The sequence below is a fragment of the Sphingomonas albertensis genome (assembly GCF_014358075.1).
Classification (GTDB): domain Bacteria; phylum Pseudomonadota; class Alphaproteobacteria; order Sphingomonadales; family Sphingomonadaceae; genus Sphingomonas; species Sphingomonas albertensis.
The window spans coordinates 1-57,671 of the sequence record NZ_JACONT010000004.1; the positions used below are offsets into that span (position 1 = coordinate 1).

A 57,671-nucleotide genomic window follows, 5' to 3' on the forward strand; every position below is an offset into this window, starting at 1 on the left:
CGCCTTCGCGGGGAAACAGTGTTAGGGTTAGCCCGCCTCCCCCTTGAGTGGCCTGGCGAGCAGGTCGCCGATTACGTCGCCTACCGGGGCACCTTCCAACAGGCGGCAGACGGCTTCGGTGATGGGCATGTCTACGCCGGCATCGCGGGCGGCTTCGCGGAGGACGGGGGCAGTGAAGGCGCCTTCTGCTACCGTGCGGCGGTCAGAAAGGAGCGCGGCGGCGGAATCGCCTCTTCCCAGACCGACGCCGAGCGAGAAATTACGGGAGCTGGTCGAGGAGCAGGTGAGGACGAGGTCGCCGAGCCCCGACAGCCCGGCGAGCGTTTCCGCGCGGGCGCCCCGGGCCAGGCCGAAGCGGGTCATTTCGGCGAACCCTCTGGCGATCAACGCGGCGCGGGCGTTCTGGCCTAGCCCTGCGCCCTCCACGACGCCGCAGCCGATCGCGAGGACGTTCTTCACCGCGCCGCCGATCTCGGCGCCGGCGACGTCGGTCGACGCGTAGGTACGGAAATGGCGCGCTGCCAACCGCGCGGCGAGGCGTTCGCCGAGATCGGCATCCTCGCAGGCGAGCGTCACGGCGGTGGGCAAGCCGGCGGCGACTTCGTATGCAAACGTCGGTCCGGAGAGCACGGCGATCGGCGCGTTCGGGTGGACGGCGCGCGCGACTTCGCCGACGAGGCGCTTGCTGCCGGCCTCGATGCCCTTGGCGCACAGGACAAGGGGGATGCGGCCGATCGGGGATGCGGCGAGGACGCTGCCGACATGCTGGGCGGGCGCGACGACGAGAATCGCATCCATGTCCGCCAGCGCGGCGAGATCCTCGGTGGCGCGGATCGTCGGGGAGAGCGCTACGCCAGCGAGAAACAGCGCGTTCTCGTGATGCGCGTTGATTGAGGCGACGACCGCGGTTTCACGCGCCCAGAGGATGACGTCGCGGCCTTCGTGCGCGGCGACCTGTGCGAGTGCGGTGCCCCAGGCGCCGCCGCCGATGACGCCTATTTTCATAGCGGGGATCTTCATGCCTTCACCCCTGCGCCACGCACCGCTTCGGCGTTCGGATCGAGCGGCCAGCGCGGGCGCGCGGCGACGTCGAGCGGATCGGTGAGCCCGGCGGCGAAGCGCTCGGCGCCCGCCCAGGCGATCATCGCGGCGTTGTCGGTGCAGAGCCACAAAGGCGGCGCGACGAAGCGGAGGCCGTGGGCGCTGGCGAGCGTCTGCAACGCGCCACGGACTGAAGTGTTCGCGGCGACACCGCCGGCGACGACGAGCGCGGTGGCGCCATGCGCGGTGCGCAGTGCCTTGGTCGTGCGGTCGATCAGGCAGTCGACAACCGCGGCCTGGAACGAGGCGGCGAGGTCCTCGGGCGAATACTGGCCGACGACGCGCGCGACCGCGCTCTTGAGCCCGGCGAACGAGAAATGCGGTTCTGCCGAGCCTTTGAGCGGGCGTGGCAGCGGGACCGCCTTTGGATTGCCGAGCGCGGCGGCGCGTTCGACCGCTGGGCCGCCGGGGAAGCCTAGTCCCAAAAGCTTGGCGGTCTTGTCGAAAGCCTCGCCTGCCGCGTCGTCGATCGTCGTCGCCAGCCGCCGGTACGCGCCGACGCCCTCGACCAGCAGCAACTGGCAATGGCCGCCCGATACCAGCAACAGCAGGTACGGAAATTCGAGATCGGGATCGGACAGCCGCGGCGAGAGCGCGTGGCCTTCGAGATGGTTCACCGCGATCAGCGGCTTCCCTGCGGCATGCGCGAGCGCCTTGCCGGTGACCAGCCCGACCATGACGCCACCGATCAGCCCCGGCCCGGCGGTCGCGGCGATCGCATCGACGTCGGCGAGCGTCAGCTTCGCATCGGCGAGGGCCGCGACGATGAGCGGCTCCAGCGCCTCGACATGCGCGCGCGCGGCGATTTCGGGGACGACGCCGCCGAACGGGGCGTGTGCCGCCTCTTGCCCGAGCAAGCGGTGCGCAAGGACCTGCCGGTCGCCGGTGACGAGCGCGGCGGCGGTTTCGTCGCAGGAGGATTCGATACCGAGGATGATCATCATACACCTGTATATGGGTGTGCGAAGCTTGTCGAAGCCCCGCCCTTTCTGCATGGCGCGCAGGATGACTCGTTTTCGGCTCGGTACGCGCGGTTCGCCGCTGGCGCTCACCCAGGCGGGCATGGTGCGCGATGCACTGTGCGCGGCGCATGGCTGGTCCGACGACGCGGTCGAGATCGTCGTGATCCGCACCACCGGCGACCGCGTGCAGGATCGCGCGCTCGCCGAGATCGGCGGCAAGGCGCTGTGGACCAAGGAGCTCGATCGCGCGCTGCATGATAGCGACATCGATTGCGCGGTGCATTCGATGAAGGACGTCGAGACGATCCGGCCCGCGACGCTGAAGATCGCGGCGATGCTGCCGCGCGCCGACGTGCGCGATCGGCTGATCGGCGCGGAGACGCTCGCCGACCTGCGACCGGGCGCGGTTGTCGGCACGAGTTCGCCGCGCCGGCGCGCGCAGATGCTGCGGCTGCGCCCCGACCTGGAAATCGTGCTGATCCGCGGCAATGTCGACACGCGGCTCGGCCGGGTGGCGAGCGGCGAGATGGACGCGACCTTGCTGGCGGCGGCGGGGCTCGACCGGCTGGGGCGCGACGACGGCCATGCGATCCCGACCGATGTGATGCTGCCGGCGCCTGCCCAAGGTGCGGTCGGCGTCGAGGTGCTCGCCGGGAGCGCGGCGGGCGAGATCGTCGCGGCGATCGACCACCATGATACAAGTGCGTGCGTGCTGACCGAGCGCGCGCTGCTCGCGCGGCTGGGGGCGGATTGCCATTCGCCGGTCGCGGCGCTGGCCTCGCTGGCGGGCGAGACACTGACGTTGCGCGCCGAGCTGATCGCCGAGGATGGCGCGTGCGACGTCGCGGGATCGATCGAGGGGACGGTCGACGACGATCTCGGGACGGCGCTCGCGGAGGATCTGCTCGCACGCGCGCCGGCCAGCGTCAGGCGGCTGTTCTCCGCATGAAGCCCCGATGACCCGCATGGTCGTGGTGCTGCGACCGGAACCGGGCAACACGCGCACCGCCGACGTCTTGCGCGCGCGCGCGCTGGACGTGCGGCAGGTTCCGTTGTTCGCGGTAGTGCCGGTCTATTGGACGCCGCCCAATCCGACCGGGTTCGACGGGCTGTTGCTCACGAGCGCGAACGCGGTGCGGCATGGTGGCGCGGGGCTGGACCTGTTCAGGCGGTTGCCGGTCGTCGCGGTCGGCGCGGCGACGGCGGCGGCGGCGAGCGAGGCCGGGTTCGCGGTCGCGGTGACGGGCGCCGAGGATGCGCGCGCGGTGGTGGCCGAGGCGCGGGACCGGGGTTTCGCGCGGTTGCTGCACCTCGCCGGGCGCGAGCGGGCGCCGACCGAGGACGGCGTCGAGGCGCTCACCGTCTATGCGAACGAGGCCGTACCGGTGCCGGCGGACGTCGCGCGTTCGTTCGAGGATGCGCTGGTCCTGGTGCATTCCGCGCGCGCCGCCACGCGGCTGGCCGAGCTGGTCGACGGGGCGGGCGTGGATCGCTCCAGCATCGCGCTGGTCGCGATCAGCCGGGCGGTCGGCGACGCGGCCGGGACGGGCTGGGCTAGCATCGCGATCGCGCCGGAACCGAGCGATTCGGCGGTCGTCGCGATGGCCGCTGCGTCCGCGAACACACGCGCGATTGACCAGCGCGCGCGCGGCGGGGATAAGCACGCCATGAGCGACTACGTGCCGACCGATCGCCCACGGGCACGCGGACCCAGAATGGGTGTCATCCTTGCGCTGGTGGGCCTTGCGTTCATCGCCGGCCTCGCGCTGATGGCGTATGCGGCGAAGACCGTGCCGTGGTTTGGTTTCACCCGTTCCACCACCGCCGCGACGACGGCGCAGCAAAAGGCTTCGTCGTCCGCGACCGGCTACATCCCGTCGCAGCCGCTGGGCCCCGACGGCGAGCCGCAGGCGGCCGCGCCGGTGGATACCGCGGTGCTGGCGACGCGCGAGGCAACGCTGGCGGCGCAATTGGCCGCGCTCGAGGCGCGCACCGCGGCGATCACGACGGATGCCAGTGCGGCCGGCGGACAGGCGACGCGTGCGGAAGGGCTGATGGTTGCGTTTGCCGCCCGCCGTGCGCTCGATCGCGGGGTCGGGCTCGGCTATCTCGAGGAGCAGTTACGGCTGCGCTTCGGCCAGGCCCAGCCGCGCGCGACGATGCTGCTGATCCAGGCCGCGCGCCAGCCGGTCACGCTGGAGGATTTGCGCCAGGGCCTCGACACGATCGCACCCGACATCACGACCTCGACCGGCGAAGGCTGGCTCGACACGATCCAGCACCAGATCGATTCGCTGGTGGTACTGCGCAAGGCAGGCACGCCCTCCCCGATGCCCGCCGACCGCCTCGCGCGCGTGCGCCGGCTCCTCGAAGCGGGCCAGGTCGAGGCGGCACGGGCCGAGGTCGCGCGCTTGCCGGGTGCGGCGCAGGCCAGCAACTGGATGGACGCCGCGCGGCGCTACGTCACCGCACGCCAGGCGCTCGACGTGATCGAGAACACCGCACTGATCGGCCAGGCGGGCCAGCCGCAACCGGCGCCCGTGGTTATCCCGCCGCCGGTCGTGGAAACGACGACGCCGGACGAGGGCGCCGCCGGCATATAAGCGGGCAAACGTCGTTTCGGGTGTGGTGTTGATCTAAGTTGTTATCATTGCTGGCGACTTGCTAGCACGAGATTAACCCGCCGAGCCCAACCTGCGCCCATGAACCCGGTCATGCCCCGCAGTCCCAAAGACCTAGAACTCTGGCATGGGCGCCATATCCAGCTCGCCACCCTGGCGCTCACCGCGCAGGTGATGGAGATGCATCTCAGCCTTGCAGCACTGTACAGGGAACAGATCGCCGTGATCCTGCTGGGAAGACTCTAGCGCGATATCGCCGGGAGCAGGCGCGACGACGTGCTCGCTGCCGACCGGACCAAGTCAACCGGCTACACGCTCGATCAGCGCCATCGCCGCATGGGGCGCGCGGACCTTGGCGCCGTTGATGAAGAAGACGAACGTCTCGCGGGGGGTCTTCGCCGGGGCGGTGTCCTCGACATAGGGCAACCCGTCCGGCCGCCCGCCCGCCGCCCAGGCCTTCGCCTTGGCGGCCCAGTCGTCGAGCGCGGTCGGGGCGTAGCCGGCGACGAAACGCTCCTCGGCATCCTCCAGCCGGGCATAGACGAAATCGCCGGTGACGTTGGCGATCGCGGGATATTCGGCGGACTGCGCGAACACGATCGCGACGCCCGCCGCGCGGCACATCGCGACGAATTCGGGCACCGCGAAACTCTCGTGCCGGACCTGGATGGCGTGGCGCAGCGCCAGGCCGTCCTGCTTGGCGGGCAGCAGTTTCAGAAACGCGGCGAAGTCGTCGGCGTCGAACTTCTTGGTCGCCATGAACTGCCACAGGATCGGCCCGAGCCGGTCGCCCAATTCGACGATCCCCTGCTCGGTGAACTTCGCGATCGACTCCCCCGCGTCGGCCAGCACCTTCCGGTTGGTGCAGTAGCGCGAGGCCTTCAACGCGAAGACGAAGCCGTCGGGGACCGCCTTGGCCCAGGACGCGAAGGTCGCGGGTTTCTGGCTGCCGTAATAGGTGCCGTTGATCTCGATCGCGGTGACGCGTTCGGCGGCATAGTCCAGCTCGCGCTTCTGCGGCCATTTCTCGGGATAGAAGGTCCCGCGCCACGGCTCGTAGGTCCAGCCGCCAATACCGATTCTGATCGTCATGCCGGCGAGTGTAGCGCCGTCGGGACCGGGTTGGCGATGGCGTATGCGTGCTCAGCCGCGCATCAAGCGGTTTCGCCGAACGATGCGAGCGCGGCCACCGCGCCCCTGCGTTCGAGCCGGTCGAGATTGGCGACCAGCACGCTACGCAGATCCGGATCGGGGCGAAACGCGAGCAGGCCGAGCAACGCGTCGACGCGCTCGGTCGATGTCGTCGCGCCGGACACCGCTGCACCGAGCCGGTCGGCGATCGGGTCGTCGATCGCGAACATCTCGCCCGCATCGGTCACCCCCGACTGCCAGCGCATCCAGGCCGCGACGGCCAGGGCCAGCGCATCGACCGACTGCCGCTTCGCGCGCCGTTCCGCGATCGGAGCGAGCAGGCGCTGCGGAAGTTTCTGCGAGCCGTCCATCGCGATCTGGCGGGTGCGATGCTGGAGCGCGGGGTTGGCGAAACGTGCCATCAATGCCGCCCGGTAATGCGCGATGTCGAGCGCGGCGGGGGGATCGAGCGTCGTCGCGCTCTCGTCCCACAGCGCTTCGACGAAAGCGCGCGCCGCGGGCTGCGCGACGACTTCGTGGACGAAGTCGAGCCCGGCGAGCCCGCCGAGATAGGCGATCGCCGAGTGCGCGCCGTTGAGCAGCCGCAGCTTCGCGTCTTCCCATGGCGCAACCGCGTCGGTCAGTTGCACGCCGAACGCCGCCAGATCGGGGCGTTCGCCGGCGAAGCGATCCTCGATCACCCACTGGGTGAACGGCTCCGCCTTCACCATCGCGTGATCCTCGACCCCCAGCGTATTCGCCAGTGCGGCGATATCGGCGGGTGTGGTCGCGGGCACGATCCGGTCGACCATCGTCTGCGGGAACGTCACGGTGGCAGCGATCCAGTCGCGCAGGTCCGCATCGTGTGCCGCCGCCATCGCCAGTACCGCATCGCGCAGCAGCGTGCCGTTGTGCGGCAGGTTGTCGCACGAGAGGATCGTCAGCGGACCGGTGCCCGCCGCATGGCGCGCCGCGAGCCCGGCGACGAGAAACCCGGGTGCGGTCCGCGGCGCGTCGAGCGAGGCCAGATCGTGCGCAACATCGGCATCGCCGGCCTGCAATCTGCCCGTCGCGCGGTCGAGCTTGTAGCCTTTTTCGGTGATCGTCAGCGTGACGATATGCGTGTCCGCCGACGCGAGCGCGGCAACCACCGCGGCCGGATCCTCGGGCGCGACGAGCATGGCCATGACCGCGCCGACGACCTGCAACCGCTCGCCCTCGCCGTCACGGACGACGAGCGTGTAGAGCCCGTCCTGCGGCGCCAACTGGTCGCGGACGCCCGCGGATCGCAGCGATACGCCGGTGATGCCCCAGCGCAGATCGCCCGCCGCCAGCGCCTGTTCGAACACTGCCGCCTGATGCGCGCGGTGGAATGCGCCGATGCCGAGATGCACCACGCCGCGCTTGACGCGCGACCGGTCGTAGGTTGGCCGCGCGACGGCGGCGGGTAGCCGGTCGAGCGTGGCGGTCGACAGCCTCACAGACGGTACGCCTGCTTGACCAAGTCATAGGCGAGCGCGCGGGCGACCTCGTGTGCTTCGTCTTCTTCGAGCCGGTGTTCGGCGACGAGCTTGGCGAGGAAGGCGCAGTCCATACGCCGCGCGACGTCGTGCCGCGCGGGGATCGAGAGGAAGGCGCGCGTGTCGTCGTTGAAGCCGACCGTGTTGTAGAATCCGGCGGTCTCGGTCGCGCGTTCGCGGAAGCGGCGCATGCCCTCCGGGCTGTCGTGGAACCACCAGGGCGGGCCGAGCTTCAGCGCCGGATAATGGCCGGCGAGCGGGGCGAGTTCGCGAGAGTAGGTGTCCTCGTCTAGGGTGAAGAGGATCAGGGTCAGGCGGGGATCGTTGCCGAACCGGTCGAGCAGTGGCTTCAGCGCGCGGACGAACTCGCCGGGCAGCGGGATGTCGCCGCCCTTGTCGCGACCGAAGCGTGCCAGCACCGAGGCATTGTGGCTGCGCGATACGGCGGGGTGGAGCTGCATCACCATGCCGTCCTCGACCGACATCGCCGCCATCTCGGTCAGCATCTGTGCGTGGAAGAGTTCGGACTCCGCGGCGGTCGGTTGGGCCATAACGCGGGCGTAGAGCGCCTCGGCTTCGGCGGGTGTCAGGTCCGCGGTCGCCGCCGATAGGTGGCCATGATCGGTCGAGGTGGCACCGGCATCACGGAAGCGGGCGCGGTGGAAGCGGTGCGCGGCGAGATAGCCGGCATAGCTGCCGACGTCTTCGTTCGCAGTCTCGCCGAAGCGGCGGACGTTGGCGGCGAAGCCCGGCGTTTCCGGATCGACGACGGGATCGGGGCGATAGGCGGTGACGACGCGGCCGTTCCAGTCGCTTCCGCGGATCGCGGCATGGTGTTCGAGCGGGTCGAGCGGGCTTTCGGTGGTCGCGATCAGTTCGATGCCGAACCGGTCGAACAGCGCGCGCGGGCGAAATTCGGGTGTCTTCAGCGCGGCGTCGATCGTGTCGTAATACAGGTCGGCGGTCGCGGGTTCGAGGCGGACGTCGATCCCGAACGCCTCGGCGAACACCCAGTCGAGCCACATCCGCGACGGCGTGCCGCGAAACAGATGGTAGTTCTCCGCGAAGATGCGCCAGATTTTCCTTGGATCGGTTTCGGTGATGCTGCCGTCGACCGTCGGTACGCCGAGCGCGTCGAGCGGCACGCCCTGGCTGTAGAGCATCCGGAACACATAGTGGTCGGGGACGATCAGCAGCGAGGCGGGATCGCTGAACGCCTCGTTCCGGGCGAACCATGCCGGATCGGTATGGCCGTGCGGACTGACGATCGGCAGGTCCTTCACGCCCGCATGCAGCGCGCGCGCGATGTCGCGGGTGCGGCCGTCGCTGGGGAACAGGCGATCGGGGTGAAGGCGTAGCGGATGGGTCATGCGAGGCGTTCCGGATCGACGGGGGTATAGTGCGGGACGAGCAGGTGGATAACCAGCAACGCGACGAAATAGGCGCATCCGGCGACCACGAAGATCGGTCCATAACTGCCGACGCCGGCGAGGATGGTGCCTGCGAACTTGGCCATCAGCATGCCGCCGAACGCCCCCGCCAGCCCGCCGAGACCGATCACCGATCCGCCCATGCCGCGCGGAAACAGGTCACCGGGGATCGCGTACACGTTGGCGGAGAAGCCTTGGTGACACGCGCACGCCAAGCCGATCGCCGCGACCGCCCACCAGAGGCCGGGGGCCTGCGCGGCGAAGATGATCGGCAGCGCGAACAGCGCGCAGGCGAACAACGCGGTCTTTCGCGCGCGGTTCGGCGTCTGGCCGCGTGCCAGCAGCCGCGACGAGAACCAGCCGCCCGCGACCGATCCGACATCGGCCAGCACATACACCGCGACCAGTGGCGGCCCGAAATCGAGCATCTTCACGCCGTATTGCCGGTTGAAGAAATCGGGCAGCCAGAACAGGAAGGTCCACCACACCGGATCGATCAGGAACCGGCCGAGCATGTACGCCCAGGTCTGGCGCAGGCGCAGCAGCGTGCGCCAGCGGACCGGCTTGGCGGCGGGGACGGGGTCGGCCTCGATCCAGGCCAGTTCCTCAGGCGTGACGCGCGGATGCTTGCGCGGCGATCGGTAGAAGGCGAGCCAGGCGACCAGCCAGAGCACGGTCAGCGCGCCGGTCGCGATGAACGCCATCCGCCAGCCGAACGTCACCGCGATCACCGGCACGATCAACGGCGTGAGGATCGCGCCGACGTTCGAGCCCGCGTTGAAGATGCCGATCGCCAGCGCACGCTCGCGTTGCGGGAACCATTCGTTTGCCGCGGCAAGTGCGGCGGGGAACGCCCCGGCCTCGCCGATCGCGAGCGGGATTCGCGCGAAGATCATCATGCCGGCGCTGGTGAACAGCGCATGCGCGACATGACCGATCGTCCATAGCGTCACCGCGACCGCATAGCCGATCTTGGCGCCGACCCGGTCGACGAACCGCCCGAACAGGACATAGGCGATGCCGTACGCCGCCTGGAACGCGATCGCGAGATCGGCATAGCCCTGCTCGCTCCAGTTATAGCGCGCCTGGAGTTCGGGTTTGAGCACCGGCAGCACGAGCCGGTCGATATAGCTCAGCGCGACGGCGGCGAAGAGCAGCGCGCAGACGATCCACCGCACTTTCCCGCGCGGCTTCTCGATCGCGACGGTGGCTCCGTTCACCAGTTGCACAGCGTGCCATCCTCGAGACGCGCGACCGGGAGATAGGCGCGCTTATACTCATACGTCGCGGCGAGATCCTCGTCGATGTCGACGCCGAGCCCCGGTGCCTCGCCCGGATGCATCATGCCCTCGTCGAAGCTATACGCGTGCGGGAAGACCGCGTCGGTCTCGTCGGTGTGCGGCATATGCTCCTGCACGCCGAAATTGGGCACCGACAGCCCGAAATGCAGCGCCGCGGCCATCGCCACCGGCGACAGGTCGGTCGCGCCGTGACAGCCGGTACGGATCTGATACAGGTCCGCGAGCGACGCGATCCGGCGCAGGTGCGTGATGCCGCCCGCGTGCACGACGGTCGCGCGGATATAGTCGATCAGCTGGTTCTGGATCAGGTCCTTCGCATCCCAGATCGAATTGAACACCTCACCGACCGCGATCGGCGTCGTGGTGTGGTGGCGGATCAGCTTGAACGCCTCCTGGTTCTCGGCCGGCGTCGGGTCCTCGATCCAGAAGAGGTTATACGGCTCGAGCGCCTTGCCGAGCCGCCCCGCCTCGATCGGGGTGAGGCGGTGGTGGATGTCGTGGAGCAAATGGACGTCCCAGCCCATCGCCTCGCGCGCCGCCTTGAACAGTTCGGGGACGACGCGGAGGTATTTCTCGGTCGACCACACGCTCTCGCTCGGCAGGTCGGCATCGGCGGGTTCGTAGCGCGCGCCATGCTTGGCCACGCCGTAGGTCGAGGCGAGCCCCGGCACGCCGCATTGCAGCCGGATCGCCTTATAGCCCTTCGCCTGCTCGGCCTTGGCGACCCCGATCGTGTCCTCGATCGTGGTGCCGTTGGCGTGCGCATAGACCATGCACGCATCGCGCGCCGCGCCGCCGAGCAACTGGTACACCGGCATGCCGGCGAGCTTGCCCTTGATGTCCCAGAGCGCCGTGTCGACCGCGGCGATCGCCGCCATCGTCACAGGACCACGCCGCCAATACGCGCCCTTGTAGAGATACTGCCAGACGTCCTCGATCCGGTGCGCATCGCGGCCGATCAGGCACGGCACGACATGATCGGTCAGGTAGCTCGCGACGCTCAACTCGCGACCGTTGAGCGTCGCGTCGCCAAGCCCGGTGGTGCCGTCGTCGCATTCGATCTTCAGCGTGACGAAATTGCGCCCCGGACAGGTGACGATGACGCGGGCGGAGACGATCTTGGGCATCGCGGATCCTTCAGGCGATTTCGAGGATGGCGGATTTCAGCTGTGCCGAACTCGGGCCGGCCATGATCGTGAACAGGCCGGGCTCGACGACCTCGCGCATGTCGACGTCCCACAAAGCGAACGCGTCGGGGCCGAGCGTGAAGCGCAAAGTCCGCCGCTCGCCGGGCGCCAGCGTCACGCGTTCGAAGCCCTTCAATTCCATCACCGGGCGCGCGACCGACGATACCTGGTCGCGGACGTAGACCTGCACGACCTCGTCGCCGGCACGTTGCCCGATATTGGCGACGTCGACCTCGACCCCGACGCTGCCGGCGATGCCGATCTTCGCCGCCGACAGCCGCGGTGCGCTGACCTCGAAGCGCGTGTAGCTGAGGCCGTGGCCGAACGGGAACAGCGGTGCCGTCTCCGCGAACAGATAGCCGCGCTGCGTCGAGGGCTTGCGGTTGTAGTAGAACGGCACCTGCCCGACCTCGCGGACCACCGTCACGGGCAGTTTTGCGCCCGGATTGATCCGCCCGAACAGCGCCTCGGCCATCGCGGTGCCGCCCTCCTGCCCCGGATACCAGCATTCGAGCACCGCGTTCGCCTTCGCGATCACGCCCGGCCAGCTCGGCGGACGGCCGTTGATCGCGGCGATGACGATCGGCTTGCCCAGCGCATGCAGCGCGTCGAACAGCGCGTTCTGCTCGCCGAGCAGGTCGAGTGTCGTGCGATCACCGAGGTGGTTCGCCGAGAAGCCCTCGCGGCTGGTCTGCTCGGTATCGCCGATCGCCAGGATGATCGTGTCCGAACCGCGCGCGACCTCGACCGCTTCGGCGATCAGCGCGCGGTTCCTGGCGGGATCGGCGAGCAGCACCTCGTCCTGTGATCGGTCCTCGCTCTGGGTGATGAACACGCCCTGCGCATGGACGATCGTCGCGCCGCCGCCGACCAGCGCGCGCACGCCGTCGAGCAGCGACACCGTCTGGCGCGGCGGCGCGGAATAGCCGCCGAGCCGCGCGATCGCCGCATTGGGCCCGATCACCGCGATCCTGCCCTTGGGCGCGAGCGGCAGCGTGCCGTCGTTGGTGAGCAGGCACATCGATTTGCGGGCCGCCTCCAACGCGACGCCGCGTGCTTCCGCATTACCGGTCAGGCGAGCGGCGGCGCGGGGATCGACCGCCGACTCCTCGAACAGGCCTGCGCGGAACTTGAGCGCGAGCATGCGCGCACACGCCGCGTCGACCGACGCGATCGGCACCGTCCCCGCCCGCACCTGCGCGGGCAATGTGCGGAACGCGATCCCGTCCGGCAACGCGCTGTCCACGCCCGCCTCCAGCGCCAGCCGCGCCGCACCGGCCACGTTGGGCGCGATGTGATGGATCGTATCAAGCTCTTCGATCGCGCCGTAATCGCTGACGATCGCGCCCGAAAATCCCCATTCGCCGCGCAGCACGTCGCCTAGCAACCAGTGGTTCGCATGGCTCGGCACGCCGTCGATCTCGTTGTACGACGGCATCACAGCACCGATCCCGGTGCGCGTCACGACCGCGCGGAACGGCGGGAAGAAGCTCTCGCGCAGTTCGCGTTCGCCGATCGGTGCCGGGCCGATATTGTTGCCCGCCTGGGGCTGGCCGTGGCCGGTCATGTGTTTCAGCGTGGCGAAGACCTTCCCCGGCGCGAGGGTGGTGCTGTCGCCCTGCAGGCCCTCGACCGCGGCCACGCCCATCTCTCCGCACAGATACGGGTCCTCGCCGAACGTCTCCTCGATCCGGCCCCAGCGCGGATCGCGCGCGATGTCGACGACTGGCGACAGCGAGAGATGGCTGCCATGCGCGCGCACTTCGCGACCGATGATCACCTGCGCGCGCCGCATCAGGTCGCGGTCGAACGCACCGGCCATGCCGATCGCCTGCGGGAACATCGTCGCATCTGGCGCCATATAGCCGTGCAGCGATTCCTCGTGGAAGATCACGGGGATGCCGAGCCGCGTGCCCTTCGCCCAGCGCTGGACTGCGTTGACAAACGCGATCGTCGAGGCGGAGCCGCGGAACCGTGCACCGGTGCCGCCTGCCACCGCCGCCACCGATGGCCCGCCGCGCAGGTCCGACGGGCGCGTCACCTGGCCGAAGCCCGCCGGATACGCCGCCGTCGCCCGCGCAGGATCGAACGTCAGGCCGCCGACAGTCATCACGTCCGCCTTGGTCGCCCACAGCGAAATGGTCTGGCCAACTTTCTCCTCCAGCGTCATCCGCGCCATCAGATCGCGGACTCGGAGATCGACCGGCGCGCGGGAATCACGGTAGATCGGGGCCGCCGCCGCGGCCTGCGCGACGCCGGGAATAAGCCCCGCGATCGAGACCGAGCCGAGCAACCCGAAAAGGTCGCGCCGGGTCGGCATCGCGGCTGGCATCGTGGGCGGTACGATCCCTGCTGTCTCCGTATCGGCCACGATTATCTCCTACTATGAAACGCGGCATTGCTGTCGAAGCCGTCGTCGTGATAGCGATAACATGGCTGATCATCCGCGATCCTGTCAATGTGGCGCGGAACGGCGGGAGAGGATTATGACGCAATTCGGCCGATGGATCGGTAAGTTCGCGCTGCTGTTCGGCGCGGTAATTGGTTTGACCGGACCGGCACAGGCCGAAGACGGCTACGACCTCTGGCTGCGCTATCACACCCCCGCGGCGACGCCTGTGCGGAATGTGCCGGCGGTCGAAGCGCGCGGCGATACGCCAACGCTTCGTGTGGCGGCCGAAGAATTGCGGCACGGCGCGGTGCTGTTCGGGACGAGCCCGCCGCCGATCCTGCTGGCCACCGCCAGCGATCGCGACGTCGCGGCACTCCGCTTGCCGCTGGCCGCGCTCGGCGACGAAGGATACCGCGTCGGACAGGTCACGATCGGCGGTCGCCGCACACTCCTCGTCACCGCGAACACCGATCGCGGTGTCCTGTACGGCAGCTTCGCGCTGCTGCGGCACCTCCAGACCGGCGGCAGTATCGACCGGATCGCCCTGACCTCGAGCCCCCGCGTGAAGCTGCGCGTGCTGAACCATTGGGACAATCTGGATGGCGTGGTCGAGCGCGGCTACGCTGGCGCATCGCTCTGGGACTGGTGGACGCTCCCCGATTTCCGCGACCCCCGCTACACTGATTACGCGCGCGCCAACGCTTCGATCGGGATCAACGGCACCGTCCTCAACAACGTCAACGCGAAGGCCGACAGCCTGACCGCGCCGTATATCGCCAAGGCCGCCGCGCTCGCCGACGTGTTCCGGCCGTACGGGATCAAGGTGTATCTGTCGGCGCGCTTCTCCGCCCCGATCGAGATCGGTGGCCTGAAGACCGCCGATCCGCTGGATCCGCAGGTCGCGGCGTGGTGGAAGGCGAAGACCGACGAGATCTATCGCAGCATCCCCGATTTCGGCGGCTTCCTGGTCAAGGCCAACAGCGAGGGCCAGCCCGGCCCGCGCGATTATCACCGCAGCCACGCCGACGGCGCCAACATGCTCGCCGCTGCGGTCGCGCCGCATGGCGGGATCGTGATGTGGCGCGCGTTCGTCTATGCGGAAACCGACCCGGACGACCGCGCCAAACAGGCGTACACTGAGTTCAAGCCGCTCGACGGGACCTTCGCGAAGAACGTTATCGTCCAGGTCAAGAACGGCGCGATCGACTTCCAGCCGCGCGAGCCGTTCCACCCGCTGTTCGGGGCGATGCCGAGGACCCCGCTGATGATCGAATTCCAGATCACCAAGGAGTATCTCGGCTTCGCGACGCACCTCGCCTATCTCGGGCCGATGTTCGCCGAGACGCTGGCGAGCGAGACGATGCGGACGCCCGGCGAGACCGTCGCGGACGTCGTCGACGGGTCGGTCGAAGGTCACACCCTGACGGGCATGGCGGGGGTCGCCAATATCGGCCGCGATCGCGACTGGGCGGGCTCGACGTTCAACCAGGCGAACTGGTATGCGTTCGGGCGGATGGCCTGGGATCCGACGCTCGGCGCCGCACCGGTCGCGCGCGAATGGGCGGCAATGACCTTTGCCCCCTCTGCCAAGATCGTCGATCCGGTGGTCGCGATGATGATGGGATCGCGCGAGGCGGTGGTCGACTACATGACGCCGCTCGGCCTGTCGCACGTCATGGCGACGGGGCATCATTACGGCCCGGCTCCTTGGGTGGCCGATCTCAAGCGGCCCGAATGGAACCCGGTCTATTATCACCGCGCCGACAAGGCCGGGATCGGGTTCGACCGGACCAAGACGGGTAGCAACGCGGTGGCGCAATACGCCCCTGCCCTCGCCCGCACGCTCGCCGATCCGGCGACGACGCCGGAGCGCGACCTGCTGTGGTTCCACCACGTCTCCTGGGACCGGCGCATGGCATCGGGGCGGACCTTATGGGCGGAGATGGTCCATGATTACGATTCTGGCGTCGGCTATGTCGCGGACATGCGCCGGCGATGGGATGCGCTGAAGCCGCAAGTCGATGCCGAGCGCTGGGCGAAGACCGCGACGTATCTGGCGGTGCAGGAGCGCGAAGCGCGGTGGTGGCGCGATGCGAGCCTGGCCTATTGGATGTCGGTCAACGGACGCCCGTTGCCGGCGGGAGCCGCAGCCCCCGCGCATGACCTGGCATGGTACAAGGCGCAGCACTTTCCGTACGCGCCCGGCAACCCACAATAGAAGCGCTGACACTAGATAAGAGGATGAGGACGCGATGATGAGACGGTGGCCGTTGGCGCTGATGTTGGGCGCCCTGATCGTGACGGGTGCAGGCGCGCGGGACACTGCACCGGTACGCGACACGCACTGGATCGCGACCTGGGGATCGTCGCAGATGATCGCCGAGGGCGACAATGCACTTCCTGCCGATCGCGCTGGTTCGATCACGCTGCGGCAGGTCGTGCGGGTTTCGGCCGGCGGTGAGCGCGTGCGCATCCGGTTCTCCAACGCATTCGGTACGCGTCCGCTGGCGATCGGCGGGGCGCACCTTGCCCGGTCGGTCGCGCCCGGCACGCCGCGGATCGAAGGCGGCGCCCGGCTGACCTTCTCGGGGCAGGGCGACGCGGTGATCCCCGCCGGCGCGGAAATCTACAGCGACCCGGTCGCGCTCCGGGTCGCAGCCGGGGCCGATCTCACCATCAGCCTGTATCTGCCGGACGCCGCCAGCCCGCAGACCGGGCATCCCGGCTCGCGCGCGACCAGTTTCACGCGGGCCGGCAACGCGGTTGGGGACGCGACGCTGGCGGGTGCGACGCCGACGACCCACTGGTATGCGCTCGCGGATGTCGAGGTCGCGGGGGCGCCGGCCGCAGGGACGATCGCCGCGATCGGCGACTCGATCACCGACGGGTACGGCGTGAAGCCCGAGCGCAACACCCGCTGGACCGACGTGCTGGCGCAAAGGCTGCGCGCGCGCCCTGCAACGCAGGCGATCGGCGTCGTCAATGCGGGGATCGGCGGCAATCGCGTCCTGCTCGACGGTCTCGGCCCCAATCTGCTCGCGCGGTTCGATCGCGATGTCGTCGCGCGCAGCGGCGTGCGCTGGGCGATCGTGCTGGAGGGCGTGAACGATCTTGGCGTGCTGACCCGCGAGGCGCCTGCCACGCCCGCGCAGCACGCCGCGCTGGTCGCGCAGCTCAAGGCCGGCTTCACGCAGCTAGTCGCGCGGGCGCATGCGCACGGGATCAAGGTGATCGGCGGCACGGTCATGCCGTTCGGGGGCAACAGCTATTACCACCCCGATTCCGCCAACGAGGCCGATCGGCAGGCGATCAACACGTTCATCCGCACCGCCGGCGTGTTCGACGCGGTGATCGATTTCGATCGGTCGATGCGCGATCCGGCGCATCCCGACCGGCTGTCGCCCCGCTATGATTCGGGCGACCATCTCCACCCGTCGGAGGCCGGATATCGTGCGATGGGCGAGGCCATACCCCTCGCCCTGTTTCGATAGCAGGGGGTTCTAGATCCCGGTCGCGTACAATGCGTGGTGCGTGAGGATGAACAGCGTGCGGCGGTCGGCCCCGCCGATCACGAGTTGTAGCGGACGTTCGGGGACGTCGATGCGGCGGGCCAGCGTGCCGTCGCGGGCGTAGACGAACACCTGGCCGTTGGCGACGTAGAGGTTGCCCGCGGCATCGCGCGCGACGCTCTCGCCGCCACGATCGGCGACGATCTTGAGGTCGGTCAGGCGGCCCTGATCGCCGACGACGCCGCTATAGGTCCGGTTCTCCGAGGCGTTGGTCAGGACGACGCGTTCGCCGGGCGCGGCGGCTACGAAGCCGTAGCTGTCGAGCGTGTCGGACCAGCGCCAGCCGCGGTGATCGTCCGGCCCCTGATTCCAGACGCGGAACGCGGGCAGGACGAGTGATCCGTCGGGGGAGACGTATTCCTGCGGCTTGGCCTCGCCCATCTTGGTAGTGAAGAAGTCCGTCATGGTCGGGTAGGTGTAGGTCGCCGGATCGATCCGGTCGGCGAACTCGCCATTCGCCCAGACGTTGACGGGGAGCAGGGTGGCCGCGCCGCGGTGCGGGCTGGCGGCTGTCGAGGCGATGACCGTGACCTCGGCCGGCCTGGCCGGATCGATGCTGTAGACGGTCCCGTCACGCCCGGCGGAGGACTGGACGAGCAGCTTGCCCGAACGATCGACCGCGAGGTTCACCGCATCGAGCGGCGCGTCCGCGACGATCGACAGCCCCTCTGTCTTGGTCCAGCCATGGATCCGCTGGAATTGCCGATCGATGAAATACAGTTTTCCCTTCGCATCGACCGCTCCGCCGGCGATCGAATAGAAGCCGTCGGCGAGCTTCTCGACGCCAGGCGATACCGGGATCGCCGGTTGGGTCGCTGCGGTCGCAGGGGTGGCTGGCACGTCGAGCCTGGCGAACTCGCGCTCGCGTACTTCTTGGCGCCGCGTCATGTCCTTGATCGCGGTCTCGAACGGGAATTTGCTTGCGCGCAGATAGGTGCCGCAGCCCTTCGCGTCGCAGCTCGCAAAGCCGCTTTCGGCGTTCACATGGACGTTGCGAAAACGGATATCGCCGGAATTGTAGAGCTTTACCGCGGCGTCCATCGGCTTGATCGTGCGCGTGACGCGATAGCCATGATAATTGGCGAACAGGATGTTGCGCGAATTGCGGATCTCGGCCGAGATCGCGTCGACGCCGTCGCGCACTTCCTGCTCGGTCTGCGGCGCGAGGAATTCCCAGTTCTCGACGTTATCGAGGACGATCTCGGCGCGATAATGGTGCTCGGCGGAGAGTTCGTAGACATGGCCGGGGGTCTTGGTGTTCGAGACGTGGAAGCCCGCCGACGCCAAGGTGTTCGGCGACCAGATCGCCGCGAACGTGCCGCCGCCGCCGTCCGTTACCCAGATGCTCGGGTGCTGTCCGTCGAAGCGCGCGCGCGGATCGCCGAAGCCGATCGGGCTGCCCTTGGTCAGCACGGTGCCGCCGCCGCCCTGGATCTTGACGTCGTTGACCATCGACGCTTCGCCAGCCTTCCACAGCAGCGCGGTCGCGCGCGGGTTCACGCCGCCGGTCCACAGGCCGAGGCCGGAGACGATCGCGTTGCCGCCTTTCGCGCTCTGCAACAGCGCCTTCGGACCGCCGACGCCCATGTATGCGGGTGTCTCGTCGGGGAGGTAGAGATGCGTGAGGCTGGGATGCAGCGCGATCAGGACGCTGTCGGGACGGAGCTTGATCGTGTCGGTGACGCGGTAGCGACCGACCGGGAGATACAGCACGCGGTGCGTGTCGATCGCGCGCTGCAACGCCGCGGTGTCGTCGGTGGTATCGTCGCCCTTCACGCCGAGATCGTGCGCGTTCGCCCAGTCGCGCACCGGCGGCATCGCGCGGATCGCCGGCGTCCGCCTCGCGGGCATGCGCGCGAGCGGCGCCATCTGGATATCGGTCGCATAGTCGCCGATCGTGCCCAACCCGGCGAGCTTCAGGCCGTAGGAGAAGTCGCTGACCCGGTAGTTTGGCCCCGCCCCCGCCACGGTCTTTCCACTGTCGCGGAAACGGACGAAGGTCGGGGTGTTCGACGCCACCGCATTGTCGAAGCCGATCTGCGTGAAGACGCTGTTCTCGGCCGATACGATCACGCCCGCCTGCGACACGTTCTCGAACCGGACGTCCTTGCCCCAGAGCGAGTCGGAATAGCCGCGGTCGATCTCGATCCCGACCGGCGTGTCGCGGATCGCGACGTTGACCAATGTCAGGTCGACCTCGTGCTCGCGGATCGCGGCATCGCGCTGGCCCTGGAACTCGGAGTCGATCAGCGTGAACTGCCACGCGGGCGAGGTCTTTTCCGACATGATGCCGTAGCGACCGCCGAAGAAGCGCAGGTTCTCGAACTCGTTGCCCGCCTGGTAGACGCCGGCGAGGCCTGAACCGATGTGGAAATCGACGTGGCGAAGATAGCCATGCTGCGCGACGCGGAAGCGCACCGCGACCGCGCCGGCATTGCCCGCGCCAATCCGGAAATCGACGTTGGAGAGCGCGGAATAGAAGGTGCTGGAGGTCGCGTCGAAGATCGCGGGGTCGAAGGGCACGCTGGTGCGCGGCGGCACGGGGGCCTTGCCGACGCGGTACTGGTCCTCGCCGGTGAAGCTGACCATCGCCGCGACGCCCGAGGCGTAGCCGGCGCTGTTGTCGCCGAGCACGATCTCCGGCCGGGTCGGGCCGATGCCGAAGATCCGGACGGCGGAGCGGACGAAGATGGTGCGGCTGATCCGGTAGCGCCCGGAGGGGAGGAACACGATTCCGCCATGACCGCCCGCCGCGACCGCGTCGATCGCCTGCTGGAGCGCGGCGCTGTCGTCCGCGCGACCGTCGCCGACACCCTTGACGGTGATCGCGCTCGGGTCGTCGGGCTGGGTGAGATAGACCGAGACGGACTTGGTCGGAGCCGCAAGTTTCGAAGACGGGGCGGGTTTCGCGAACGCCGGCGCGGCGATCAGGAGCGCCGTTCCGCAGAGCAGCCATTTCGCAACCATCGTCCGTCTCCCGTTATCAGGACAGCAGCCCTACCGTTCGCGGGGGTGCGCTTCATCTGCGACGAAGGTCGTATCTTTGGGGGATGCCTTCTGATCCTCCCCCGCCAGGGGGAGGTGGCGCCGTAGGCGACGGAGGGGGAGGACACGGAACAGGCGTGCCTCTTACCTCCCCCTCCGACTGGCAAGCGTCAGCCACCTCCCCCTGGCGGGGGAGGATCGAAGGGCGTGTCAGATCGCCAATGTCTGCGCGACGATCGCCGCCTGGGTCCGGTTGCGGACGTTGAGCTTGCGCATCAGCGCGGTCATGTGGACCTTCACGGTGGCCTCGGCGATGCCGAGATCGAACGCGATCTGTTTGTTGAGCAGCCCCGAATGGACGCCGCGGAGTACCCTGATCTGGGTCGGTGTCAGCGCCGCATGGTTCGCCGGCGCTGGTGCCGCCACTTTTGCCGCCGGGGGATGCCCGATGTCGTGGCCGGTCCGTTCCATGGTCATCCTCCCTGAGCTTCAGCCTGTGCCGCGACGGTTCGAGGTCGCCACAGGGGTTTGCGCCGTTGATCCAGCGATCCGCTTATACGGATTCGGTTGGACAGGTTTTGAGTATGGCCCGCAGATTTGCACGCAATCAAGCCTTTTCTGTTGTCAGACCGAAAAGACCTGTCGTACAGATATCCACAATCACAGCAGGCGAAGGCGCCGCTGAGCGACGGGAGGGGCCTGATGCCACACGCACCGGACACGCGCGCACGGACCGCACGACACGCGCGCGCTCGCACGCAGGCGGCACGCCGATGATGACCGCCGACATGCAGCTGGTGATCGCCGCACTAGCCGGCATCGGGCTCGCCGTGGTGGTGATCGTCCGCGGACGGCTCCACCCCTTTATCGGCCTGTTGTGCGGCGCATTCACCGTGGGACTGCTCGCCGGCCTGCCGCTGCCCGACGTAGCGAAGGCAGTGCAGAAGGGCGTCGGCGACATCATCGGCGGCACCGGACTGGTCGTCGCGCTGGGCCTGTCGCTGGGCGCGATGCTGCACCTGTCGGGCGCTGCGGCGTCGCTGGCCAAGGCGGCGCTGCGGATGACCGGCGTCCAGGCCGCGCCCTGGGCGACCTTGGGTATCGCGATCGTCGTCGGACTGCCGCTGTTCTTCGAGACGGGCCTCGTCCTGCTGCTGCCGATCGTCGTCGCGGCGGCCGAGGAAATGACCGGCAAGGACGGCCCGGAACGCGACGCCGCCAAGCTGAGGCTGATCATGCCGGCGCTGGCCGGTCTTGGCGTGGTCCACGCGCTGGTGCCGCCGCATCCGGGCCCCTTGCTCGCGGTCGAGGCGCTCGGCGCCAGCCTGGGCAAGACGATGCTCTACGGGATCGCGATCGCCATCCCGACGGCGATCATCTCCGGACCGCTGCTCGCGAAGTTCACGACGCGTGGCGTGCGCCTGGAGGCGCCGGTGCTGCACGATCATGCGCTCTCGATCGCACCGCCGGCGCGGCTGTTGTCGCTTTTGATCGTGCTGCTGCCCGTGCTGATGATCGCGACCGGCGAGCTGGGGCAGATGATCCCGGGGATGAAGGGCACCGCCTGGCTGGTCGCGGCGAGCAACCCCGTGGTCGCGCTGTTGCTGACCAACCTGATCGCCCTGCCGCTGCTGTTCGGCCGGCGGCTGCGCGATGCCGCGATCCAGAACGCGGTGTGGCACGAGACGATGGGCGCGGCCGGAGCGATCCTGCTCGCGATCGGCGCGGGCGGCGCGTTGAAGCAGGTGCTGGTGACCGCAGGCCTGTCCGACCTGCTGGCGCGCACCGTGCTGATGTATTCGATCTCGCCGTTGTTGCTCGGCTGGCTGGTCGCGGTCGGCATCCGCCTCGCCGCGGGCTCGGCGACCGTGGCGACGATCACCGCGGTCGGGATCATGCCGGGCGTGGTCGCGAGTTCCGGCGTGTCGCCGGAGCTGGTCGTGCTGGCGATCGGCGCGGGCTCCGTATTCTTCAGCCACGTCAACGATCCGGGATTCTGGCTGGTCAAAAGCTATGTCGGCACCAGCACCGCGGACACGTTCCGGACATGGTCGATGCTGGAGACGGCGATCTCGGTGGTCGGCCTCGCGCTGGTGATGGCGCTGAGCTATGTCGTCTGACGATGCCGCAGCCCCACATTCGAGGCCGGTCGTGACCGGCGGAGAGCGGCTGGCGGACCGGGCCTATACCGGGATCGTCCAGATCATCCTCGACGAACAGCTCGCGGTCGGCGACCGGTTGCCCGCGGAGGACAAGCTGGCGGCGATGTTCGGCATGTCGCGGACGATCGTGCGCGAGGCGCTGGCGCGGCTCGCGTCGGACGGGATCACGCAGGCGCGGCGCGGTGCCGGCTCCTATGTCAAACGGCGACCGTCGGAGCGGCTCGGGTCGCACATGCCGATGGCGGACATCGCTGCGACCTTGGGCACCTACGAAGTGCGTTTCGTGCTGGAGGCGGAGGCGGCGCGGCTGGCGGCACAGCGCAGGTCGTATCACCAGATGGACGCGATCGAGCGCGCGCTGGAGGCGTTGCGGACGGCGCTGCTGTCCAATGCGCCGGCGCATGACGAGGATTGGCTGCTGCACCGTGCGATCGCCGAGGCGACCGCCAATGCCGCGTTCCTGCCGGTCTTCGATCATCTCCAGGACGCGGTGATGCGGATCCTGCGCGCCGGCGTCGACATATCGCGGTCGCGCGCGCCCGAGGTGATCAAGGCGATGATGGACGAGCATGACGCCATCGTCGAGGCGATCCGCGCGCAGGACGCCGACGGCGCGGCGCTGGCGATGCGCTGGCATCTGTCGCAGGGGCGCAAGCGGCTGATGCCCTGACACGGCCGATGGCGCCGCACTGCGACCATGGTCGTAGATGATACGCCCGGCAGCATACGGTAGAGTGATCTCCGCAACGACACGTCGCCAAGCCGGACACACGGTACGCGCCACGTGCAACTAGGGGATGGACTGATGCATAGCGTCACGCGCGATCGGCGACTTACCGGTATCTTGAATGGTAACGCTACCAGTTTAGCGGTCCTCGCCGTCGCGTTGTTGTGCAGCCCCGCCCTGGCCCAGACCGCGCCGCCGCCGCCTGCCGAGGCCGACATGCCAGCCTCCGCACCCGATCAGGCCAGCGCCGCCGACCAAACCCTCGCGCCGCAGCTGCCTGCGCAAAGCGACGACCGGGCTGCGAGCACCAACGACATCGTCGTCACCGGCACGCGCATCACGTCGAGCGGCTTCAACGCGCCGACCCCGACGACGGTGATCGGCGAGGAGCAGATCCTCAAGAACGCGCAACCCAACATCTTCACGACGGTGGCGCAATTGCCCTCGCTCCAGGGCTCGACCGGCGCCAACACGGGGACGTTCAGCACGTCGAGCGGATCGCAGGGGCTCAGCTCGTTCTCGCTGCGTGGTCTCGGCACGATCCGCACGCTGACGCTGCTCGACGGCCAGCGCGTCGTCGGCGCCAACGTCACCGGCGTGCCCGATATCAGCCAGTTCCCGCAATTGCTGATCAAGCGCGTCGACATCGTCACCGGCGGTGCGTCCGCCTCCTACGGTTCGGATGCGGTCGGCGGCGTGATCAACTTCATCACCGACACGAAGTTCACCGGGTTCAAGGCGAACGTGCAGACCGGCGTGACCACCTATGGCGACGACGGCCAGGTGCTGTTCCAGGCGGCAGTCGGCAAGAGCTTCGCCAACGACAGGCTGCACGTCATCCTGAGCGGCGAATATGCCAAGGAACAGGGCGTCGGCCCGGGCAATTTCGGCGAAGACCTCGCCGGCAGCCGCGACTGGTACCGTGCGACGACCTTGGTCAACACCGGCATCATGAATAACGGGTCGCCGCAATATCTGGTGCGCGATCATGGCCAGGCGTACCAATACACCAAATACGGCCTGATCAGCGCCGGCCCGCTGCAGGGGACCGCGTTCGACGCCAACGGCCAGCCCTTCCCGTTCCAGTACGGATCGAACGGCGTGCCGGCCAAGGACAGGGCCGGCAACGTCAACGGTTGCTTCGTCGGCTTCTGCGTCGGCGGCGACCAGTCGGGGCATGTCGGATCGGGCACCTCGCTGCAATCCGCGATCCAGCGCCTCAACGGCTATACGCGCATCAGCTACGACGTCGCGCCCGACATGGAGGTCTATATGACCGCCAACGTCGCGCAGGTGAAGACGCACAACCAGCCCAATCCCGGCTCCGCGAAGACCGGGCTGACCGTGCAGTGCGCGAACCCCTATCTGCCCGCATCCATCTCCGCGGCCTGTGCGGCGAACGGCATCACCAGCTTCCAATACGGGTTGAGCAACGCGATCCTGCCGAACATCAGGGTGAACACCGATCGTCGCCAATATCGCTTCGTCGGCGGCCTGAAGGGCAAAGCCGATCTGCTCGGGACGAACTGGACCTATGACACGTCGTACGAGCACGGCATCAACATCACCGACATCGACGTCGACAACATCAGCCTGACCGGACGCTACAACCAGGCGATCAACGCGACGCGGATCAACGGTCAGATCGTCTGTGCCGACGCCGCCGCACGCGCCGCGGGCTGCCAGCCGATCAACATCTTCGGTGGCGCCACCCCGTCGGCAGCGGCACTCGCCTATGTCACGCCCGCCGCGGGGCCGTTTCAGCATACCAAGCAGACGCAGGACGCCTTCGCGGGCAGCATCTCGGGCGAGCCGATCACTTTATGGGCGGGGCCGCTCGCGGTAGCCGCGGGGATCGAGTACCGCCGAGAATTCTACCGCGTGAACGCCGATCCTTATGGTGCAGGCGTCTCCGACATCAGCCCCAACTCGACATTATATCCGGCCGATCCCAGCCTGAATTCGGTGAACGGCAGCAACTGGTATGCCGGCAACTACAAGAACGGAACGGGCAAGTACAACGTGCTGGAGAGCTTCCTGGAGCTGAACCTGCCGATCCTCAACTCCGACACGCTGGGTCGCGCGAACGTGAACGCGGCGGGCCGGGCGACGCGCTATTCGACCTCGGGAGTCGTCTATGCCTGGAAGGTCGGCGGTACCTGGGACACGCCGCTCGACGGGCTCCGCTTCCGCGCCGTGACGTCGCGCGACGTCCGCGCGCCGAACCTGTCCGAGCTGTTCGCGGCACCGGTGACGACAACGGTCCCCAACTTCACCGATCCGCGCAGGACGGCCGAGAACCCGAACGGCCGCCAGGTGCTCATCATCCAGAACACGATCGGCAACACGGCGCTAAGGCCCGAGATCGCGCGCAACACCGAACTCGGCGTCGTCTATGCGCGGCCGAAATGGCTGCCCGGCCTCAGCCTGTCGTTCGACTATTACAAGATCAAGCTGAACGACGTGATCTCCAGCCTGTCCGCACAGCAGGTCGTCAACCTCTGCCTGGTCGACAACATCCCCGACACCTGCGGGGCGTTCGACCTCGACAGCGATTCCAAATTCGTCAACGTCCAGTCGTTCAACCTCGCGTCGATCAAGACCGACGGGTTCGATATCGAGGCGAGCTATCAGTGGCGCAAACCGCTGGGGATCGACGGCAATTTCACCCTGCGCGGGCTGACCACCCACGTGATCAAATACGTCACCGATCCGGGCCTGCCCGGCACGATCCCGGTCGATTCAGCGGGCGCGAACACCGGCGCGACGCCGAACTGGAAATGGCTCGTCACCGAGAGCTACGACAACGACGCGTTCAGCATCACGCTGCAGCAGCGCTGGTTCAGCGACGGCGTGTACGGCAACCAGTATGTCGTGTGCTCGGCGGGCAACTGCCCGGTCTCGACCAGCAACAACCCGACGATCGACAACAACACGATGAAGGGCGCGTTCTACTTCGATATCGGCGGTGCATTGAACGTCACCAAGCAGGTCAGCATGTTCTTCAAGGTCGACAATCTGTTCGATCACGATCCCGAACCGTCGCCGCAGACCAATACGGGGCTCGACGTGAACCCCGCGCTGTACGACACGCTCGGCCGGTTCTACCGGATCGGCGTCCGCGCGCGGTTCTGAACGGAGCGCTCCACCGGCAATTCCTCGACGCGCATATTCCCGGCGGCCCCCAGGTCGCCGGGAGTATGCGTGCGCACTCGGGCAGCCGTGATCGAACCACCGCCGAGTCCGAAGCGACCAACGTGCATGTTGTAAACGTCGCCGCGGATCGGCACGGTTCCGTATCGCGCTATTGCAAGACGGTCACCATGACGGAGCCCTTCCCATCGATGTGAAACCAACGGGAGTCCTTGCACTGCCCCGAACCTGGCTGGCGCAGGCCAGACACGGCGCGACGCAGGGCGTCGATCATGACGGCGTGTTGCGGCAGATCGCCGAGGAGGCCGGGTGGTCGGGCCGGTACGCGTTCCTGATCGTCATCTCCGCCCCGATCTCGCTGCTCGGCCTGCTCATGCCCTCGGTCGCGGTACTGATCGGCGCGATGCTGCTGTCGCCGCTGATGATGCCGATCATCGGCCTCGGTTTCGGCATCGCCACGCTCGATTTCCACGAGATACGCCGCGCCGCGACCGCGCTTTTGCTGGGGGCGGTCATCGCGGTCACCTTGTCGGTGGTGCTGATCCTGTTGTCGCCGGTCCAGACGATCACCAGCGAGATCGCCGGGCGGACGCAGCCCACGCTGTTCGACCTGCTCGTCGCATTGCTGTCGGCGATCGCGGGCGGCTATGCGCTGATCCGCGGGCGTGGCGGCACGGTGGTCGGGGTCGCGATCGCGATCGCCCTGATGCCGCCGCTAGTGGTGGTCGGCTTCGGCATCGCGACGTGGAACTGGGTCGTCTTCTCCGGCGCGTTGCTGCTGTTCCTGACCAACGCGATCACGATCGCGCTGACCGCGGCGCTGGTCGCGCGCTGCTATGGGTTCGGCAGCCATTTGTCGCCGCACCATACCGGCTTGCAGCTCGTCCTGTTCGCGGTCGCGATCGGCGTGCTGTCGATCCCGCTTGGCGCCGGGCTGCGCAGGATCGCCTTCGAAGCGGTCGCGCAGCGGCAGGTCCGCGATGCGCTGGGCGAAGACTTTCCGGCAGGTGCGCGGCTGAGCCAGGTCGAGATCGACCACGGCGTCACCCCGGTTCGGGTGCGGGCGGTGATGCTGACGCCGCGGATCGAGCCCGATGCGGACCGCAAGCTCGCCGCGGACCTGCGCCGGCGGCTGGCCCGACCGGTCGACGTCCATATCGACCAGGTCCGGATTTCTCCCGAAACCGGCGCGGTCGAGGCGGCGCAGATCGCCCGCGCGGGCAATGGCGACGCCTTGCTCGCCGCCCGAGCGCGCGACCGGGCGATCGCCGACGTCGCGCTGATCGCGGGTGTTCCAGCCCCATCGGCCACCGTCGACGGCGCAGCGCGAACGATACGCGCCACCGCGGCGCCGCTGCCGGGCCTGGGGATTGCGGGGTATCGCGACCTGGAGCGACGCGCCGATGCCGCGGTACCCGACTGGCACGTGACCCTCGCCCCGCCCGGCGACGTCGCCTTGCCGGATATCGCGATCAAGGCGGGCGTGATCGACGATGCCGCCCTCGATCAGGCGGAATGGGTGTCCGCCCGGCTCTCCCGCACGCTCGACGTGAGCGGCGGGACGTTGCGCCAGCGCACCGCGGTGGCCGAGAGCATCGCCGCGCGCGGCGGCAGGGCAGCGGTCGGCAGCGCGGGCGGGCGCCTCCGTCTGGAATGGGCTCCTGCCCCGGAGGTGCCGGACGTCGGTTCGTCACCACAGACGCCATAGCGGGCGCTCCGTTGATGGGCAGAGCCTCGATACGCCGGAGACCCATCGCCGCCATGGAGGCGTCCGGCCCCAGCGATGCCGGCGTCATGCTGAACAGGCGAAACCTGACAGGTACCGTCGACGTCGATCGGCTCGAACGCGTTGTCGCTTGCAGGATGTCTGGATGATATCGCAAAGGCCGCATCGGCCTCGACAGCTGTTTTCGGTAAGAAAACTGGAGCGGGCGAAGGGATTCGAACCCTCGACCCCAACCTTGGCAAGGTTGTGCTCTACCCCTGAGCTACGCCCGCTCTGGCGCCTATGTCTCCGGTCTGAAGCGACACGGTGACTGGGTGAGGCGCGCTGTTAGCCCGGGGTTTCGGGAACGGCAAGCGCCTTTTCGATATTGGGGCGAAATTTCTCCCCCCGGAAAACGTCACCTTAGTGTGCGGCGCACAAAAAGGGGGCGGACGTTGCCGTCCGCCCCTTCCCTGGCCATGCGTCGAGCGAAGCGATCAGAACTGGAAGTTCGCGCCGATCCGCATCGTCCGGCCGACCGCACCGATCTGCGTGTAGGTCGGGTTGTAGTTGACCGCGGCATAGTTGCCCGCGTTCAGCGGCGCCTTCTGGTCGAGCAGGTTGACGACGTTGAAATACAGGTCGAACTTGTCGTTGACCTTGACGTTGCCGGTCAGGTCGACGTCGACGAAGTGCTTCACATGGCAGTTGAAGTTGGGGTCGGTGCCGCCATAGGTGCTGCCGCCGTCGCACTCGGTGGTGCCGAACTGATCGTACGCCACCGCCTTGTAGCCCGACGTGTAGTACGCCGTCGCGGTGAGCGTGTACGCCTTGTAGTCGATGCTGTTCTGCCAGTTGCCGCGCCACGCCGGCGTGCCCGCGCCCGACGAGGTGATGTACGGCGCCTGCGTGCCGACATAGTCGACGAACGGATCGGCATCGCTCTGCTTGAAGTCGTAATGGAGGATGTAGGTCGCCTCCGCACGGCTGGTGAAGTGGAAGTCGTCGCTCGGCTTCAGCTGGACGAGCGCCGAGAAATCGAGCCCCGAGGTCTTGAGCGCGGCCGCATTGGCATAAGGCGAGTTGACGAACAGCGCGCGCGCCGGGGCGTTCGGGTAGGACGGATCGATCGCGTCCGGCGTCACGCTGTAGCCGGTCGGCAGCGCGGTTCCGGCATAATAAGCGGCGAGCGCCTGGTTCGCGAGCGGACCACCGGTGATCACGCGCGTCTTCTTGATGTTGTAGTAATCCGCGGTGAAGCTCAGCCAGCGCAAGGGCTGGACGACCACGCCGCCGGTGAAGCTGCGCGACAGCTCGGGCTTGATGTCCGGGTTGCCGGCGGTGTTGAAGCCGATCGAATAGGACTGGTTGTACGCACTGCCGCCCGAGCAGGTCGTGCCGGTGACCGTGGCACCGTGCTGGGCCTGGACCGAGCAAGGCGGCACGGCCGTGGTGAAGCCCACCACCGAACCCGACGTCTCGGCGAAGCTCGGCGCGCGGAAGCCCTTCGAGAAGGTGCCGCGCAGTGCGACCTGGCGGATCGGCGTGAACTTCACCCCGATCTTGGGCGAGAAGTGGCTATAGCCTTCCGAATAATGATCGAAGCGGCCCGAGCCGTCGATCTCGAGGCTGGTCAGGATCGGCGCGTTGACTTCGAAATACGCCGATTCGACCGTCCGGTTGCCGACCGCCGAGAACTGGTTGAGACCGATCGTGGTGAAGTCCGGGTTCTGGCTAGGATCGTTCTGCGCCTCGTAGCGGACCGACCCGCCGACGCCGAGCTGCAGCGCGCCGCCCGGAAGCTGGAACAGGTCCTTGGTGATGACGCCCTGGACCATGTCGAGATCGCTGGTCGCCTGCGTGCGGACGGTCGGCGAGATCGATGCGCGGACCGCGGCGGTGTTGAGCTCGGGATTGACGAAATTATAGCTGCCGGTGGTGATCGCGGTCTGCAGTCCGGCGAGGTTCAGATAGCCGTTCTGGGTGATGTCGAGCCACGAATGCGCCGCGGTGACCGAGGCCGAATAGCCCCAGCCCTCGCCGAACTGACCGTCGATGCCGGCGGCCGCGCGGATCACGTGGTTCTTGTACTCGGACGAGGCGGCGATGTCGCCGAACCGGTAGCGGATGGCGGCCGCGTCGTTGGGGAACGGGTTGTTGGGATTGTCGGCGCCGTTCGCCAAGGTCGCGGGCAGGACGATGTTCTGCGTGTTGACCGGGTTGGCCGAACGGATCAGCGACGGACTGCCCTGCGACTTCACGTCGTTCTGGAAATACGACGCGATCAGATACGCTTGCGTCCTGTCGTTGACCTGCGCGGTGCCGTGGACGGTGACGCCGAACCGGGTCTGCTCGGGCTGGATCTGGCCGTAATCGGAAACGAGGTTCTGCTCGCAACCCTGGTCGATGAACGCGGTGCCCGAGCGCGGCGTGGTGACGAGCGTCTGGCCGGCGGCGCAACCATTGGGGTTGAGCACTTGGAATGCGCCGGTCGCAAGGCCGGTGCCCGACAGGATATTGCCCGGCGTCGTCACCGTGGTGGGCGCGACGACCGCGCTGGTCGTGCTGCTCGGCGCGACCGAGCCGGCATTGTTGTTGTCCCCGCCGATCGAGGTCAGGTCGGCGGTGTTGTACGGGAAGCCGCGGTTGCGATTGTAGATCGCGTCGTTGTGCTGGTATTCGCCGCTGACGTAGAAGTTGAAGCCCTGCTCCTTCAGGCGTCCGGTGCCGAGCGTCAGCGTCGCGCGCTGGCTGCCGCCGTCGCCGCGCTGCGTCACGCCGCCCTCCACCGTGCCGTATGCGCCGACGATCTCCTTCTTCATGATGATGTTGACGACGCCGCCGATCGCGTCCGCGCCATAGCTCGACGAGGCGCCGTCCTTGAGCACTTCGACGCGGTCGACGATCGCGTTCGGGATGGTGTTCAGGTCGACGAACGAACGCTGGCCGTCATCCGCGAGCGGATAGTTCGCGGTACGCAGACCGTCGATCAGGGTGAGCGTCGAGTTCACCGACAGGCCGCGCAACGACACCCCCGACGAGCCCGCGCCGAAGCCGCCGGTGAACGAGGTCGGGACCGAGCCGCTGCTGTCGGCGGAGATCGAGCGCACCGCGTCCGACACGTTGTTGATGCCGGCCTTGGCCAGCGAGTCCGAGGTCAGCACGGTGACCGGCGACGGCGTCTCGGTGTCGGTGCGGCGGAACAGCGTGCCGGTGACGACGATGTCCTGCGGCTGGTCGGCGTCCGCGGTGGCCGGTGCAGGCGCCCCGGTTGGAGCGGCGGTCGGAGCGGCGGTCGGCGCAGGCGAGACGTCGCCTTGAGGGGGCGTCGAAACCGAGGTGCTGGGCTGGACCTGTGCATCCTGTGCGAAGGCCGGCGCGGTGCCGATCAGCCCGGCGAGGACGAGCGCCGACACTGCCGAAGTCCGAAGCAGGGTCGGCCGGGAAGCGATGATGGTCATGGTAAGCGATCTCTCACAAGGCCCGTCCCCTCCCCCCTTTGGGGATGGCGCGAGCACGTTCCGGTATGGCCGCGTCATCCGGAGAGGAATGCGGCGCTGAGACAGGACTGCTACCGTGTCTCAAAACTGTAAATACCAGTGAGAAATCGCGGAATAATCCGCGCGATCGTGTCACAAGAAAGACACTGTTCCTGACGTATTTGTCATGCCTTCGTCATGCTCGCGGATGAAGCGTGCATCATCTGCGAGGGACTGAAATCTCGTTTCATCGTGGTTTGATCGACCCAATCACGGCTTGGGATCGACGGCCGGAAAAAGATTCCGCTTGGCGACTCGCCCCGTAGAACATTACAAGAACAGTTGTGAACGAGTCGTCCGCCCTGATTGCCCGCCTGAAGCGGATCGCCACGACGGGAATGCCAACCCAGGGTGATGGGCGCGCCGATGATGCGTGGCTGACGCAGGGGATGGCCAAGGCGCAGTTGCACGAGGTTTTCGCGACCGTCGACGATGCGGCGAGTGGCGCAGGGTTCGCGGTGGCGTCGGTTCTGGCGGCCCGCGCGGCGCCGGTGATGTGGTTGCGGACCGATGCGAGCGAGCGCCAGGGCGGGCGGCTGCATGCGACCGGGCTGGTCGAGATGGGGCTCGACGTAACGTCGCTGGTGCTGGCGGTGGTCGAGGACGAGGCGGACTTGTTGCGCGCCGCCGCCGATGCCGCGCGGTGTCACGGGCTTGGCACGTTGCTGATCGAATCCTGGGGCCGTGCGCCAAAGATCGACCTGACCGCGACGCGGCGGCTGATGCTGGCGGCCGAAGCCTCGGGCGTGACCATCCTCAGCCTGCGTATCGGCGCAGAGCCCGTGCCGAGTGCGGCGGCGTCGCGCTGGCAGGTGGCGGCGTGTCGTTCCCGGCCCTTGGAGGCCGATGCACCTGGCAAACCTGCCTTCGACATCGAATTGCTGCGTCGACGCGGAGGCCAGGCCGGGCTTCGCTGGCGCGTGGAGTGGGACCGTGACGCGTACATCTTCGACCAAACCGCCTTCGCCTCTGGTGATCCCGCGGCGCTACCTGGCGCTGGTATTCCCGTGGTTGCCGATCGAGCGGCTGCGGACGATGCGGCCGCATCTGTTCGTCGGACGGGCTGAAACGCCGATCGCGTTCGTGGAAACGGTGTCGGGCGGGATACGGCTCAAGGCGCTAGACCGTGAAGCAATGCGAGCAGGTCTCCGGCCCGGTCTGACGCTGGCGGATGCGCGGGCACAGGTACCCGAACTCGAGGTCTACGAGCATGACGCGCATGCCGACCACGAATGGCTCGAGCGGCTCGCGGACGGGTGCCAGCGCTACACGCCCTCGGTTGCGCTCGACGAGCCCGATGGGCTGATCCTCGATATCGCCGGGTGCGTGCATGAGTTCGAGGGCGAGCGTCGCCTTGCCGCCGATCTCGAGGAGCGCCTCGCACGGCGCGGGCTGCTGGTCCGCCATGCGTTCGGCGACACGCCCGATACCGCGCGGGCGCTGGCGCGGTTCGCTGGGGCACCTGCGCCGGATGAAAAGCGGGCTGTGAAGCGATTGCCGGTAGCAGCGCTCGGTCTCGACGAGGATGCGACCACCGCCTTGTCGCGCGCGGGGCTGAAGACGGTCGGCGACGTGATGGCACGCCCGCTTGCCACGATCGCGGCGCGGTTCGGCGAGGAGGCGGCGATGATGATCCGCCGGCTCGACGGATCGGTGAAGGGGCCGATCGTCGCGCGGCGGACGGTGGCGAAGATCGGTGTCGAACGCCGCTTCGCGGAACCCATCGCGCGCACCGAATATGCACTGGAAGTGATCGCGGAGCTTGCCGCCGAAGCCGCCGAGCAACTGACCCAACGTCACGAAGGCGGACGACGGTGGGAGGCGCGCCTCTTCCGCGCCGACGGCCTCGTCCAGCGGCTGCGAATAGAGACCGGTCAGCCGACACGTGACGTGACACTGCTGATGCGCCTGTTCCGCGAACGGATCGACAGCCTAGCCGATCCGCTCGATCCGGGATTCGGCTATGATCTGGTGAGGCTCGATGTCGCGTTAGCTGAAAAGCTCGACGCGTCGCAGCTCAAGCTGGAGGGCGGCGAGGCGCAGAAAGGAGAGGTCGTACACCTCGTAGACCAACTCGGCACGCGTCTGGGTCGAACGCGTGTGCGCCGGTTCTCGGCGCGCGACAGTCACATCCCCGAACAGGCCGAGCTGATGCTGCCCGCCGCCGAGACGCCGGCGCCGACGCCGTGGACCGCGCCCGAAACCGGCGAACCACCGCTCCGCCCGATCTATCTGTTCGACCCGCCGCAACCGATCGAATCGATGATGGCCGAGGTCCCCGACGGGCCGCCGCACCGCTTCCGCTGGCGCCGCACCGTGCACGACGTGGCGCATAGCGAAGGCCCGGAGCGGATCGCCGGCGAATGGTGGCGGCGACAGGACATTCCGACGCGCGACTACTACCGCATCGAAGACCGCCGCGGCCGCCGCTTCTGGATCTTCCGCCACGGCCTGTATTCCGAAATGGAGAGCCCGCGCTGGTACCTCCACGGCGTCTTCGCATGAGTGGCGCGGCGCCATGACCCGGTTCGCCGAACTGATCGCCGCGACCAATTTCTCGTTCCTCGACGGCGCGAGCGATGCCGGCGCGATGGTCGGGCGCGCGGTGCAACTGGGACTGAGCGGGATCGGAATCGCCGATCGCAACACCGTCGCGGGCGTGGTTCGCGCGCACCAGGCATTGAAGAAGGCGCGCGACGGTCTGCTCGGCATGGCGATGCCGCCGATCGATTTCCGCCTGGTGGTCGGTGCGCGGCTGGTCTTCGAGGACGGGACGCCGGACATCGTCGCCTACCCTGCGACACGGCGCGGCTGGGGGCGGCTGACCCGGTTGCTGACGGTCGGCAATCGGCGCGCCGAAAAGGGCGGCTGCATCCTGGGACTGGGCGACCTGATCGCGCACCACGCCGACATGCTGCTGGTGGTGATGCCCGTGAGCAGCGCGCGCGGTGCGATGCCGGTGTCGCCGCTGCCTGACGGCGATGCCCTGCCCGAACGGCGCAAACGCGATCTGCAGACGATCCTCCAGGCGGTGAAGCGACTGGGACCGGACTCGATATGGCTGGGCGTGACGATGCCGCGTGGCGGACGCGATCGCCGGCGGCTGGTGCGGCTCGGGCGGATCGCCGATGCGGCGGGCGTTCCCGTGCTCGCGACCACCGACGCGCTCTATGCCTATCCCGACGACCGCGACCTGCACGACGTCGTCACCTGCATCCGCGAACGCACGACGATCCACAAGGCCGGGCGGTTGCTGGCAGCGAACGACGAGCGGCATCTGAAACCCGAAGACGAGATCGTCCGGCTGTTCCGGGACCGCCCCGATGCGGTGGCGCAGAGCGCGCGCCTGCTGTCGCGGATCGCGTTCTCGCTCGACGACCTGAAATACGAATATCCGCATGAGCCGATCCCGGCAGGGTGGGAGGCGCAGGACTGGCTCGAACATCATGTCTGGCAGACCGCGCTCGAACGCTATGACTACCGCGTGCCGGAAAAGATGCGGGCACTGCTCTACGAAGAATTCACACTGATCCGCGAGCGCAAATACGCGTATTACTTCCTGACCGTGCACGACATCGTCCGGTTCGCGCGCGCGCAGGATCCGCCGATCCTGTGCCAGGGGCGCGGCTCGGCCGCCAATTCGGTGGTGTGCTATCTGCTCGGCGTCACCTCGGTCGATCCGATGAAATACGACCTGTTGTTCTCGCGGTTCGTGTCGAGCGAGCGCGACGAGCCGCCGGATATCGATGTCGATTTCGAGCATGAGCGCCGCGAGGAGGTGATGCAGTATATCTATCGCCGCTATGGTCGCGACCGCGCCGCGATCGCCGCGACCGTCATACATTATCGACCCAAGAGCACGGTGCGCGAGGTCGGCAAGGCGCTCGGCCTGACCGAGGACGTGACGCAGCGGCTGACGAGCACGGTGTGGGGCAGTTTCTCAAGCCGGTTCCAGGAACAGCGTTTCGCCGAGACCGGCTTCGATGTCGACAATCAGGAGATCGCGCGGCTGCGCGAGATGGTCGACCGGCTGCTCGAGTTTCCGCGCCATCTGTCGCAACATGTCGGCGGTTTCGTGCTCACCCAAGGGCGGCTCGACGAGATGGTGCCGATCCATAACGGTGCGATGGAGGACCGTACCTTCATCGAATGGGACAAGGACGATATCGACGCGCTCGGGTTGATGAAGGTCGATATCCTCGCGCTAGGGATGCTGACGTGTATCCGAAAGGCGTTCGACCTGATGCGCGAGCATGGTCACGGCGATCACAAGCTCGATACGATCGCAGTCGCTGAGGACGACCGGGTCTATGACATGCTCTGCAAGGGTGACAGCATCGGCGTGTTTCAGGTCGAGAGCCGTGCGCAGATCAACATGCTGCCGCGGTTGCGCCCGCGCGTGCTATACGATCTGGTCGTGCAGGTCGCGATCGTCCGGCCGGGGCCGATCGAGGGCGACATGGTGCATCCGTATCTCAGGCGGCGCAGCGGCAAGGAGGTAGCCGAATACCCCTCGCCCGATCCGAAGTTCGGGCCGCCCGACGAACTCGAGCAACTGCTCCGCTTCACCTACGGCGTGCCGCTGTTCCAGGAACAGGCGATGAAGCTGGCGATCGTCGCCGCCGGGTTCACGCCAAACGAGGCGAACCAGTTGCGCAAAGCCATGGCGACGTTCCGAAAAGTTGGGGGCATGGACAATTTCCAGGCCAAGCTGATCGGCGGGATGGTCGGCCGCGGCTACGAGCGTGAATTCGCAGAACGCTGTTTCAAACAGATCGAGGGGTTTGGGTCTTACGGATTTCCCGAGAGCCATGCGCTGTCGTTTGCGCGGTTGGTGTACGTGTCGTCATGGATCAAATGCTTCCATCCGGCGGTGTTCTGCTGCGCGTTGCTCAATTCGCAGCCGATGGGGTTCTATGCACCGGCGCAGCTGGTGCGCGATGCGGTCGAGCATGGGGTTACCGTGCTGCCGGTCGATATGAATGCGAGTGGGTGGGATAATTCGCTTGAATCCTCCCCGGTACGGACAGGGGGACCGCGCGAAGCGGGGTGGAGGGGGGCTTCCACGAACGTATCGCTTATTGATGCGCCTGTTACGGGCGGGACGTCTGCGGCGCGCGCCCTCCACCATCCTGCGGATGGTCCCCCTCCCCGTGCCGGGGAGGATTTGCGGCTTGGGTTTAGGCAGGTCGATGGGTTTCGGAAGGATTGGGCCGACGAGATCGTTCGTGTTCGGACTACGCCGTTCGCTAGCATCGAGGACCTCGCGCGGCGCGCCAACCTGCCGCAGCGCGCGATGAACCTGCTCGCAGATGCGGATGCGTTCCGGTCGGTCGCGAAGGAGCGGCGCGAGGCACTGTGGGATGTGCGTCGGACGCCACCCAAACAACTCGCGTTATTTGCAGCCGCGGATGTGCCCGAGCTTGGCGCCGAGCCCGACGCGCATCTGCCGGCGATGCCGCTGTCCGAGCAGGTGGCGGCGGATTACCAGACGACGCGACTGTCGTTGAAGGGGCATCCGATGGCGTTCCTGCGCGAACGCTTCGCCGCCGAGGGAATCCTGTCGAGCGCGCAGGCCAACGCCACCAAGGACGGGCGGCGCGCGAAGGTGGCGGGCGTGGTGCTGGTCCGCCAGCGGCCGGGCAAGGGCAATGCGATCTTCGTGACGATCGAGGACGAGACCGGGGTCACCAACGGGCTGATGTGGGCACGCGATTTCGAGGCCAATCGCCGCGCGGTGATGGCGTCGCGGCTGATAGTGCTGGAGGGCGTGATCCAGCGCAGCGAGGAAGGCGTGACGCACCTAATGACGTCGCGGGTGCAGGACCGCACCGAGATGCTGCGGCTGTTGTCGGAGGATCATGCGCTGGAGCCGCCGCTCGCGCGGGTGGACGAGGTGATCCGTCCGGTGCTGACGCGGAGCCCGGATGCCCGGGCGCATCATCCGCGCGCGACGCATCCCCGGGACGTGCGCGTGCTGCCCAAGTCGCGCGACTTTCATTGACGGCGGATCGACGTTCGACCCCGCGATCCTCCCCCGCAAGGGAGGCTGGCGCTTGCCAGACGGAGGGGGAGAAAAGGGAAAACCTCTGTTCCGCGTCCTCCCCCTCCGTCGCCTTCGGCGCCACCTCCCCCTGGCGGGGGAGGATTGGTCTGACCCGCCGACTGTTGGTTGCTCGGCGCGGGTGTTGCCGTCGTTGTCCGGCGAACATGGGAATCCAGAGTCGCCAGAGGCATCGTTCGCGGCGTTGGATCACGGCGGATCACGGCTCGCGCACCCTGATGGCTCGAGCCGTGTGACGCCACCGGGCATTTGTTGTGCCGGGCGTTCCATCCTAGAGGTGGCATTCGCCGCCGCCGCCCCCCAAATAGCGCGTTAGAACCACACGGGAGTTGAACTTGGCCACGCTTGGAATGTCCCCCGCGGAGAAGGATGCCGTCGAGGCGTTCCGTCGCGATGTCGTCGAACCGTCGATGACGAAGCTCGTGATCATCGATTTCTGGGCGGAATGGTGCGGGCCGTGCAAGGCGTTGACGCCGACGCTGGAGAAGGTCGCCGCCGACTATGCCGACAAGGGCGTCGTGCTGGCGAAGGTCGACACCGACAAGAATCAGTTCATCGCCGCGCAATTCCAGATCAAGTCGATCCCGACCGTCTACGCGATGTTCCAGGGCCAGCTGGTCGCCGACATGACAAGCGCACGCACCGAATCACAGCTGCGCGTGATCCTCGACCAGTTGCTCAAGCAGCTGCCGATCGAGGCGGACGCGACGGACGCGGCGCCCGATATCGAGCCATTGATCGCGGTGGGCGAAGCGGCGCTGGCCGAGGGCGATGGCGAGCGCGCGCTCGGCATTTTCCGCGAGATCGCCGAGATCGCGCCCGAGCATCCCGCGGTTCATGCAGGGTTCGTCCGCGCGCTGGTCGCGACCGGGCAGTTCGACGAGGCGAGCGACTGGCTGGCGAACCTCGATCCGGCGATCGCCAAGGATCCGGCGATCACCCGCGCGCAGGCCGCGCTCGCGCTCGCGCAGTCGGCGCCCCCGGTCGCCGACCTGTCGCCGTTGATCGCCGCGGTCGAGGCGAACCCCGACGACCTGCAGGCTCGGTTCGCGCTCGCCAACGGCCAGATGGCGGCGAACGACCGCGATGCCGCCGCGGACACGTTCCTCGGCATCATCGCCACCGAGCGCGACTGGAACGACGGCGCGGCGCGCGCGCAGTTGCTGAAATTGTTCGAAGTCGTCGGGCTCGAAGACCCATGGGTCTCTGGACAGCGGCGGCGTCTGTCTGCGATCCTGTTCGGATGACCACCGAGTCCGCCCCCCCGCGCGCTACTACGCGTCTGTCGATCTTCCCGCTGCCGGGGGCGCTGTTGTTCCCGGGCATGCACCTGCCGCTGCACATGTTCGAGCCGCGCTATCGGGCGATGATCAGCGATGCGATGGCGCGCGACCGGCGGATCGGGATGATCCAGCCGCGGGGCGGACCGCATGACGACGCGGACGCGCTGTACGACATCGGCTGCGTCGGCAAGATCGCCGAGGTCGAGGCGCTCGACGACGGGCGCTACAACGTCGTGCTCGAGGGCGTCGCGCTGTTCCGGATCGTCCGCGAGTTGGACGTGACGACCGCGTTCCGTCAGGTCGAGGCGGAGTTGCTGCCGTTGATCGAGGACGATTCGCTGTCGCTGGGTCGGCGCTCTTCGCTGGAACTGGAATCGCGCCGGTTCGCGGACATGCAGGGCTATGCGGTCGATTGGGATGCGGTCGGGCGGCTCGACGACGAGAGCCTGGTCAACGGCATCGCGCAGATCGCGCCATTCGATGCGGCTGCCAAACAGGCGTTGCTCGAGGCACCGGATATCGAACAGCGCGCCGAACTGATCATCCAGTTGATGCAGTTCTTCGGCCGGCATGACGGCGACGAATCGGTGACGTTGCAGTGAGCACGCTCGATCCGTGGCTACTCGAACGCCTGGTTTGCCCCGCGACTCGTACGCCGCTGCGCTATGACGAGGCAGCGCAGGAACTCGTCTCGGACGCGGCGGGCCTGGCCTATCCGATCAAAGACGGCGTCCCGGTGATGCTGGTCGAGGAAGCGCGGCGGATCGACGGACGCGTAGCCGATTGATGCCAGCGACCGACCGCCGCCTTTGGACTCTGGGCGCGGTGTGGGGACTTGGGCTGGTCGCGTCGGGCTGGGCGCCGTTCGACCGCGCGACGTGGTGGATGGAGATCGCGCCCGTCCTGATCGCCTTTCCGATACTGATCGCGCTGCGACGCAGCTTCTCGTTCACGACCCTCGCACTCGTCCTAATTGCGCTCCACGGCCTCGTCCTTATGCTGGGCGGCGCATACACCTATGCCCGCGTACCGATCGGTTTCGCGGTCCAGGACATGCTGCATCTCGCGCGCAATCCGTATGATCGGTTCGGCCATTTGATGCAGGGCTTCGTGCCCGCGATCGTGTTGCGGGAAGTTCTGGTGCGGACCGGGGCGATCACTGCGCCGCGACTATTGGCCGTTACCGTGCTGGCCTATTGTCTCAGCGTCAGCGCGCTGTACGAATTGATCGAGTTTGGTGCCGCAGTGTCGCTGGGCCAGGGCGCGGATGCTTTCCTGGGAACGCAAGGCGACGCATGGGATACGCAGTGGGATATGCTGATGTGCCTTGTCGGTGCATCGCTCGCGCTGCTCGTATTGTCGCGCGTTCACGACCGGCAGATCGAACGGCTCAAGGCTCAACGCTGCATGATTTCACCTAGCGTCGGGTGACCTCGATCGGTTGCCGACGCTCCCAGCCTTCGCGTTCCAGTTCGGGCGTGTCGCTGTCGACCGCCGGATAGCCGATGCAGACATAGCCGATCAGGTGCCAGTTTTCGGGAAGGTCGAGCGCAGCGCGGACGCGGTCGGCATCGAGGATCGATACCCAGCCCAGACCGAGGCCGACGCAGCGGGCTGCGAGCCATAAGGTGTGGAGCGCCATGACCGCCGAATAGGCTGCGGTTTCGGGCATCGTCTGTCGGCCCAGGCCATGGCCCTGTTGCGGGTCGGGGTCGACGAAGACCGCGAGATGGCAGGGTGCGTCGTCGAGGCCCGCGAGCTTCAACCGCGCGTACCGGTCGGCGCGCGTCGGCGACTGAGCCGCGAGTGCCTGCGTGTTGCAGGCGGCGAAGGTTGCGCGGACCTCGGCGCGACGGTCGGGATCGTCGACCGTGACGAAGCGCCATGGCTGGCTGAGGCCTACCGACGGCGCGAGGTTCGCCAGATCGAGCAGTTTGGACAGTAGCGTGGGGTCGATCGGATCGCGCCGGAAATGCCGGACGTCGCGGCGCCAGCGGATCAGCGCGGCGAGTTGGTGCTCGAAGGTTTCGAATGCGGGCATGGGGTCTGTGTGGTGTTCAGAGGCCGACATGGTGGTCATCACGCTTTCACTAACACGGCTCGGCGTTGCGTTCTCGCTCGTCTCGATCGAGATTTTGTCGACCTTCCGGCACCTCAGACTTGTTCGGTGGTCCACGCTCCGAGTGCTTACCTCCCCGGCGGAGGCCGGGGTCCAAGTGGAAAGGCCGGTGTAATGAAGGACTGTCCGTCGTTACCACCGTTCCCCACCTAGACCCCGGCCTCCGCCGGGGAGGGGCTTGTCGATGCGGGGTATGCTGACCTGTTTCGGGCTGACCGGCAATTCAGCAGTTGGGTGGATCAGCAATCTTGGACGTCGAACCGACCTAGACCGTCATCCCCTGAAGCAGCTTCGGCAGGTCGCCGCTCTCGCCGCGTGCCTCGGCCATGAAACGGTCCTTCAGCGGCGGGATCGCGTTGACCGCGGTGATGCCGAGGCGGCGGACGGCGCTGGCGGTCTTGCCGGGGAGGCCGAACAGGCGGGTGAGCGTGTCGGTGGCGGCCGCGGTCATGAACGTGTCGAGCCCGCGCCAGCGCTGGTAGCGCGCGAGCAGCGCCGCGTCGCCGAGGTCGAGGCCGAGGCGCTTGCCCTCGACCAGCACTTCGACGAGCGTCGCGACGTCGCGAAAGCCGAGGTTGAGGCCCTGCCCGGCGATCGGGTGGATGCCGTGGCCGGCGTCGCCGACCAGCGCGAGCCGCGTGTCGGTGATCCGCGCGGCGTGGTGGAAGCCGAGCGGATAGGACGAGCGCGGCGTTGCCATCGAGAGCTTACCGAGGAAGCCGCCCATGCTCTTTTCCGCTTCGGCGAGGAACGCGCGGTCGCCGAGCTTGAGCATGCCGGGAGCGTTCTTCGCGTCGACTGTCCAGACGATCGCGGAGCGGTGGCCGTCGGCATCGTCGGGCAGCGGCAACAGCGCGAACGGGCCGCTCGAATAGAAGATCTCGTACGCGACGTCGCCGTGCGGCAGTTCGTGGTGGAACGCGCCGATGATCGCGGTGTGCTCGTACGACCAGCGCGCGATCGTGATGCCCGCAGCCTCGCGGGTCGGCGAGTTGCGGCCCTCGGCGACGATCAGCAGCGGCGCGCGGACGGTGTCGCCCGAATCCAACACGGCGGTGACGCCCGATTCGGCGCGGTCGACCGATGTCGCGCGCGTCTTCATGCGGAGGTCGACATGCGGCGCGGCGGTCGCGGCGTCGAACAGCGTGCGGCGGAGCAGCTTGTTCTCGTACATCGTGCCGAGCGCGCCATCGTCGGCGTCGGGGACGAAATCGAGCTTGCCCGGCTCCAGCCCGTCGCTGACGCGGATCTGGCGGATCGCACAGCCCTGCCCCGCCAGCGTCGCGCCGATGCCGATCGCGTCGAGCATGCGGTGGCTCGCGCTCGCGACGGCCGAGGCGCGGCCGTCGAAGCCCGGCGCCAGCGTCACCGCGGGGTCGGCGGGGTCGATCACGATCGTCGAAATGCCGTGCACGTCGAGCGCCACGGCGAGCGTCGCGCCGACCAGCCCGCCACCGAGGATGATTACATCTGTGTCCATAAGGCCGCTCTATCCCGCCAGCCGGTCGCTGCCAACGCCGATCCGGACGCAGCTTAACCCGTGTTGTCGCGTGGTTACCTTGACGTTGCGCCTGTCGAGGACGATGCATTTCCGCATTATACTGCAACTGGAGATTACGGGTCATGGCCAGCCGCGCGCAGCCAGCCTTGTGGCGTGAGACGGTGAAGGCGGGTGCGGTGCGCAGCGGCGCGCTGATCGCGGCGATCGCGTTGTTCGTCGGCACGCTGCTGATGGCGCTCGCGCTGGCGAGCTATCACCCGAGCGACGCGGCGTTGAACACCGCATCGGGCGGGTATCCGGACAATCTGGTCGGGCCGCCGGGCGCCTGGTTCGCCGATATCGCGCTCACCCTGTTCGGGCCGGCGGTCGCGTTGCTGCTGCCGATCGGGCCGATCCTGGGAATGCGGCTGTGGCGCGACCTGCCGCTGGGACGCTGGGGGCGGATGTTGCGCGGGGCCGCGATCGGCGTCGCGCTGATGGCGAGCGCGCTGGCGTTCGTGTCCGGGTCTTCGGTGCTGGCGCTGCCTGCCGGTTGGGGCGGGGTGATCGGCTTGTCCGTCGCAAGTGCGGTGCATTGGGGGCTGAGCTTCATCGGCCAGCCGATCGCCGAGCTCTGGTCCGGCCGCGCGGTCGGGCTGATCGCGGCGATCGCGGGCGCGATCGTGTGGGGCAAGAGCATCGAGATCGATCTCGGCGAGCGCAAATGGCGCTTCCCCCGCCGCAATCGGACCGAGGCGCTCGGCTATGACGGCTTTGCGGAGATCGACGAGGACGACGAACCGCTGACCCTGACGCGCAAGCCGGTCGAGCCACGTGCCATCGCCGAGCCGGATCCGCGCCCGGCCCCCGTCATCGCCGACCGCCAGAGCGCGCCGTCGCAGGCCAAGCCCAAGGAGCGCCAGTCGTCGCTCGACCTGCGCGACAATTTCACGCTGCCGAGCCTCGATTTGCTGACGCCGTCGCCGCCGAGCCAGGGCAATGTGATCGACAAGGCGGGGCTGGAACGCAACGCGCGGCTGCTCGAGAACGTGCTCGACGATTTCAAGGTGACGGGATCGATCATCGAGGTGCGGCCGGGTCCGGTCGTGACGATGTACGAACTGGAGCCTGCCCCCGGCGTCAAGGCGAGCCGGGTGATCGCGCTGGCCGACGATATCGCGCGCAACATGTCCGCGATTTCCGCGCGTGTGGCGGTGATCCCGGGGCGCAACGTGATCGGTATCGAGCTGCCCAATGCGCGGCGCGAGGCGGTGTCGTTGCACGAGCTCGTCGGCAGCCAGACGTTCGAGGACCAGTCGGCGCAGCTGCCGATCATCCTGGGGAAGAACATTGCGGGCGATTCGGTGATCGCCGATCTCGCGCCGATGCCGCACCTGCTGGTCGCGGGTACGACCGGCTCGGGCAAGTCGGTTGGCCTGAACAGCATGATCCTGTCGCTGCTGTACAAGCTGACGCCGAACCAGTGCCGGATGATCATGATCGATCCGAAGATGCTCGAACTGAGCATGTACGACGACATTCCGCACCTGCTGTCGCCGGTTGTCACCGATCCCGCCAAGGCGGTGCGCGCGCTGAAATGGGCGGTCGAGACGATGGAGGATCGCTATCGCCAGATGTCCTCCGTCGGCGTGCGCAGTCTCGCCGGCTTCAACGACAAGGTCCGAGGGGCAAAGGCCAAGGGGCAGCCGCTCGGGCGGAAGGTGCAGACCGGCTATCATCCCGACACCGGCGCGCCGATGTACGAGGAGGAGAAGCTCGAATACGACGTGCTGCCGCAGATCGTCGTGATCGTCGACGAGCTCGCCGATCTGATGATGACCGCGGGCAAGGAGGTCGAATTCCTCATCCAGCGGCTCGCGCAGAAGGCGCGCGCGGCGGGCATCCACCTGATCATGGCGACGCAGCGTCCGTCGGTCGACGTCATCACCGGCGTCATCAAGGCGAACCTGCCGACGCGGATAAGCTTCCACGTCACGTCGAAGATCGATTCGCGCACCATCCTCGGCGAGCAAGGCGCGGAGCAGCTGCTCGGCAAGGGCGACATGCTCTACATGCCCGGCGGCAAGGGTATCGTCCGCGTGCACGGGCCGTTCGTGACCGATGACGAAGTGCGGCTGGTGGCGGATCACTGGCGCTCGCAGGGGCTGCCCGATTACATCTCTTCGGTGACCGAGGAGCCCGAGGAGAGCTTCGCGCTGGAGGGTTCGCCGACGAGTGAGGATTCGGCGGAGGACCAGCAATATCGCCAGGCGATCCAGCTGGTGTGCGAGTCGCAAAAGGCGTCGACCTCGTGGCTCCAGCGCCAGTTGCGCATCGGGTATAATTCGGCGGCGCGGTTGATCGAGCGGATGGAGAAGGATGGTATCGTCGGTCGCCCGGATCATGTCGGCCGCCGCGAAGTGCTGCGCGATACCGAGGGGCATGCGATCTAGCGTCAATCTAACGATCCTCCCCCGCAAGGGGGAGGTGGCACCGCAGGTGACGGAGGGGGAGGACACGGAACAGAGGTGGCGCTTGCCTCCCCCTCCGTCTGGCGAGTGCCAGCCACCTCCCCCTGGCGGGGGAGGATTCCTGTAATCCGGCCTTCACCCTTCCGGAGGGTTTCGGACGGTCGAGGCCCGGTATACGGGGCTGCTACGGGTTACGAAAAACAGGTGGGCGTGATGGGGTATCGGCGGTTCTGGGCGGCGGTTTTGGCACTGACCGTCCCGGGTATAGCCGGCGCGCAGGAGGCGCCTAAGCAAACCCCCGGCAGTTCCACCACCGACACGCAGCATCGCCCCCGCGCCGGCGTCCGCCGCGACAGCGATCTGTCCCCGTCCGCGCTGACCGCGGATACGCAGCGAACCCCGCCGCCCGGATTGTTCGCCGACTGGTTCGACATCCGCAAGCGGCTGACCGAGCGCGGGATCGGCGTCAGCGCGCGTTATGCGTCCGAAAGCGGGTATAATTTCGCAGGCGGCGACCGGAAGCTGCTGCGCGAAACGGGGCAGTTCGACGTCGGCGTGCTGCTCGATCTCGACAAGGTGATCGGGCTACAGGGCGGTGCATTCCAGGCCACCCTCACCTATCGGCGCGGACGTGACCTTGGTGCGGATGCCAATCTGGGCGTGCTGCAACAGGTGCAGGAAGTGTACGGCCGCGGCCAGACGCTGCGCCTGACGCAATTCTGGTACGAGCAGAAGCTGGGCGAAAAACTCGAACTGAAGATCGGCCGCACCAATCCCGGCGAGGATTTCGCGGTGTTCTCCTGCTATTTCCAGAACCTCAGTTTCTGCGGTGCGCAGCCGGGCAATCTGGTCGGCGATTACTGGCAGAACTGGCCGGTCGGGCAATGGGGCGCGCGGCTTCGCTACGATCGGAACGAGCAGCTGACACTCAAGGCTGGGGTCTATGAAGTGAACCCGCGCAATCTCGATAACGATTTCGTGATCGGCCATTTCCACGGCGCGACCGGCGTGCTGGTGCCGGTCGAAGCCGAATGGCATCGCGGTAACGACGATGGCCGGGTCGGTGCGTACAAGATCGGCGGCTGGGTCAACACGTCGAACGGCGACGACGTGTTCTACGACGTGAACCGCCAGCCGATCGCGATCACCGGGCTCGCACCGCTCCGCCGCAACGCGCGCTACGGCGTGTATTTCAACCTCCAGCAGCAGATCACCGGCACCTCGAAGGACGGCAAGTCGGTCACCGGGCTCAGCGTGTTCCTCAACGCGACTCAGGCCGACCGCGCGACCTCGACGACCGACAACCAGGTCGCCGCCGGACTGTTCTACAAGGGGCTGGTGCCGTGGCGGCCGGGCGACATCCTCGGCTTCGGCGTCGCGCGGACCAATGTGAACGGGCGCGTCGCGAAGGGGCAGGCGCTCGACCCGACGCGCCCCGCGGTGCAGGATGCCGAGTACGCGTCGGAGATCTACTACAGCGTCCACCCGACGCGGTGGCTCGAATTGCGGCCCAATGTGCAGTTCATCCACAACCCTGGCGGCGTGCATGACGCCAACGACGTGGGGGTGCTGGGGATGAAGGCCGCGGTCACGCTGTAGCGGCGCGGAGGATCCACGGCCGGAGTTGCTTGTTATCTCCCTCCCCTGTCATCCTGACGAAAGTCAGGACCCAGAGTAACAGCGGCTGCCCTGCTTGATCCTGGGTCCTGACTTTCGTCAGGATGACGGATGCGGTTGTGTGGTGACCGCGCATCGAATTGAGTGGCGAATTCAGTGGCGGTTCAAGCGCGGGGCGGCAATTGTCCGCGTTCCAAGGAGATTTCGATGTTCAATACCCGCCCCGCGGTGATCGCGACGATCGCCGCCCTATCGGTCGCTGCCGTACCGGCGCCGATCGCCGCACAGGCCACCGGCGACCTCGCGGCCGTGCAGAAGTCTCTTCAAGCCATGGAGACGATGACCGCCGATTTTTCGCAAGCGGATCGTAATGGCAAAGTGCTGACTGGCGTGCTGACGCTGAAAAAGCCCGGCAAAATCCGGTTCCAGTATCAAAAAGGCGTGCCGATCCTGATCGTCGCGGAGGGCGGCGCGCTGACTTTCATCGATTATTCGGTGAAGCAGGTGCAGCGCTGGCCGATCAAGAACTCGCCGCTGGTCGTATTTCTCGATCCGACGCGCGACATCACGCGGTATGCGAAACTCGTTCCTGGGTATGATCCGCGGATTGTATCGGTGGACGTAAACGATCCAAAACACCCCGAAACTGGAAAAATAACGCTGGTTTTCGTGCGCAACGCTAGCGCGCCAGGTGGTCTAATGTTGCAGGGCTGGGTCGCGCTAGACAGCCAGAACAATCGCACGACCGTACGGCTGACCAACCAGAAATTCGGCGTCCCGGTCAGCGACAACACCTTCCGCTGGAACGATCCACGGCGGACGGCTGGAAGAAAGTAACATAACTTTCGCGTCATTCATGCAAGCGACAGGTTGCGGCCCCTAGAGAGTGGCTCGCGGATGTGGGGCATTCGGGATTTTTCCCCCTGTTGCCCGGATGGTTTCTCCACAGTCTGCCTGCGTGACGAACGCTGAGTCGGCCCTCGCTCCATGCCCCCGGAGCGAGGGTCATTCTCGTTAGAGCGGCACCCAAAAAGCGATCCGCAAGACTCGCTCAATCGCGGCGGACGAGCACGCGCGTTCGGCCGGCACCCGCCGTGTCATCTCCCGCCCTTCCGGTGGGAGAACCATCGCACCGCGTGCGTCACCGACGCCCCTCAGTATTTTCCCGACGACCCCATCTGCGCGCGGATCATCCGGGCCTGGAACTTCACCCGCTGCCAGAACGTCGCGTCGTCCAGCCGCCATTGCCGGATCGCCTGGGTCGCCAGCGTCTCGATCAGCGCCTCGCTGGTCGCCGGGTCCTGCGCCGCGAATGCCCGCGCGAGATCCTCGACGCACGAACCGTGATCGGTAAAGTCCCGCCGCAGCGGCATGGGGGTGGGCTGGGTCGGCATCGGCATGTGTCTCTCTCCCTGTGATTATCGGCGTCCACCGAACAGCGCGCGCGTCGCGCCACCCAGAGCAGGACCGAGCGTGGTCTGGTCGAACTTCAGCCGCATCGTGACGTACGGCCCCTGCCGCGTGTAGCGGTCGTCTTCGAAATCACGGTCGCGGTAGCCGGACATGTTGTAGCCCGCGCTGATCCACGTATTCTGCGCAGGGGACACGCCGACCGACGGCCCGCCGCTCCACGACCAGGCGCCGCGCGACCAGGCATGTTGGACCGATCCGCTCACGCCGATATCGAACCGCGTGCCGACATCCTGACGCAGTTCGAAACCGGTGACATCGATATATCCGTCGTAGGTGTCGTCGGCGAACCGCCCGGCGACGTATTTCGCGCCGTAATACAGCGTCGCTTCGGTCCCGTGCCCGAGCCCTTCGGGACCGGTGCGATAGTTCACGGCGAGGTTGTTGATGATCCGCGACGTCACCTGATCGCCGCTGCCATAGGCGGGCACGCCCAGCGCGTTGGAATCGGTGAAGCCCGCATCCGCGCTCTCGTGCCGCAGTTCGAGCCGTTCGAGCACCGACCAGCGGCTGTCGAGCGGGCGGAAGGCGAGCGCGACGTCGGCGGTGGCATAGGTCGCGACCGCGCCGCTCCGGTCCTTGATCGTGTACGCCTTGATGCCCGACGCCAGCGTCTTGCCCTGCCCGAGCGTGCGCAGGAAGTTGGTGGTGATCCCCCAGCGATCGCCGCTGTCGGCATTGCGATATTCGAGCCGCCCGTTCACCGACCACAGGGCCTGACGATAGGTCGCGCCGAGCGTGGCGGCGGCGTAATCGCCGTTGATCTGGTCCTGCCCGACATAGCCGCCCGAGGTGACCGGCTGGAACGCGTTCACCACCGCGCCCTCGGGAATCTCCCCCTTCAGCGTGTTGCTGGCATCCAGCGTACCGTCGATGGTCCAGTTCTTGCCGATCGGGACCGACTGGCTGAGGCCATATTGCGCATAAGTCCTTTCGCCATTCTCCCCAATCGCCTGCTGGTTGAGCGTGCTCATCAGCTTGGCGCCGGTCCAGGGCGCGACGTCGACGCCGAACTGCTTGGTATGCGCGACATAGCCGTCGCCATTGGCGATCTCGTACCCGCCGATCAGCCGGATGCCGGGCTTGATCCGGTACGACAACTGGATCTGATGGCGGACCGGGAAGTCGACGCTGTCGCTGTCGCCGCCGGGCGCGAACTGCGTCTGGCCCGACAGTGTCACCTTGTCGCCGAACAGCGCCTGCGTCCCGCCGAGCGTCAACAGGCGGCTGTCGCGATCCTTGCCGTCGATACCACGATCGGATGCATATTGCCCGCCGACGAAGATCGTGCCGGTATCGCGCCGATATTCGAGCCGAACGTCGCCCGCGGTGCGCGTGCCGGGGTTGTCGAGCTGCTGCTGATGCCACACCACCCCCGTCACGCTGATCCGGTCGGTCAACCGCAGCCGGCCATCGAGCCCCAACTTGCGCGTGCCCGCCTCGACCAAATTCTGCTGGCCGACCCCGAACGCGGTATCCTGCTGGCGCACATAGGCGAGCAGATCGAGCTTCTTCCCGTGGTGATCGGCCTCGGCCAGATAGGCGAGCCCCCGCCCCAGCCCGCCGCGGCCCCCCTTGGCGATCTCGCCGCGCAGTTCGGTGGTGGCGTTCACGCGTGCCTTGATATCCGCGCCGACGACGGTGGCCTTGCCGACCGTTTCGTCGCGGATGACCGCGGCCCCGATCTCGACCCGGCCGTTCGCCAGCTTGGTCGCGACGCGTGCGGCGGCGGCCAGCTTGGCGGATCGGCCGCTCTCGACCTCGTAATCGGCGACGATGAAATTGGGGTTCAGGTTGCTGTCGCGGCTCAGAATCGGCTGGCGGAAGCGCACCGTGCCCATCGACGTGTCGATGTCGTAATCGATGTGCCGCGTCAGCTGGGTGGTCGCAATGATCAGCTCGGACCGGAACCGATCGCGCGTTTCCAGCCGGAGCTTGTCGCTGTTCGGCACTATGTTGCGCCCCGACAGCCGGTACGGACCGCTAAGGCCGTTGCCCTGGATTTCGTCGCGCGAATACAGCGTGTCGGTATGCGCGGCGAACCCCGTCGCGCGGATCTGCTTGCCTTCGTAGGCGGTCTTGATGCCGTTGAGCGTGCGGTTATAGCGGGTCAGCTGGGTGTCGGTGAAGCCGGTCTCGAAATCGCCGAACAGCGCATAGAATTCGCGACGCTCGAGCCGCAGATACAGTTTCCGCCGGGTCGCCGCGTCATAGCCCTGGCGCGCGCCGTCGCCATAGACGGTGTAATAGCGATCGGGATCGATCGTGCCGAGCAGACCGCGGTCAGGATCGTATTTGCGGTCGCTGTCATAGGCGATCGTCGCCAGCCACGAGCCCTTGACGCGACCCTTCGCGTAAAAGGCGAGCTGGCCGTCGGTGACGACGCTGTTGCGCTCCGACTTGGGCAGCCCCGATTGGCGCTTGCTGAGCATGTCGTAGCCGAGCGAGCCCGCGCCGAAGCCGACCACGACCCAGTCCTTGGCGGACGCCGCGAGCCAGGCGCGGATCTCGTTGGCGTGGACCACCTTGTCCTCGGTCAGCGAGACGGCGACGCGGACCGCACCTGCCTGCGTGGTCGGCTGGAGCGCGATGAAGGCGAGCCCGTCGTCGCCGACCACCTGCGCGGTGGTGGACGAGCGTTCGCGGCCGGCGAGCTGGCGAGCCTGTTCGAGTTCGGCCTCGACCGCGGCGGCATAGGGCTGGTCGACCTTGAACGGCACGAGCGTGCCGGCGCGAACCGGACGGCCGGTCTTGTCGGTCACGCGCACCGCGATCAGCGGTCGGGTGAGGCCATCGGCGACCAGCCGGCTGCTCGCCGCGTCGAACACCGCGCGGACGCCCGCACCCGAGTAATACACGACCCGATCGAGCGTCTTCACGACGCTGCCGTCGGCGGCGAGCACCCGCGCCTGGAGCCGGTTGTCGCCGTCGATCAGGGGGATGCCGGTCCAGCGCGACACCGCGACATCGGTACCGTCGCGCTGGTCGGTGCCGTCGAACGCGAGCGGTTCGACCTGCTTGCCGTTGATCGTGAGCGCGATGCGCTGGCCGGGCGCGTGCTTGACCACCGCGCGGACGATCGGCGCGCGCGGGTTGTGGTCGGCGCTCGGGAACAGCCAGTCGATGCCGGCCACCTGTTCGCCCGCCAGCCAGTCGCGACTGCCTGCCGCGATGGCGGCATCCACGACCGCGACGGGCAGGCCGGCGTCCGCAGCCTTGGCCTTGCCGGTCGGCTTCAGCTGGAAATCGACGCGCTTCAGCAGGCCGCCATCACCCTCGACGAACCGCGAGATCGCACTGTTCGCCTGGCGCGTGTCGATGTCGCAAGCGACCGGCCCATGCGTCGCGGGGATGCTCGACGTGTCGATCTGAACGACGTGACGCCCGGCGCGGACGCCCTCGAAATGGTACAGCCCGTCGCGATCGGTGGCGACGAACGTGCCGTCCTCCATCAACAGGAGGATCCCGGCCACGCCCTTGCGCTTGTCGACCGGATCGCCGCAATTCCCCTCGGTCACGCGGCCGATGATCGTCATCGCGTCGGTGAACAACAGGGGGCGCAGGCGAACCGACGCCGCCGCCTCGTTGCTGGTGACGGTCCCCTGCCCGACGACGCGCGCGCGGTTGAGCGCTTCGCCGGCGGGTGCGCCGGGGGCGATGCTGACGACGTATTTCAGTTCAGTCGAGGCACCGGCCGCCAGCACCGGAATGACGAAGTCGAGCGTGCGGCCATCGGACGACACGGTCGGCTCGTCCCCGCCGCGCGCAGAATTGCGCTCGTAGCGCAGTCCCTTGGGTAGCGTATCGGCGACGTGGAGCCCGCGCGCCGGGACGGCATCGCGGTTGGTGATCCGCAGCAGATACTGGACGAAATCGCCCGGCGACGCCTCGCGCACGGACGCGATCTTGGTCAGCAACAGCGTCCCCGCCCCGGGGCTGTCGAGTGGGATGTCGGCCGAGAACGGTTCGGGCGTCGACAGCGTCAGCGATCCGCCAAAGCTCGTGTCGTTGAGGATGAACGGCCTGCCCTGCGGGTCCTTCAACTGCGCCAGCGTCGCGCGATCGACGGTCGAGGGCGCGGTGTAGGTGCCGGGCGGCGCGACCTTCAGCAAATAGCGCCCCGGTGCGGTCAGCGGGAAGCGGTATCGTCCGGTCTCGCCCGGATACACGCGGCCGCTGGCGTCGGTGACCGCTTCGCCGGTGATCACGGTGGAGGGATAGCGGCTGACCCCGTCGTCGCCGAACACGGTGGCGGGCTGGCCGGTCTCGTCGACCAGCGACACGGTGGTCCCGTCGATCAGCGCGCCGGTCCGCGAATCGAACGTGTAGCCGGCCGGGTCGATCAGCAGCGACGCCATCGAGGCGAGGCTGTAGCCGTCCTCGGCAAAGCTCAGCATGATCGCCGCGCCGCGCTGGTTGCGGATATCGCAGGCCGCGAGCTCGGGATGCTTGCCGGTCGCGACCGCGGGAATGCCGCCGGCGAAGATGCCGCTGGCGACCGCCGTCTCGGTCAGCGTCAGCGTGGTCCGGATGGTGCCGACCTCGACCGCGATGATCGCGGTTTCGCGCATTTCGGGATCGCGGTTGCCGGCCTGGTTGTCGAGCACCAGGATCATGTCCGCATAGATGTCGACGGTCGCGATCGGGGACGACGCGGCATAGGTCGCGGCGTCGATCGGCGCCGGCGTGAAGAGAAGGGTCGGCGCGGTCTGGCACTTGGCGCCGGTCATCGCGTAATTGGGTGGCGGCAGCCGAAACGTGAGCGTCGTCGGACGCTTGGCCCGGTTCACGTCGAGCGCGACCGTATTGGACGGCACGATGCGCGATCCGGCCGCGCTGGTCGCATCGTCGAACGAGAGCGTCGCGGTATTCTCGATCCGCGTCTGGGCACCGGCCTGGACACCAGTCTGCGCCGCGGCCGGAAGGCAGCCGAGCGCGAGCCCGTACAGGATCGTCAGGAGCAGAGCGCAGAGGCGCAGAAGACGGTGGGCGCTGGGCATGAAGGGTCCTCTCCCGGCACGCGTCGCTGCGCGTGCCGAGATCGGTCGTTCCTTGTTCGCGAGGAGCGGGGGTTAGTTGATCGTCACGCGGAAGCTTGCTGCGACCGCGGTCCCGCCGAGCAGCGTCGGGATCGTCGCCGTCACCCGCCTCGCGGTCGAATCATACCCGCCGGTGAAGGTCGTGCCGGCGATCGGCGTGCCGTCGTCGTTGGCGACGAAGCCCGCCACGGTGCAGATCGGCTGGACACCGGGCACGCCGATCACGATCGAGCCTGGCTGATAGGTGGTGTTCGCCGGGACGAGGTCGGTCAGGTTGACGTTGTTCGCAGGCGTCAGCAGCGTCCCGTTGGACACCGTCAGGCAGTATTGGACGACCGCGCCGGGAATCGCCTTGGGCGCGACGAGTCCACTCACCGGGTCGGAAACCACGATCTGGGTCTTGTCGACCCTGAGCGCGACGTCGCGCGTCGTGATTTCATACGCGAGCGAGGCACGCCCCTGCCCGTTATTGGCGATATCGGGGCCCAGCCCGTCCGAATCATTGTCGGCAAAGACCACGTCGACCACCGCATCGTCGTTGAGCGCAACGCTCGGTGCCAGCGGTGCGCCCTGCACGGTGGCACTACCCCCGGCCGCGACCTGTGCGATCAGGGTTATGCCGGCGAGCGAGGCGGACTGGACGTTGGGAACGTCGCCGACGATGAACACGACGGCCGACTGATCGGCGGCGAGTTCGTCGATGTAGGTCCCGATATCGACGCCCGGATCATAGGTGCCGTTGGTGTTCGAATCGACGAACACCTTGACGTTGGTCACGTCGAAATTGTCGCCGGCAAACAGGTTCTGGATCGGCAACTGGCTTGCCGTCAGGACGAAATCCTGGGTGCCGTTGGTGTTGTTGGTCACCCTGAACGTCGTCACCGCCGCCGTCTGGCCGATCGCGACCTCGGTATTGGCGGGCTGGTTGGTGGTGACGGTCAGGTTGACCTTGCGATCGACCACGAAGCTGACCGCGTTCGACGCCACCGATTGCTGGACGCCGTTGACCGAATAGCTGGCCTGCGCGGTGTTGGTGACGGTCGTGCCGGCAGCCGTACCTGCCGGCCCCGGTGCCTGCGCGCTCGCCGTCTCCGCCGCGATGCCGATCGACACGACCGCAGCCGTACCGGCCATCAGCGTGCGAATTACCCCTTTTACGTTCATGTCGAAATCTACCTTTTATGTGTTTGCAGTGAGGAGGAATGCCGGGTCATTTGAGCACGGCCTGGAACGCGAATTGACCTTGCGAACCGGCCGCCAACGGGCTTGCGAGGCGCCACCGGACGCTGGTGACATCGTTGGGGCCCGCCGCGCGGGTGCTGCCGTCGAGGCTGCGGACGCGCAGCGTGGCGAGCGAACCGAAGGTCTTGCCGTCGACCGACACGTCGGGCGCGGGCGACCCCGGATTGGCGGAGCGATAGGCGATCTGGCGCGGCAACGGGTTGTCGAGCACCACGTTGGCGAGCGGCTGGGCCCCGGTGTTGCGATATCTGAGGACGAAGATGACCTTGTCGCCCGGCGTCACCTTCGACGGTTTCACCAGCGCGATCCGCGTGGTGCCGTCGGCGGCGGCGGTGCGGCTTTCGACCAGGATGCTGCTGGTGACCTGCAACGGCCCTGCGGCCGCGGAGGCGACTGCAGCGGTGGCCGCCAGAACGGCGGCAATCATCGGACGCGTGATCATGGATATGCTCCTCATTGGATCTTGGCTTTGAACTGGACGGTGTGGACGGACGCGGCGACGACCTGCCCGAGCGCGACGGCGATGCCCGGACCCGGCGCGCCGCCAGTCTGGGCGCCTCCGGTCTGGGCGGTGCCGGTCGCGTCGAAGCGGCCTGCATCGCCGTCGGCGGCATCGCTCAGCGGCGCGCCGTCGAGCGTCAGGCTGCCCGGGACGAAGACGGTGCCGGCAGGGATCGGATCGGCGATCCGCGCGCCGGTGACGGCGGCGGTGAAGCGCGCCTCGAGCGTGTAGGTGATGACCGAATCGCGGACCGCGTTCTGCGATCCGTCGGCAGCCCGCACCGACTGGCTCTTGAAAAGGGAGGGACCGACTGGACCGGTGCTCAGCGGGATCGCCACGCTCGCGCTGGCACCGGTCACCCCGACCACGGCGTCGCTGCCGCCGTCGCCAGCCTGGGCATAGGTCGCACCCGCGGTACCCGATCCGGTCGTGGACTGCGCGGTGACGGTCAAGGTCGCGGTGACGGGTGTGGTAACGGGGTTGACCGAGGTCGCGGCCAGGATCGCCAGCAGCTTGATCGATTGCCCCGGCGCCAGCACCGGCGTCCTGCCATCGACCGGCGCCAGATCCCGCACCGGATCGTACAGCCCATCGCCATCGGCATCGATCACCAGGGTACGAAGCGTGATCCCTGCCGACGAAACGGTCGCCACCAGCGTGAAGGTTTCATTGCCGTTGTCGAGGTTCGTCAACGTCAGCGGGATTACGGTCGGCTCGGCCCCCACCACCACCGCATCATGATCGTCGCGAACCAGCGCCACGTCGAGGCGCTCGGCAACGACGATCGTCACCGTGTTCGAGACGGTCGATCGGGATGTGCCGTCGAGATCGTAACGCAGGCCGGCCGTGTTGACGATCGACGTACCCGCTACCGTCCCGACCGCGGGACGGTCCGGAACGGCGATCGCGGTCTGGGCGAAGGCGGGATGCGCCAGCGTCGCCGCGACCAAGCCGGTCCGCACGCTACGTGAAGCTGCCAGGACAAGCCGGTGCCGGCTATCCTTTCCCCCCTGCGCAGACGTACGATGACCCAATGCTTGCCCCGATCTTTTTGTCGGGAACAAATTGGCTCGACGCGATTAATCAAATACTACGAAATCATAATGGCATCAGTTAATGCGACATATGTTAGCCATTACAACTAGATCAAATCTAATTGTTCTCTTAGTATACTATATAAATCTTAGATATTATGTGTCGTTATGGTTTCCAATGGTCGCCATTATCTACCATTATCGTTTTAGTCTTCGACACCCGTCGGGCGAGTAGCGCTCACATCGTACGCCGCGGCAACTCGACCGCGTCGCTTATTGACGCTTGAGCGCCCGCAGATACGAACGCATCGCCTCTTCGCCATTGTAGCTGAGGGATATCTCGACCCTGCGGCGATCCGTCGGGTCGATGACGCGATCGATCAGCTTCAGCTTGTGGAGATGCTCGATCCACCGTTGCGATGTCGTCACGGGCGCGTCGGACATGCTGACCAGGGCCTTGATGTTCATCGGTGCCCGGTCGTCGCGGGACACGAACAGCGCCAGCAGCATGTCCCAGGCCGGTTCGTGAAACAATTCCTCGGGAAGGAACTGACGCCGCATCCGCCGCTCGGCGAGCACCGCGTTGGCACGGTCGACCAGCATAGCCTCGCTCGGCACGTCGCCGACGGCTATGGGTTCCGATGCCTGTGCGACACGGCCGTTGAACTCTTCGGCCACAGCGGAAAGCTTTGCGGTCAGATCCTTGATCAGATCGACTACGGACTCGTTCTTCACCAAAAGCCCCTCTTCCTCCCACGATCCGGATTTCGACACCCGACCTCGATGCTCACGGACATGTGCCGTTTTCGAACAGGGCGTCGAACCGAACCGAAACCGCATCCGACCTGAATCCAGATCAAATGCGATCTTACTCTCGACCTATGCGACCAAATATCAACCTAATCCTTTGGAATCCGGTAATCCTGTATAATTCGAATGCACGATCACGACGATTTCTCCCTGCTATTCTTGCTGCAAACGATTTAATTAGGTTCAATATGGTTCAGTTCGGCCGACTGCGGCGTCGAGGGTATGTTTGTCGGTAACCAATATTTACGGAACGGCCGAAAACCGGCGCGGTATCGATCGGTGCGCTGTACGCCGAACTTCGGCCACCGATTCGCCTGGAATCCCAGCCTTGATAGGCGCAGGCCGATTGGCCACGTCACGCGTTGACGGCTCGGTCGCATGGGAAAGGGTATCGTGTCCGCTTATCTGAATGCCGTTGGTTCCGCCGTACCCGGTCACGATATCCACGATGCCTTCATAGCCTGGGCTCGATCGCGCATCGAACCGCGCACGCAGCGCGTGTTCGACCGGATGGCGTCGCGATCGGGCATCGCGCATCGCTGGTCGGTGTTGCCGCCGACCGCGGACGGGGGGTCGCCGGTCGACGATGCCGGCTTCTACGCCGCCGAGCCGCATCCCGGCACCGCGGCGCGGATGACGCTCTATGCCGAGCACGCCCCCGACCTGGCGATCCGCGCGATCGCGGCGTTGCGCACGAAGGTCGCCGTCGAGGGGATCACGCATCTGGTGGTGGCGAGCTGCACCGGCTTCGTCGCGCCGGGGATCGACCAGATCATCGCGCGACGGCTCGGCCTGTCGTCCAGCGTCGAGCGGCTGCTGATCGGCTTCATGGGGTGTTACGCCGCCGTCGTCGCGTTGCGCAGCGCGCGCCACATCGTCCGATCCGAGCCCAAGGCGCGCGTCCTGGTCGTCACGGTCGAGCTCTCGACGCTGCATCTCCAGCCCGCCAACGAGATCGAGCCCTTGCTGGCGATGCTCCAGTTCGGCGACGGGGCCGCCGCCGCGCTGGTCACTGCCGATGCGACCGGGCTCGAACTCGGTACCCCGTTCGCAGC

General features: G+C 67.3%; 39 protein-coding genes and 1 tRNA gene (1 of these 40 running past the window's edge). 20 read left to right on the plus strand and 20 right to left on the minus strand.

Translation table 11 applies throughout. The features are described 5' to 3' along the window. Positions 1-27: 27 nt before the first annotated feature. Together H8S47_RS02925 and tsaD are read right to left on the minus strand one after the other, a co-directional pair. Positions 28-1,005 carry an NAD(P)H-dependent glycerol-3-phosphate dehydrogenase gene (locus H8S47_RS02925; RefSeq protein ID WP_187502541.1) on the minus strand — a complete coding sequence of 326 codons (978 nt, stop codon included), beginning with the start codon at positions 1,003-1,005 and terminating at the stop codon, positions 28-30. An 11-nt stretch (positions 1,006-1,016) separates the two neighbouring features. Continuing rightward, a complete protein-coding gene (gene tsaD / locus H8S47_RS02930) occupies positions 1,017-2,045 on the minus strand; it encodes a tRNA (adenosine(37)-N6)-threonylcarbamoyltransferase complex transferase subunit TsaD (RefSeq protein ID WP_187502440.1) in 1,029 nt (342 codons plus the stop codon). Between the two features lie 61 nt (positions 2,046-2,106). Here tsaD and hemC point away from each other — a divergent pair, with 61 nt between their 5' ends. From hemC to H8S47_RS02945, 3 genes are all read left to right on the plus strand, one after another. Continuing rightward, a complete protein-coding gene (hemC, locus tag H8S47_RS02935) occupies positions 2,107-3,012 on the plus strand; it encodes a hydroxymethylbilane synthase (protein ID WP_187502441.1) in 906 nt (301 codons plus the stop codon). A gap of 7 nt (positions 3,013-3,019) precedes the next feature. After that, complete coding sequence (locus H8S47_RS18750; protein ID WP_235982568.1) at positions 3,020-4,666, plus strand: uroporphyrinogen-III synthase; 1,647 nt, start codon at positions 3,020-3,022, stop codon at positions 4,664-4,666. A gap of 99 nt (positions 4,667-4,765) precedes the next feature. Beyond that, a complete protein-coding gene (locus H8S47_RS02945) occupies positions 4,766-4,930 on the plus strand; it encodes a hypothetical protein (protein WP_164913452.1) in 165 nt (54 codons plus the stop codon). A gap of 54 nt (positions 4,931-4,984) precedes the next feature. Here the strand turns inward: H8S47_RS02945 and H8S47_RS02950 are convergent, their stop codons facing one another. From H8S47_RS02950 to H8S47_RS02975, 6 genes are all read right to left on the minus strand, one after another. Continuing rightward, entirely contained in the window at positions 4,985-5,776 is a 792-nt protein-coding gene (locus tag H8S47_RS02950; protein WP_187502442.1) for a DUF72 domain-containing protein, read from the minus strand. Positions 5,777-5,838: 62 nt separating this feature from the next. After that, entirely contained in the window at positions 5,839-7,296 is a 1,458-nt protein-coding gene (locus H8S47_RS02955; protein ID WP_187502443.1) for a mannitol dehydrogenase family protein, read from the minus strand. Beyond that, on the minus strand, positions 7,293-8,705 hold the full coding sequence (uxaC, locus tag H8S47_RS02960; RefSeq protein ID WP_187502444.1) for a glucuronate isomerase: 1,413 nt from the start codon (positions 8,703-8,705) through the stop codon (positions 7,293-7,295). The genes H8S47_RS02955 and uxaC overlap by 4 nt, the downstream gene beginning before the upstream one ends. Beyond that, positions 8,702-9,985: an MFS transporter gene (locus H8S47_RS02965; protein ID WP_187502445.1), complete on the minus strand. Its 1,284-nt coding sequence runs from the start codon at positions 9,983-9,985 to the stop codon at positions 8,702-8,704. Before H8S47_RS02965 ends, uxaC begins: the two co-directional genes overlap by 4 nt. Then, positions 9,982-11,193, minus strand: coding sequence for a D-mannonate dehydratase ManD (gene manD / locus H8S47_RS02970; RefSeq protein ID WP_187502446.1), 1,212 nt, complete (start codon positions 11,191-11,193; stop codon positions 9,982-9,984). Before manD ends, H8S47_RS02965 begins: the two co-directional genes overlap by 4 nt. Positions 11,194-11,203: 10 nt before the next feature. Beyond that, on the minus strand, positions 11,204-13,573 hold the full coding sequence (locus H8S47_RS02975) for a glycoside hydrolase family 3 N-terminal domain-containing protein (RefSeq protein WP_187502542.1): 2,370 nt from the start codon (positions 13,571-13,573) through the stop codon (positions 11,204-11,206). A 166-nt stretch (positions 13,574-13,739) separates the two neighbouring features. On the opposite strand from H8S47_RS02975, the gene H8S47_RS02980 reads away from it, so the two are divergent. Both H8S47_RS02980 and H8S47_RS02985 read left to right on the plus strand, forming a co-directional pair. Continuing rightward, positions 13,740-15,863 (plus strand): alpha-glucuronidase family glycosyl hydrolase, encoded by a 2,124-nt coding sequence (locus H8S47_RS02980; protein ID WP_187502447.1) that lies wholly within the window; start codon positions 13,740-13,742, stop codon positions 15,861-15,863. Between the two features lie 61 nt (positions 15,864-15,924). Beyond that, a complete protein-coding gene (locus H8S47_RS02985; protein ID WP_187502448.1) occupies positions 15,925-17,136 on the plus strand; it encodes an SGNH/GDSL hydrolase family protein in 1,212 nt (403 codons plus the stop codon). Between the two features lie 9 nt (positions 17,137-17,145). On the opposite strand, the gene H8S47_RS02990 is transcribed toward H8S47_RS02985, so the two are convergent. Further along, positions 17,146-20,181, minus strand: a complete 3,036-nt coding sequence (locus H8S47_RS02990; RefSeq protein ID WP_187502449.1) for a glycosyl hydrolase family 28-related protein — start codon at positions 20,179-20,181, stop codon at positions 17,146-17,148. 228 nt (positions 20,182-20,409) lie between these two features. Further along, positions 20,410-20,676 carry a helix-turn-helix domain-containing protein gene (locus H8S47_RS02995; protein ID WP_235982569.1) on the minus strand — a complete coding sequence of 89 codons (267 nt, stop codon included), beginning with the start codon at positions 20,674-20,676 and terminating at the stop codon, positions 20,410-20,412. A gap of 296 nt (positions 20,677-20,972) precedes the next feature. Between H8S47_RS02995 and H8S47_RS03000 the strand changes: the two genes are divergently transcribed. The 4 genes from H8S47_RS03000 (at position 20,973) to H8S47_RS03015 (ending at position 27,949) form a co-directional block, all read left to right on the plus strand. Beyond that, the gene (locus H8S47_RS03000; protein ID WP_187502450.1) at positions 20,973-22,319 is read left to right on the plus strand and encodes a GntT/GntP/DsdX family permease; all 1,347 of its coding nucleotides are present in this window, start codon (positions 20,973-20,975) and stop codon (positions 22,317-22,319) included. Further along, positions 22,309-23,031: a FadR/GntR family transcriptional regulator gene (locus H8S47_RS03005; RefSeq protein ID WP_187502451.1), complete on the plus strand. Its 723-nt coding sequence runs from the start codon at positions 22,309-22,311 to the stop codon at positions 23,029-23,031. Before H8S47_RS03000 ends, H8S47_RS03005 begins: the two co-directional genes overlap by 11 nt. A gap of 135 nt (positions 23,032-23,166) precedes the next feature. Continuing rightward, positions 23,167-26,223 (plus strand): TonB-dependent receptor plug domain-containing protein, encoded by a 3,057-nt coding sequence (locus H8S47_RS03010; RefSeq protein ID WP_235982570.1) that lies wholly within the window; start codon positions 23,167-23,169, stop codon positions 26,221-26,223. Positions 26,224-26,434: 211 nt separating this feature from the next. Next, positions 26,435-27,949: a DUF389 domain-containing protein gene (locus H8S47_RS03015; protein ID WP_328805407.1), complete on the plus strand. Its 1,515-nt coding sequence runs from the start codon at positions 26,435-26,437 to the stop codon at positions 27,947-27,949. A gap of 215 nt (positions 27,950-28,164) precedes the next feature. Here H8S47_RS03015 and H8S47_RS03020 read toward each other — a convergent pair. Then, positions 28,165-28,239: transfer RNA gene (locus H8S47_RS03020), tRNA-Gly, on the minus strand. Between the two features lie 204 nt (positions 28,240-28,443). After that, the gene (locus H8S47_RS03025) at positions 28,444-31,407 is read right to left on the minus strand and encodes a TonB-dependent receptor domain-containing protein (protein ID WP_187502452.1); all 2,964 of its coding nucleotides are present in this window, start codon (positions 31,405-31,407) and stop codon (positions 28,444-28,446) included. 362 nt (positions 31,408-31,769) lie between these two features. Here H8S47_RS03025 and H8S47_RS18755 point away from each other — a divergent pair, with 362 nt between their 5' ends. The 7 genes from H8S47_RS18755 (at position 31,770) to H8S47_RS03055 (ending at position 40,263) form a co-directional block, all read left to right on the plus strand. Further along, entirely contained in the window at positions 31,770-32,552 is a 783-nt protein-coding gene (locus tag H8S47_RS18755; RefSeq protein WP_328805408.1) for an ImuA family protein, read from the plus strand. After that, positions 32,521-33,990 (plus strand): Y-family DNA polymerase, encoded by a 1,470-nt coding sequence (locus tag H8S47_RS03030; RefSeq protein WP_235982583.1) that lies wholly within the window; start codon positions 32,521-32,523, stop codon positions 33,988-33,990. Before H8S47_RS18755 ends, H8S47_RS03030 begins: the two co-directional genes overlap by 32 nt. Before the next feature lie 13 nt (positions 33,991-34,003). After that, positions 34,004-37,489, plus strand: coding sequence for an error-prone DNA polymerase (locus H8S47_RS03035; protein WP_187502454.1), 3,486 nt, complete (start codon positions 34,004-34,006; stop codon positions 37,487-37,489). 410 nt (positions 37,490-37,899) lie between these two features. Further along, complete coding sequence (locus H8S47_RS03040; protein ID WP_187502546.1) at positions 37,900-38,796, plus strand: tetratricopeptide repeat protein; 897 nt, start codon at positions 37,900-37,902, stop codon at positions 38,794-38,796. Beyond that, positions 38,793-39,434, plus strand: coding sequence for an LON peptidase substrate-binding domain-containing protein (locus H8S47_RS03045; protein ID WP_187502455.1), 642 nt, complete (start codon positions 38,793-38,795; stop codon positions 39,432-39,434). The genes H8S47_RS03040 and H8S47_RS03045 overlap by 4 nt, the downstream gene beginning before the upstream one ends. After that, complete coding sequence (locus H8S47_RS03050) at positions 39,431-39,619, plus strand: Trm112 family protein (protein ID WP_328805409.1); 189 nt, start codon at positions 39,431-39,433, stop codon at positions 39,617-39,619. The genes H8S47_RS03045 and H8S47_RS03050 overlap by 4 nt, the downstream gene beginning before the upstream one ends. Then, positions 39,619-40,263 carry a DUF2238 domain-containing protein gene (locus tag H8S47_RS03055; protein WP_187502456.1) on the plus strand — a complete coding sequence of 215 codons (645 nt, stop codon included), beginning with the start codon at positions 39,619-39,621 and terminating at the stop codon, positions 40,261-40,263. The genes H8S47_RS03050 and H8S47_RS03055 overlap by 1 nt, the downstream gene beginning before the upstream one ends. Here H8S47_RS03055 and bluB read toward each other — a convergent pair. Further along, on the minus strand, positions 40,250-40,873 hold the full coding sequence (gene bluB, locus H8S47_RS03060; protein WP_187502457.1) for a 5,6-dimethylbenzimidazole synthase: 624 nt from the start codon (positions 40,871-40,873) through the stop codon (positions 40,250-40,252). The genes H8S47_RS03055 and bluB overlap by 14 nt on opposite strands. A gap of 343 nt (positions 40,874-41,216) precedes the next feature. After that, positions 41,217-42,431, minus strand: a complete 1,215-nt coding sequence (locus H8S47_RS03065; protein WP_187502458.1) for a UbiH/UbiF/VisC/COQ6 family ubiquinone biosynthesis hydroxylase — start codon at positions 42,429-42,431, stop codon at positions 41,217-41,219. 143 nt (positions 42,432-42,574) lie between these two features. Between H8S47_RS03065 and H8S47_RS03070 the strand changes: the two genes are divergently transcribed. The 3 genes from H8S47_RS03070 to H8S47_RS03080 all read left to right on the plus strand — a co-directional run bounded on the left by H8S47_RS03070 (position 42,575) and on the right by H8S47_RS03080 (position 47,356). Beyond that, positions 42,575-44,884, plus strand: coding sequence for a DNA translocase FtsK (locus H8S47_RS03070; RefSeq protein ID WP_187502459.1), 2,310 nt, complete (start codon positions 42,575-42,577; stop codon positions 44,882-44,884). Between the two features lie 261 nt (positions 44,885-45,145). Continuing rightward, entirely contained in the window at positions 45,146-46,501 is a 1,356-nt protein-coding gene (locus H8S47_RS03075) for a carbohydrate porin (protein ID WP_235982571.1), read from the plus strand. Between the two features lie 225 nt (positions 46,502-46,726). Continuing rightward, positions 46,727-47,356 carry a LolA family protein gene (locus H8S47_RS03080; protein ID WP_187502461.1) on the plus strand — a complete coding sequence of 210 codons (630 nt, stop codon included), beginning with the start codon at positions 46,727-46,729 and terminating at the stop codon, positions 47,354-47,356. A 317-nt stretch (positions 47,357-47,673) separates the two neighbouring features. Here the strand turns inward: H8S47_RS03080 and H8S47_RS03085 are convergent, their stop codons facing one another. The 6 genes from H8S47_RS03085 to H8S47_RS03110 form a co-directional block, all read right to left on the minus strand. Then, positions 47,674-47,919, minus strand: a complete 246-nt coding sequence (locus H8S47_RS03085; protein ID WP_187502462.1) for a hypothetical protein — start codon at positions 47,917-47,919, stop codon at positions 47,674-47,676. An 18-nt stretch (positions 47,920-47,937) separates the two neighbouring features. Further along, entirely contained in the window at positions 47,938-52,989 is a 5,052-nt protein-coding gene (locus H8S47_RS03090; protein WP_187502463.1) for a DUF11 domain-containing protein, read from the minus strand. Positions 52,990-53,061: 72 nt separating this feature from the next. Next, positions 53,062-54,162: a hypothetical protein gene (locus tag H8S47_RS03095; protein WP_235982572.1), complete on the minus strand. Its 1,101-nt coding sequence runs from the start codon at positions 54,160-54,162 to the stop codon at positions 53,062-53,064. Positions 54,163-54,238: 76 nt separating this feature from the next. Next, positions 54,239-54,712 carry a DUF11 domain-containing protein gene (locus H8S47_RS03100; RefSeq protein ID WP_187502465.1) on the minus strand — a complete coding sequence of 158 codons (474 nt, stop codon included), beginning with the start codon at positions 54,710-54,712 and terminating at the stop codon, positions 54,239-54,241. 11 nt (positions 54,713-54,723) lie between these two features. Further along, a complete protein-coding gene (locus H8S47_RS19110; protein WP_187502466.1) occupies positions 54,724-55,734 on the minus strand; it encodes a hypothetical protein in 1,011 nt (336 codons plus the stop codon). A 345-nt stretch (positions 55,735-56,079) separates the two neighbouring features. Beyond that, positions 56,080-56,541 carry a MarR family winged helix-turn-helix transcriptional regulator gene (locus tag H8S47_RS03110; protein WP_187502467.1) on the minus strand — a complete coding sequence of 154 codons (462 nt, stop codon included), beginning with the start codon at positions 56,539-56,541 and terminating at the stop codon, positions 56,080-56,082. 468 nt (positions 56,542-57,009) lie between these two features. Here H8S47_RS03110 and H8S47_RS03115 point away from each other — a divergent pair, with 468 nt between their 5' ends. Continuing rightward, positions 57,010-57,671, plus strand: partial view of a type III polyketide synthase gene (locus tag H8S47_RS03115; protein ID WP_328805410.1) — the 5' portion only. The gene runs 403 nt beyond the window's last position; only the first 662 of its 1,065 coding nucleotides appear in the window; the start codon lies at positions 57,010-57,012; the stop codon falls past the right edge of the window.

Coding starts and splice junctions, on each gene's coding strand:
- bluB (WP_187502457.1), bottom strand. CDS start 40,873: ATGCCCGCATTCGAAACCTTCGAGCACCAACTCGCCGCGCTGATCCGC.
- H8S47_RS02990 (WP_187502449.1), bottom strand. CDS start 20,181: ATGGTTGCGAAATGGCTGCTCTGCGGAACGGCGCTCCTGATCGCCGCG.
- H8S47_RS03070 (WP_187502459.1), top strand. CDS start 42,575: ATGGCCAGCCGCGCGCAGCCAGCCTTGTGGCGTGAGACGGTGAAGGCG.
- hemC (WP_187502441.1), top strand. CDS start 2,107: ATGACTCGTTTTCGGCTCGGTACGCGCGGTTCGCCGCTGGCGCTCACC.
- H8S47_RS02925 (WP_187502541.1), bottom strand. CDS start 1,005: ATGAAAATAGGCGTCATCGGCGGCGGCGCCTGGGGCACCGCACTCGCA.
- tsaD (WP_187502440.1), bottom strand. CDS start 2,045: ATGATGATCATCCTCGGTATCGAATCCTCCTGCGACGAAACCGCCGCC.
- H8S47_RS02985 (WP_187502448.1), top strand. CDS start 15,925: ATGTTGGGCGCCCTGATCGTGACGGGTGCAGGCGCGCGGGACACTGCA.
- H8S47_RS03030 (WP_235982583.1), top strand. CDS start 32,521: ATGCGGCCGCATCTGTTCGTCGGACGGGCTGAAACGCCGATCGCGTTC.
- H8S47_RS03010 (WP_235982570.1), top strand. CDS start 23,167: ATGCATAGCGTCACGCGCGATCGGCGACTTACCGGTATCTTGAATGGT.
- H8S47_RS02980 (WP_187502447.1), top strand. CDS start 13,740: ATGACGCAATTCGGCCGATGGATCGGTAAGTTCGCGCTGCTGTTCGGC.
- H8S47_RS03055 (WP_187502456.1), top strand. CDS start 39,619: ATGCCAGCGACCGACCGCCGCCTTTGGACTCTGGGCGCGGTGTGGGGA.
- H8S47_RS03090 (WP_187502463.1), bottom strand. CDS start 52,989: ATGCCCAGCGCCCACCGTCTTCTGCGCCTCTGCGCTCTGCTCCTGACG.
- H8S47_RS03065 (WP_187502458.1), bottom strand. CDS start 42,431: ATGGACACAGATGTAATCATCCTCGGTGGCGGGCTGGTCGGCGCGACG.
- H8S47_RS03100 (WP_187502465.1), bottom strand. CDS start 54,712: ATGATCACGCGTCCGATGATTGCCGCCGTTCTGGCGGCCACCGCTGCA.
- H8S47_RS02995 (WP_235982569.1), bottom strand. CDS start 20,676: ATGACCATGGAACGGACCGGCCACGACATCGGGCATCCCCCGGCGGCA.
- H8S47_RS18750 (WP_235982568.1), top strand. CDS start 3,020: ATGACCCGCATGGTCGTGGTGCTGCGACCGGAACCGGGCAACACGCGC.
- H8S47_RS02975 (WP_187502542.1), bottom strand. CDS start 13,573: ATGCCGACCCGGCGCGACCTTTTCGGGTTGCTCGGCTCGGTCTCGATC.
- H8S47_RS03085 (WP_187502462.1), bottom strand. CDS start 47,919: ATGCCGATGCCGACCCAGCCCACCCCCATGCCGCTGCGGCGGGACTTT.
- H8S47_RS03025 (WP_187502452.1), bottom strand. CDS start 31,407: ATGACCATCATCGCTTCCCGGCCGACCCTGCTTCGGACTTCGGCAGTG.
- H8S47_RS03040 (WP_187502546.1), top strand. CDS start 37,900: ATGTCCCCCGCGGAGAAGGATGCCGTCGAGGCGTTCCGTCGCGATGTC.
- H8S47_RS03045 (WP_187502455.1), top strand. CDS start 38,793: ATGACCACCGAGTCCGCCCCCCCGCGCGCTACTACGCGTCTGTCGATC.
- H8S47_RS02950 (WP_187502442.1), bottom strand. CDS start 5,776: ATGACGATCAGAATCGGTATTGGCGGCTGGACCTACGAGCCGTGGCGC.
- H8S47_RS03035 (WP_187502454.1), top strand. CDS start 34,004: ATGACCCGGTTCGCCGAACTGATCGCCGCGACCAATTTCTCGTTCCTC.
- H8S47_RS03000 (WP_187502450.1), top strand. CDS start 20,973: ATGATGACCGCCGACATGCAGCTGGTGATCGCCGCACTAGCCGGCATC.
- H8S47_RS03095 (WP_235982572.1), bottom strand. CDS start 54,162: ATGGCCGGTACGGCTGCGGTCGTGTCGATCGGCATCGCGGCGGAGACG.
- manD (WP_187502446.1), bottom strand. CDS start 11,193: ATGCCCAAGATCGTCTCCGCCCGCGTCATCGTCACCTGTCCGGGGCGC.
- H8S47_RS03005 (WP_187502451.1), top strand. CDS start 22,309: ATGTCGTCTGACGATGCCGCAGCCCCACATTCGAGGCCGGTCGTGACC.
- H8S47_RS03080 (WP_187502461.1), top strand. CDS start 46,727: ATGTTCAATACCCGCCCCGCGGTGATCGCGACGATCGCCGCCCTATCG.
- uxaC (WP_187502444.1), bottom strand. CDS start 8,705: ATGACCCATCCGCTACGCCTTCACCCCGATCGCCTGTTCCCCAGCGAC.
- H8S47_RS02945 (WP_164913452.1), top strand. CDS start 4,766: ATGAACCCGGTCATGCCCCGCAGTCCCAAAGACCTAGAACTCTGGCAT.